52 protein-coding genes and 1 pseudogene (2 of these 53 cut by a window edge) are annotated in these 56,698 nt (G+C 65.8%); 30 read left to right on the top strand and 23 right to left on the bottom strand.

The window, feature by feature from the left end; translation table 11 throughout:
• Together ACQR10_RS09295 and ACQR10_RS09290 are read left to right on the top strand one after the other, a co-directional pair.
• On the top strand, positions 1–254 hold the final stretch of the coding sequence (locus ACQR10_RS09295; protein WP_316218674.1) for a D-sedoheptulose 7-phosphate isomerase. 340 nt of this gene lie to the left of the window's left edge; 254 of the gene's 594 nt are visible here — the last part of the coding sequence; the start codon falls outside the window, past its left edge; it ends in the stop codon at positions 252–254.
• Entirely contained in the window at positions 255–782 is a 528-nt protein-coding gene (locus ACQR10_RS09290) for a D-glycero-alpha-D-manno-heptose-1,7-bisphosphate 7-phosphatase (RefSeq protein ID WP_316218673.1), read from the top strand. It abuts the gene before it with no gap.
• Here the strand turns inward: ACQR10_RS09290 and ACQR10_RS09285 are convergent.
• Positions 764–1,810, bottom strand: coding sequence for a glycosyltransferase family 4 protein (locus tag ACQR10_RS09285; RefSeq protein ID WP_316218672.1), 1,047 nt, complete (start codon positions 1,808–1,810; stop codon positions 764–766). The two genes, ACQR10_RS09290 and ACQR10_RS09285, sit on opposite strands and share 19 nt — an antisense overlap.
• Positions 1,811–1,940: 130 nt before the next feature.
• Here ACQR10_RS09285 and galE point away from each other — a divergent pair, with 130 nt between their 5' ends.
• From galE to ACQR10_RS09265, 4 genes are all read left to right on the top strand, one after another.
• Positions 1,941–2,954 carry a UDP-glucose 4-epimerase GalE gene (galE, locus tag ACQR10_RS09280; RefSeq protein WP_316218671.1) on the top strand — a complete coding sequence of 338 codons (1,014 nt, stop codon included), beginning with the start codon at positions 1,941–1,943 and terminating at the stop codon, positions 2,952–2,954.
• Positions 2,955–3,056: 102 nt separating this feature from the next.
• Positions 3,057–4,862, top strand: a complete 1,806-nt coding sequence (locus ACQR10_RS09275; protein WP_316218670.1) for an ABC transporter ATP-binding protein — start codon at positions 3,057–3,059, stop codon at positions 4,860–4,862.
• Between the two features lie 30 nt (positions 4,863–4,892).
• Entirely contained in the window at positions 4,893–5,594 is a 702-nt protein-coding gene (locus tag ACQR10_RS09270; RefSeq protein ID WP_316218669.1) for a fumarylacetoacetate hydrolase family protein, read from the top strand.
• 1,175 nt (positions 5,595–6,769) lie between these two features.
• Positions 6,770–7,024 (top strand): DUF7660 family protein, encoded by a 255-nt coding sequence (locus ACQR10_RS09265; RefSeq protein ID WP_316216887.1) that lies wholly within the window; start codon positions 6,770–6,772, stop codon positions 7,022–7,024.
• A gap of 138 nt (positions 7,025–7,162) precedes the next feature.
• Here ACQR10_RS09265 and ACQR10_RS09260 read toward each other — a convergent pair whose 3' ends face one another.
• From ACQR10_RS09260 to ACQR10_RS09245, 4 genes are all read right to left on the bottom strand, one after another.
• A complete protein-coding gene (locus ACQR10_RS09260; RefSeq protein ID WP_316216888.1) occupies positions 7,163–7,576 on the bottom strand; it encodes a hypothetical protein in 414 nt (137 codons plus the stop codon).
• A 148-nt stretch (positions 7,577–7,724) separates the two neighbouring features.
• Complete coding sequence (locus ACQR10_RS09255; protein WP_434886434.1) at positions 7,725–8,654, bottom strand: aspartyl/asparaginyl beta-hydroxylase domain-containing protein; 930 nt, start codon at positions 8,652–8,654, stop codon at positions 7,725–7,727.
• Between the two features lie 220 nt (positions 8,655–8,874).
• Positions 8,875–9,030: a hypothetical protein gene (locus ACQR10_RS09250; protein ID WP_316180128.1), complete on the bottom strand. Its 156-nt coding sequence runs from the start codon at positions 9,028–9,030 to the stop codon at positions 8,875–8,877.
• 177 nt (positions 9,031–9,207) lie between these two features.
• Positions 9,208–9,900 (bottom strand): PilZ domain-containing protein, encoded by a 693-nt coding sequence (locus tag ACQR10_RS09245; protein WP_434863755.1) that lies wholly within the window; start codon positions 9,898–9,900, stop codon positions 9,208–9,210.
• 717 nt (positions 9,901–10,617) lie between these two features.
• Between ACQR10_RS09245 and cpaB the strand changes: the two genes are divergently transcribed.
• From cpaB to ACQR10_RS09225, 4 genes are read left to right on the top strand one after another with little or no spacing between them, the layout of a single operon-like run.
• Positions 10,618–11,433, top strand: coding sequence for a Flp pilus assembly protein CpaB (cpaB, locus tag ACQR10_RS09240; protein ID WP_315712864.1), 816 nt, complete (start codon positions 10,618–10,620; stop codon positions 11,431–11,433).
• Between the two features lie 17 nt (positions 11,434–11,450).
• On the top strand, positions 11,451–12,920 hold the full coding sequence (locus tag ACQR10_RS09235; protein ID WP_315803524.1) for a type II and III secretion system protein family protein: 1,470 nt from the start codon (positions 11,451–11,453) through the stop codon (positions 12,918–12,920).
• Positions 12,921–12,953: 33 nt separating this feature from the next.
• Positions 12,954–13,691 (top strand): CpaD family pilus assembly protein, encoded by a 738-nt coding sequence (locus ACQR10_RS09230; protein WP_434899542.1) that lies wholly within the window; start codon positions 12,954–12,956, stop codon positions 13,689–13,691.
• Positions 13,688–14,956, top strand: a complete 1,269-nt coding sequence (locus ACQR10_RS09225) for an AAA family ATPase (protein WP_434899541.1) — start codon at positions 13,688–13,690, stop codon at positions 14,954–14,956. The genes ACQR10_RS09230 and ACQR10_RS09225 overlap by 4 nt, the downstream gene beginning before the upstream one ends.
• A 113-nt stretch (positions 14,957–15,069) precedes the next feature.
• On the opposite strand, the gene ACQR10_RS09220 is transcribed toward ACQR10_RS09225, so the two are convergent.
• The 3 genes from ACQR10_RS09220 to ACQR10_RS09210 all read right to left on the bottom strand — a co-directional run bounded on the left by ACQR10_RS09220 (position 15,070) and on the right by ACQR10_RS09210 (position 18,329).
• Positions 15,070–15,939: a tetratricopeptide repeat protein gene (locus ACQR10_RS09220; RefSeq protein ID WP_315803527.1), complete on the bottom strand. Its 870-nt coding sequence runs from the start codon at positions 15,937–15,939 to the stop codon at positions 15,070–15,072.
• A gap of 85 nt (positions 15,940–16,024) precedes the next feature.
• Complete coding sequence (locus ACQR10_RS09215) at positions 16,025–16,270, bottom strand: PilZ domain-containing protein (protein ID WP_315712872.1); 246 nt, start codon at positions 16,268–16,270, stop codon at positions 16,025–16,027.
• Between the two features lie 136 nt (positions 16,271–16,406).
• Positions 16,407–18,329, bottom strand: a complete 1,923-nt coding sequence (locus ACQR10_RS09210) for an FAD-binding monooxygenase (RefSeq protein ID WP_434899540.1) — start codon at positions 18,327–18,329, stop codon at positions 16,407–16,409.
• 101 nt (positions 18,330–18,430) lie between these two features.
• On the opposite strand from ACQR10_RS09210, the gene ACQR10_RS09205 reads away from it, so the two are divergent.
• Positions 18,431–18,886, top strand: a complete 456-nt coding sequence (locus tag ACQR10_RS09205) for a MarR family winged helix-turn-helix transcriptional regulator (protein ID WP_315803789.1) — start codon at positions 18,431–18,433, stop codon at positions 18,884–18,886.
• Positions 18,887–19,130: 244 nt separating this feature from the next.
• Here the strand turns inward: ACQR10_RS09205 and ACQR10_RS09200 are convergent, their stop codons facing one another.
• Positions 19,131–20,591, bottom strand: a complete 1,461-nt coding sequence (locus ACQR10_RS09200) for a flavin-containing monooxygenase (RefSeq protein WP_316180118.1) — start codon at positions 20,589–20,591, stop codon at positions 19,131–19,133.
• A 150-nt stretch (positions 20,592–20,741) separates the two neighbouring features.
• On the opposite strand from ACQR10_RS09200, the gene ACQR10_RS09195 reads away from it, so the two are divergent.
• On the top strand, positions 20,742–21,467 hold the full coding sequence (locus ACQR10_RS09195) for a hypothetical protein (RefSeq protein WP_434911918.1): 726 nt from the start codon (positions 20,742–20,744) through the stop codon (positions 21,465–21,467).
• Between the two features lie 162 nt (positions 21,468–21,629).
• On the top strand, positions 21,630–22,373 hold the full coding sequence (locus ACQR10_RS09190) for an alanyl-tRNA editing protein (protein ID WP_316216895.1): 744 nt from the start codon (positions 21,630–21,632) through the stop codon (positions 22,371–22,373).
• A 53-nt stretch (positions 22,374–22,426) separates the two neighbouring features.
• Here ACQR10_RS09190 and ACQR10_RS09185 read toward each other — a convergent pair whose 3' ends face one another.
• Positions 22,427–22,945 carry an AAA family ATPase gene (locus ACQR10_RS09185; protein ID WP_316216896.1) on the bottom strand — a complete coding sequence of 173 codons (519 nt, stop codon included), beginning with the start codon at positions 22,943–22,945 and terminating at the stop codon, positions 22,427–22,429.
• Between the two features lie 464 nt (positions 22,946–23,409).
• Here ACQR10_RS09185 and ACQR10_RS09180 point away from each other — a divergent pair, with 464 nt between their 5' ends.
• The 5 genes from ACQR10_RS09180 (at position 23,410) to ACQR10_RS09160 (ending at position 28,870) form a co-directional block, all read left to right on the top strand.
• Positions 23,410–23,790, top strand: a complete 381-nt coding sequence (locus tag ACQR10_RS09180; protein WP_316216897.1) for a hypothetical protein — start codon at positions 23,410–23,412, stop codon at positions 23,788–23,790.
• 178 nt (positions 23,791–23,968) lie between these two features.
• Positions 23,969–26,470 (top strand): TonB-dependent receptor, encoded by a 2,502-nt coding sequence (locus ACQR10_RS09175; protein ID WP_434911917.1) that lies wholly within the window; start codon positions 23,969–23,971, stop codon positions 26,468–26,470.
• 269 nt (positions 26,471–26,739) lie between these two features.
• Positions 26,740–27,018 carry a PepSY domain-containing protein gene (locus ACQR10_RS09170; protein WP_315768752.1) on the top strand — a complete coding sequence of 93 codons (279 nt, stop codon included), beginning with the start codon at positions 26,740–26,742 and terminating at the stop codon, positions 27,016–27,018.
• 47 nt (positions 27,019–27,065) lie between these two features.
• A complete protein-coding gene (locus tag ACQR10_RS09165; protein WP_316216899.1) occupies positions 27,066–27,674 on the top strand; it encodes a cytochrome b/b6 domain-containing protein in 609 nt (202 codons plus the stop codon).
• A gap of 173 nt (positions 27,675–27,847) precedes the next feature.
• Positions 27,848–28,870 carry a hypothetical protein gene (locus ACQR10_RS09160; protein WP_316216900.1) on the top strand — a complete coding sequence of 341 codons (1,023 nt, stop codon included), beginning with the start codon at positions 27,848–27,850 and terminating at the stop codon, positions 28,868–28,870.
• 223 nt (positions 28,871–29,093) lie between these two features.
• Here ACQR10_RS09160 and ahcY read toward each other — a convergent pair whose 3' ends face one another.
• The 3 genes from ahcY to ACQR10_RS09145 form a co-directional block, all read right to left on the bottom strand.
• Positions 29,094–30,515 carry an adenosylhomocysteinase gene (gene ahcY / locus ACQR10_RS09155; protein WP_316216901.1) on the bottom strand — a complete coding sequence of 474 codons (1,422 nt, stop codon included), beginning with the start codon at positions 30,513–30,515 and terminating at the stop codon, positions 29,094–29,096.
• 198 nt (positions 30,516–30,713) lie between these two features.
• Positions 30,714–31,910 (bottom strand): methionine adenosyltransferase, encoded by a 1,197-nt coding sequence (metK, locus tag ACQR10_RS09150; protein ID WP_316216902.1) that lies wholly within the window; start codon positions 31,908–31,910, stop codon positions 30,714–30,716.
• Positions 31,911–32,009: 99 nt separating this feature from the next.
• Entirely contained in the window at positions 32,010–33,359 is a 1,350-nt protein-coding gene (locus ACQR10_RS09145) for a hypothetical protein (RefSeq protein WP_172112675.1), read from the bottom strand.
• A gap of 154 nt (positions 33,360–33,513) precedes the next feature.
• Here ACQR10_RS09145 and ACQR10_RS09140 point away from each other — a divergent pair.
• From ACQR10_RS09140 to ACQR10_RS09125, 4 genes and pseudogenes are all read left to right on the top strand, one after another.
• Positions 33,514–35,180: pseudogene (locus ACQR10_RS09140) on the top strand (caspase family protein).
• Positions 35,181–35,361: 181 nt separating this feature from the next.
• Entirely contained in the window at positions 35,362–35,739 is a 378-nt protein-coding gene (locus ACQR10_RS09135; RefSeq protein WP_315803541.1) for a DUF2147 domain-containing protein, read from the top strand.
• Between the two features lie 57 nt (positions 35,740–35,796).
• Positions 35,797–36,489 (top strand): SGNH/GDSL hydrolase family protein, encoded by a 693-nt coding sequence (locus tag ACQR10_RS09130; protein WP_316216903.1) that lies wholly within the window; start codon positions 35,797–35,799, stop codon positions 36,487–36,489.
• Between the two features lie 83 nt (positions 36,490–36,572).
• On the top strand, positions 36,573–37,703 hold the full coding sequence (locus tag ACQR10_RS09125) for an acyltransferase family protein (protein WP_316216904.1): 1,131 nt from the start codon (positions 36,573–36,575) through the stop codon (positions 37,701–37,703).
• Between the two features lie 40 nt (positions 37,704–37,743).
• Here ACQR10_RS09125 and ACQR10_RS09120 read toward each other — a convergent pair whose 3' ends face one another.
• From ACQR10_RS09120 to ACQR10_RS09095, 6 genes are all read right to left on the bottom strand, one after another.
• Complete coding sequence (locus tag ACQR10_RS09120; RefSeq protein ID WP_315803544.1) at positions 37,744–38,862, bottom strand: cobalamin-independent methionine synthase II family protein; 1,119 nt, start codon at positions 38,860–38,862, stop codon at positions 37,744–37,746.
• Positions 38,863–39,305: 443 nt separating this feature from the next.
• Entirely contained in the window at positions 39,306–40,022 is a 717-nt protein-coding gene (locus ACQR10_RS09115) for an ABC transporter ATP-binding protein (protein ID WP_315803545.1), read from the bottom strand.
• Complete coding sequence (locus ACQR10_RS09110) at positions 40,022–40,768, bottom strand: ABC transporter ATP-binding protein (RefSeq protein ID WP_315803546.1); 747 nt, start codon at positions 40,766–40,768, stop codon at positions 40,022–40,024. Before ACQR10_RS09110 ends, ACQR10_RS09115 begins: the two co-directional genes overlap by 1 nt.
• A complete protein-coding gene (locus ACQR10_RS09105; protein ID WP_315803547.1) occupies positions 40,765–41,802 on the bottom strand; it encodes a branched-chain amino acid ABC transporter permease in 1,038 nt (345 codons plus the stop codon). The genes ACQR10_RS09110 and ACQR10_RS09105 overlap by 4 nt, the downstream gene beginning before the upstream one ends.
• A 7-nt stretch (positions 41,803–41,809) precedes the next feature.
• Positions 41,810–42,679, bottom strand: coding sequence for a branched-chain amino acid ABC transporter permease (locus ACQR10_RS09100; RefSeq protein WP_315712905.1), 870 nt, complete (start codon positions 42,677–42,679; stop codon positions 41,810–41,812).
• Positions 42,680–42,918: 239 nt separating this feature from the next.
• Positions 42,919–44,100, bottom strand: coding sequence for an ABC transporter substrate-binding protein (locus tag ACQR10_RS09095; protein ID WP_315803548.1), 1,182 nt, complete (start codon positions 44,098–44,100; stop codon positions 42,919–42,921).
• A 284-nt stretch (positions 44,101–44,384) separates the two neighbouring features.
• On the opposite strand from ACQR10_RS09095, the gene ACQR10_RS09090 reads away from it, so the two are divergent.
• Entirely contained in the window at positions 44,385–44,684 is a 300-nt protein-coding gene (locus tag ACQR10_RS09090; RefSeq protein ID WP_315803549.1) for a hypothetical protein, read from the top strand.
• An 11-nt stretch (positions 44,685–44,695) separates the two neighbouring features.
• Here the strand turns inward: ACQR10_RS09090 and purU are convergent, their stop codons facing one another.
• Complete coding sequence (gene purU, locus ACQR10_RS09085; protein WP_315803550.1) at positions 44,696–45,559, bottom strand: formyltetrahydrofolate deformylase; 864 nt, start codon at positions 45,557–45,559, stop codon at positions 44,696–44,698.
• Between the two features lie 156 nt (positions 45,560–45,715).
• Between purU and ACQR10_RS09080 the strand changes: the two genes are divergently transcribed.
• Positions 45,716–46,558 (top strand): uroporphyrinogen-III synthase, encoded by an 843-nt coding sequence (locus ACQR10_RS09080; RefSeq protein WP_316216906.1) that lies wholly within the window; start codon positions 45,716–45,718, stop codon positions 46,556–46,558.
• A 128-nt stretch (positions 46,559–46,686) separates the two neighbouring features.
• Here ACQR10_RS09080 and fcl read toward each other — a convergent pair whose 3' ends face one another.
• The 3 genes from fcl to ACQR10_RS09065 all read right to left on the bottom strand — a co-directional run bounded on the left by fcl (position 46,687) and on the right by ACQR10_RS09065 (position 49,514).
• The gene (fcl, locus tag ACQR10_RS09075; RefSeq protein WP_316216907.1) at positions 46,687–47,640 is read right to left on the bottom strand and encodes a GDP-L-fucose synthase; all 954 of its coding nucleotides are present in this window, start codon (positions 47,638–47,640) and stop codon (positions 46,687–46,689) included.
• Positions 47,624–48,679, bottom strand: a complete 1,056-nt coding sequence (gmd, locus tag ACQR10_RS09070; RefSeq protein ID WP_409997946.1) for a GDP-mannose 4,6-dehydratase — start codon at positions 48,677–48,679, stop codon at positions 47,624–47,626. Before gmd ends, fcl begins: the two co-directional genes overlap by 17 nt.
• Positions 48,680–48,839: 160 nt before the next feature.
• On the bottom strand, positions 48,840–49,514 hold the full coding sequence (locus ACQR10_RS09065; RefSeq protein WP_315803554.1) for a Crp/Fnr family transcriptional regulator: 675 nt from the start codon (positions 49,512–49,514) through the stop codon (positions 48,840–48,842).
• A 323-nt stretch (positions 49,515–49,837) separates the two neighbouring features.
• Here ACQR10_RS09065 and ACQR10_RS09060 point away from each other — a divergent pair, with 323 nt between their 5' ends.
• The 6 genes from ACQR10_RS09060 to ACQR10_RS09035 all read left to right on the top strand — a co-directional run.
• The gene (locus ACQR10_RS09060) at positions 49,838–50,659 is read left to right on the top strand and encodes an ABC transporter ATP-binding protein (RefSeq protein ID WP_315803555.1); all 822 of its coding nucleotides are present in this window, start codon (positions 49,838–49,840) and stop codon (positions 50,657–50,659) included.
• On the top strand, positions 50,656–52,587 hold the full coding sequence (locus ACQR10_RS09055; RefSeq protein WP_316216908.1) for a long-chain fatty acid--CoA ligase: 1,932 nt from the start codon (positions 50,656–50,658) through the stop codon (positions 52,585–52,587). Before ACQR10_RS09060 ends, ACQR10_RS09055 begins: the two co-directional genes overlap by 4 nt.
• 403 nt (positions 52,588–52,990) lie before the next feature.
• A complete protein-coding gene (locus ACQR10_RS09050; RefSeq protein ID WP_315803557.1) occupies positions 52,991–53,884 on the top strand; it encodes a branched-chain amino acid ABC transporter permease in 894 nt (297 codons plus the stop codon).
• A 3-nt stretch (positions 53,885–53,887) separates the two neighbouring features.
• Positions 53,888–54,961, top strand: a complete 1,074-nt coding sequence (locus tag ACQR10_RS09045; protein ID WP_315803558.1) for a branched-chain amino acid ABC transporter permease — start codon at positions 53,888–53,890, stop codon at positions 54,959–54,961.
• Between the two features lie 58 nt (positions 54,962–55,019).
• Positions 55,020–56,306: an ABC transporter substrate-binding protein gene (locus ACQR10_RS09040; RefSeq protein WP_315803559.1), complete on the top strand. Its 1,287-nt coding sequence runs from the start codon at positions 55,020–55,022 to the stop codon at positions 56,304–56,306.
• A 164-nt stretch (positions 56,307–56,470) separates the two neighbouring features.
• Positions 56,471–56,698: the beginning of an ABC transporter ATP-binding protein gene (locus tag ACQR10_RS09035; protein ID WP_316180084.1), read on the top strand. The gene runs 612 nt beyond the window's last position; only the first 228 of its 840 coding nucleotides appear in the window; the start codon lies at positions 56,471–56,473; its stop codon lies off the right edge, out of view.

Below are 56,698 nucleotides of genomic sequence, written 5' to 3'. Positions count from 1 at the left end.
CGGGCGACGTGCTGCTGGCGATCTCGACCTCCGGGCGGTCGCCGAGCATCCTCAACGCGCTGCGCAAGGCGCGCGAGCGCGGGCTGGGCACGATCGGCTTCACCGGCGCCAAGGGGCTGGCGATGGGCGAACTGTGTGACGAGCTGCTGGTGGCGCCGAGCGACGACACGCCGCTGATCCAGCAGATCCACCTCGCCACCGCGCATGGCATCTGCGAGGTGATCGAAGCGGCGCTGATGCAGGACGAGGGCTAGATGACGACCGATCAGCTCAAGCCGGCGGCGTTTCTCGACCGCGACGGCGTGATCAATCACGACGACAACTACATCGGCTCGCCCGATCGGATCCGCTGGATGCCGAATGTGGCCAATGCGATCCGGCGGCTCAACGACTCCGGCTATCACGTCTTCCTGTTCACCAACCAGTCCGGCGTCGCGCGCGGGCTGTTCTCGGAGGACGACGTGCTCAGCCTGCACGACTGGATGCGGGCCGAGCTCGCCGCGCAGGGGGCCGTGATCGACGACATCCGCTACTGCCCCTACCACACCGAAGGCTCGGTCGAGCGCTATCTGCGCGAGCATCCCTGGCGCAAGCCGGCGCCGGGCATGATCCTCGATTTGATGCAGCACTGGCCGATCCGGCGCGAGGGCAGCTTCGTGATCGGCGACCGGGCCTCCGACATCGCCGCGGCCGAAGCCGCCGGCCTGCCTGGCTTCCTGTTCGCCGGCGGCGACCTCGACGCGTTCGTCGCCGACATCATCGCTCAGACCAGTCCGCGATAGACGGCGGCGATCTTGTCGGCCTCGGCCTCGAGGCTGAATTTTTCCACCACGCGCGCTCGCGCCTTCTCGCCCATCACACGTGCCGCCGCCGGATCCTGCATCAGCGGTTCGAGCGCTGAGACCAGCGCATCGACATCGCCCGGCGGCACCAGCACGCCGGTGACGCCCTCCTTGACCACGATCTCCGCCGCGCCCGCGCGCGCTGCGACGAGCGCTGCGCCTGCCGCCATCGCCTCGATCAAGGTCAGGCCAAAACCTTCGTTGCGGGAGGTGAAGGCATAGATCGTCAACCGCTGGTACCAGCGCTGGACGTCGGGGATGTCGAGCTCGCCGGTGATGACGATGCGCTGCTCCAGGCCGGCGGCGGCGATCTCTTTCTTCAGCTCGCTCGCGAACGGCATCTGCTCGGGCGTCACGGCGCCGACCAGCACCGCGGAAAAATCCGGAAAACGCGGCAGCAGCCGGCACATCGCGGCGACGAACACGTCGCTGCCCTTCTGTGCACGGACGCGGCCGAAGCAGCCGATGGCGTATTTGCCCGGCAGGCCGCTCTCGGCAAAGGCCGCCGCGCGATCCGCCGGCGGCGCGTAGATCTCCGTGTCGACGCCATGCGTCACCACCGTCGCCTCGCGCTTCAGATAGGACGCCGAGATGTCGCTGGTGGCGATGATCGCGTCCATGCGGCGGATCAGCCAGCGCGTGATCCAGCTGTGATGGCGCTGCGCGGCCGAGGTGAACACCAGCTTCAACGGCCAGCCCAGCGCCCGCAACAACACGCCGACGATCATCTCGTCGTTGCGGCGCGCGTGCCAGATCAGCGGCCGCCGCCGGCCCCACAGCCTGAACAGATCACGCGCGCGCATCCGCGCAATCCCCTCCGGCGCGTAGGAGCCGAGCCATGCCGCGCGCACGCGCTGCGCCAGCTTCGGCGCCACCATCCGGTTGGTCGCGGTCACGCCGGAATAGCGCCGGTGCAGGTTGGGCACGATCACGTCGAGATCGGCGGCAGAAACAGGCTCGGCTTGCACTACTCACTCCAATTGCAGCGGTTCCCTATACGCAACATTAAGCATCGCCGCCAGTTCGCTATGCACGCAACAGGTCCTTCATTTCGCGGGCGTTAGTCTGCGGCAAAACAAACAGGGATCGCGTCAAACAATGACCGTGCTCGTGACCGGCGGCGCCGGCTATATCGGCAGCCACATGGTGCTCGCGCTGGCGGAAGCCGGCGAAAGCGTCGTGGTGATCGACAACCTCTCGACCGGCTTCTCCGCCTTCGTGCCCGACGGCGTGCCGCTGTTCATCGGCGATGCCGGCGACGAAAATCTCGTGGACGGCGTCATCAGCCAGCACGGCGTCGACAGCATCATCCATCTGGCGGGCTCGGTCGTGGTGCCGGAATCGGTGCGCGATCCGCTGCTCTACTACCGCAACAACACCATGACCACGCGCAGCCTGTTGAATGCGGCGGTCAAGCGCGGCGTCAGCCGCTTCGTGTTCTCCTCGACCGCCGCGGTCTACGGCAATCCGGACGAGGTGCCGGTGCCCGAGAGCGCGCCGACCCGTCCGACCTCGCCCTACGGCACCTCGAAGCTGATGGCCGAGATCATGCTGCACGACGTGGCCTCGGCGCATGACCTCAACTACGTGGTGCTGCGCTACTTCAACGTCGCCGGCGCCGATCCGTTCGGACGCGCCGGGCTTGCCACCGTCGGCGCGACGCATCTGATGAAGATCGCGATGGAGGTCGCTACCGGACAGCGCGCCAAGATCGACGTCTTCGGCACCGACTATCCGACCCCCGACGGCACCTGCATCCGCGATTTCATCCATGTCTGCGATCTCGCCCAGGTGCACCGCTCCGCGCTGGCTTATCTGCGCACCGGCGGCGGCTCGGTCACGCTGAATTGCGGGTACGGCCGCGGCTATTCCGTGCTCGAGACCATCGAGGCCGTCCGGCGCGTTTCCGGCCGCGCCATTCCCGTCCAATACGCGCCGCGCCGCCCCGGCGACATCATGAGCATGGTGGCCGACACCAGCCGTTTGAAGGCGCTGCTCGACTGGACCCCGGTCTATGACGATCTGGAAACGATCGCCGCCCATGCGCTGGCCTGGGAGGAGAAACTGTTCCTGGAACGCCACAGCGGCGCGCTGCAGCGGGCCTCGGCCTAGAATCAAGCACTTAGCCGGAGGCCGGGGGGCTTGAAAAAGCCGCCCCGAGCGGGCAAGCACACTTGGCCGCCCAGCGATTTGCCCCGGCGGCCAGGGACCAGAATGGCCGACTTTCCGAAGAAGATCACCGACGATCCCTATGGCGCCGCGATCCTGATCCGCCGCCTGGTGATGGAACAGGGCATCGTCTACTGGCGGCGCTATCTCACCGCCTTCGCGCTGATGGCGGTGGCGGCCGGAGCGAGCGCCGCGGCGACCTACGTTCTCGGCCAGGTCATCAACAAGGCCTATGTCGAGAAGAGCATCCCGGGCATCGTCGTGCTCTCCGGCGTCACGGTGCTGCTGCTGTTCGTCAAGGGCGTGACCACCTACGGCTACGCCGTCATCCTGTCCAAGATCTCCAACGCCATCCTCGCCAACAATCAGCGGCAGCTGTTCGCCAAGCTGATGAACGAGAGCGTCGGCTTCTTCTCCGAGCGCCATTCGTCGGAGTTCCTGGCGCGGCTCACCTCCGGGGCCAAGTCGATCACCGACATCCTCAACATGCTGATCAACGCCATCGGGCGCGATCTCGTCACCCTGATCGCCATGATCGGCGTGATGGTCATGCAGGATCCCTGGATGTCGCTGCTCGGCCTGCTCGTGGTGCCGCCGGCGATGCTGGTGCTGCGCAAGCTGGTCAAGCGCATCAAGGGCCTCGCCTACAACCAGTTCACCGGCACCGCCGACATCCTCGAGACGATGCAGGAATCGCTGCAGGGCATCCGCACCGTCAAGGCGTTCACGCTCGAGGACACGATGCGCGCGCGGATCGACGAGAACATCGCCGTGGTCGAGCGCAACGCCAACAAGATGGCCCGCGTCTCCAACCGCTCCAACCCGCTGATGGAGATGCTCGGCGGCTTCGCCGTCGCCGGCTGCCTGATGTATGCCGGCTACTCGGTGGTCGCGCTCAACGCCACGCCGGGCCAGTTCTTCTCGTTCATGATCGCCTTCCTGATGGCGACCGAGCCGGCGAAGCGGCTGGCGCGGCTGAACATCGACCTGAACAGCCAGCTCGTCGGCGCCCGCATGCTGCTCGAGGTGGTCGACAGCCCCGCCAGCGAGCAGCCTGATGACGACAAGCCGGCGCTGAAGCTCAGCGACGCCAAGATCGAGCTGCGCGACGTCTCCTTCGCCTATCGCGGCAACGAGACGGTGCTCAACCGCATGAGTTTTGTCGCCGAGCCCGGCAAGGTCACCGCGTTGGTCGGCCCGTCCGGCGGCGGCAAGTCGACGGTGCTGGCGCTGCTGCTGCGGTTCTACGAGGCGACCGCGGGCGACATCCTGATCGACGGCCAGTCGATCGCGCAGGTGTCGCGGCGCTCCTTGCGCGCGCAGGCCGCCTATGTCGGCCAGGACGTCTATCTGTTCCGCGACACGATCCGCGCCAACATCGCCTTCGGCAAGCCCGGCGCCACCGAGGCCGAGATCATCGAGGCGGCGAAGGCCGCGTGCGCGCACGATTTCATCATGGGCTTCCCGCTCGGCTACGACACGCCGGTCGGCGAGCACGGCACGCAGCTGTCCGGCGGCCAGCGCCAGCGCATCGCGGTCGCCCGCGCGCTGATCCGCAACGCGCCGATCATCCTGCTCGACGAGGCCACCGCGGCACTGGATTCCGAATCCGAGCGCCAGGTGCAGGAGGCGATCGAGCATCTCTGCCAGAACCGCACCACCATCGTCATCGCGCATCGGCTGCACACGATCATGAACGCCGACGCCATCCTCGTCGTCGAGGCCGGCGAAATCGTCGAGCGCGGCCGGCATGACGATCTGTTGCGCCGTGGCGGCCGCTATGCTTCGTTCTTCCGCCTGCAACAGCGCGACATGGGGCCGAACGTCATCCCCATGACCGCGACTTCGTGATCGTTCATTTCCCTGCATCCGAGATCATTCATGAGCGCCTCCACCGTCATCCCGGCCTTCCCGCAACCGTCTCTTCCCGTCCAGGGCGAAGCCGGTGTTTTTCCGGTCCGCCGCATCTGGTGCGTCGGCCGCAACTATCTCGAGCACATCCGCGAGATGGGCAATGACGAGCGCGATCCGCCGTTCTTCTTTGCGAAGCACGCCGACATGCTGGCGCCCGAAGGCGCCGTCATCCCCTATCCGCCGCTGACCCAGGACATGCATCACGAGGTCGAACTGGTGGTCGCGATGAAGAGCGGCGGCCTGAACATTTCGACCGACAAGGCGCTCGACCACGTCTACGGCTACGCCGTCGGCATCGACCTCACCCGCCGCGACCTGCAGCTCGCCTCGCGCAAGATGCAGCGCCCCTGGGAGGTCGGCAAATCCTTCGACCATTCCGCGCCTTGCTCGGCTGTGGTGCCCGCGGCCAAGATCGGCCATCCGTCGAAGGGCAAGATCTGGCTGTCGGTCAACGGCACCGAGCGGCAGACCGGCGACCTCTCCGAGCTGATCTGGAACGTGCCGGAGATCATCTGGAAGCTGTCCCAGCAGGTCGAACTCGCCGCCGGCGACATCATCATGACCGGCACCCCCGCCGGCGTCGCGGCAATCGTCCCGGGCGATAAGATCGAATGCGGCGTCGACGGCGTCGGCACGCTGAAGGTGAGCATCGGGCCGGCGGCCAAGTAAGCCGCCAACGCCTCCAAGCTTCGAGCTCCAAGAAGGCCGCGCCAGACGCGGCCTTTTTCATGGGGCAAGTCGCCGAGAGCACGAACACGCCCGCCGCTCTGGCGGCCCAGTCCCCTCGCGGCGGGCAATCCGAACTGACGATCGGCGTGCTGCGCTCGCCTCTTTCCAGGTCGTCATGGCCGGGCTTGTCCCGGCCATCCACGTCGCTCGGCATGCGCAGGACGACGTGGATGCCCGGGACAAGCCCGGGCATGACGGAGTCACAAACTGCCCCGGTCCATCGTCGCGGCAGCCCCACGTACTCGTAGCGGCGCACCACGCCGCGCAAGCATTATCATCTCCACATTCTCAAACAGCATCGCGTCGATCCGGAGCGAGCATCGACGGCCTCGCGACGCATCCCGCGCCCGAGTGATGCTCCAACTCCCGCCCTCTCCGCATGGAGGGCGCAGGGAAGGCCGGGCGCTGGCCGCGCCCGTGGCCCGCCTGCGAAAAAAATGCAGGCGGCAGGTACCACAGGTCTGGCCGAACACACCCGGCCCTCCCCGCGCGATGGTTTTAACAGGCTATAGCGCGCTCTTCCTGGTGCACCGGGCTTTCTGGCCACCATGTCGCGCAATGCGCTTTCGCGCATTACGCTGGATACTAGCGTCGGAGTATCAGAACCACACGCCTTCACCGTCCGCGAGGAAAACGTTCGTCCGTGCTCATCGCACGCCGCCGCCCCGCGTCCACCGCTCCCCGCTGCCAACGTCCGTGACGACCGCGAACCGTCCCCTACCGTGCAACGGGATGGCCGGACTATAATGCTGATTTGGCGAAGCCGCAAAGCAGTTTATATTTTTCGAAAACGCTTGACGCAATCCGTAAGAACGAAGTGATTTGCCCGTCGGGTTGTCGTGACCGCCGTCATTCCGGGGCGCGCGAGGAGCCACAGCGAAGCGGTGGCGCCGACCGCGAGCCCGGAATCCATACTCACGATGGTGGTACGGGACGCTGTTCGAACGGCGACACACCGCCGCCTCATGGCCGTTCGTGGCTATAGATTCCGGGCTCATTCGCGCCAACATCGTTTAGCCATGCCGGCGCGAATGCCCCGGAATGACGTCTGGGAGAGACGATGTTACAATTTCCAACGTCTTTCGAATGCGACGTCATCCGGCAGGGACGGCCAAATGGACCTGACACAGCAAGTTGAAACCATCAATTCGCGCGAGGACCTCGTCAGGTTTATCGAAGCGCTCCGAAACGATCTGGCAGAGAACCGAGAAGATTGGGAAAATCCGACGCTCGACAGCTTCCTCGAAGCGATGGCGGCCTGGGTTCATGCCATGAATGGCTACTACAAAAATCTGCAGCTACCGGTGCCGGATTCGCCGAGTTGGAAGACAGTCGCAGAGATTCTGATCGCGGCCAAAATCTACGAATAGACGCCTCCCGCAGCAAGCGTAGGGCGGGTTAGCCGCAGGCGTAACCCGCCGTTCATCCACGAACGACGATGGCGGACTACGCTGCGCTGGTCCACGCGCACGCCACAATACCAACTGTGCGAACCGCGGCAGCCACGATCAATCCGGCAAGCACAACGCCAAAGGTCCATCCTTAGCTGCCAAACGAGACCATCCAGGTTTGCTCGCCTTGGTCAATTTAGCCAACAAAACCTCGGACACGCAAACGCAGGCCGCCGTCTCTGAACCCAGCAAATCCCAGTTGACGGAGATGGAAGAAGCAGCAGAAGGAGGTGAAAACTCCGACGCTTGGTCCACGAAAGCCGCTGGATTGGCATAGGGCGCAGCTTCGCGATCGTGCCATTCGGGTTGCTGAGGGGCCGGGCAGCGGTTGTAGAGCCAGACGTCGCCGGAGATTGAGCCGCTCGCGTCGAGCCAATAGGCATAGGCGACCCGGCCGTCATCCTCGACCACGATCGTCGCTGAACCATCGGGTGAGACAAAATCGCGGAGAAAACCCTCGTTCAAGATCATGTCCCCTGGCGAGAATTGCAACTTTTCAGCCAGTCGCGGCGTGGTCGCCCGTAGTGGACGTAGGGCGGTTAACCGAAGGCGCAATCCGCCACCTTTTGCGTTGAAGGACGGCGGATTACGCTTCGCTAATCCGCCCTACCTTCCCCCCTCACCGAAACGCCGACACCACGATCGCCCCCACGATCGCCACCGTCAGCGTGTACTTCGCCGTGTAGTACACCGTCCGGTTCCACGCCTTCACCTTGCGCGTGGCCAGATGAAACTCATACAGCTTGCCGAACACCTTGTTCAGCACGCCGACGTGCTCGCCTTCGACGTTCTGCGTTGCTGAGGCCTTGACGATGTGGTGGCTGACCCAGCGGTTGATGGCGGTCATGGCGCCGTATTTCATCGGGCGCTCGACGTCGCAGAACAGGATGATGCGGTTGACATCGGTGGCGTTCTCGGCGCTGTGAATAAAAGTCTCGTCGAACATGAAGGCCTCGCCGTCGCGCCAGACGCAAGGCACGCCGTCGACCAGGATGCGGCACTTGTCGGAGTTCGGCGTCACCAGCCCCAGGTGATAGCGCAGCGAGCCGGCGAAGGGATCGCGGTGGGCGCCGAGCTTGCCGCCGGGCGGCAGCATCGCGAACATCGCGCCGTGCACGTTCGGGATGGAGTCGAGCAGCTCCACCGTCTTCGGGCACAGCGTGCGCGCCGACGGCAGGAAGTCGTCGTACCATTTCAGATAGAAGCGCTTCCAGCCGCTCTTGAAGAACGAGTAGAAGCCCCAGTCGTTGTTGGCGGCGGCGGCGCGGATGAAGCCCTCGTCGAACAGACGCACGGCCTCCTCGCGGATCTCCTGCCAGTTGTCGGTGAGCCTCGAGAGCTCTGGAAACTGCTCGACCGGGATGACCGGCGTGTTGGGCACGGCCGAGCCGGCATACATCAGCACATTGTAAGGGGCGAGATAGGTCGAGTGGTCGCCGAGCTGCCGGGCGAAGCGCAGCCGCTGCTTGCCGCGGAAGTGGACGTAGATGGTGGCCCCGATCAGGATGTAGAGGCCGATGAGCTGAGGCGCGAAGAGCTGTCTGAGCATGTCCGGTACCCATGATCCGGCCGCTCTGAGCGTGTTGCGCAGATATGTCGCCTTTTTGGCGATCGAAATGGTGCTCTGATGCCAGCCGCTAGAGCCCCAATTTAGCCGCAAGTGCGGCGGGCCGCATCATTCGCACGTCGGTTGCAGGCGGACATCCGGGTTGAAAGTTCTGCGCCGTGGCCCCGTTGCAACAGCCCCCCGGCCCCGGCTCGCGATCACGCTAGACCCGCGTCAGCTCCTGCAGGCCCTTGAACGTCAGCCGCTTGGGGTCCCGGACGCCGGCCAGATACATGCGGCGGATGAAGGCGGCCACCGCATCGCGGTCGCAGCCGGTCAGGACGACGATGGCATCCACCGCGGTCTTCTGGGCCTCCATGGGACTGGTCCTCCTGGCAATGCACCCGGCACGCGCAGGCTGTCACGATGCCGATTAACATCGCGTTAACCGTGCGGACGGCCGCCAGTTCCCATGCCGCGATTCCCGCCGCCGCTCCATACGCGAAACCGCGCAGGCCGGAGCGGCCGCCTGTCGCGCGCCGCGGCAGCGCCGCCGTCACACCATGAAGAAGTCCTCGGGCGCCCCGATCAGGCGGTCATCGCCGTGGGCCACGAGATTCCGCCGCATCGGGCGGACCGGCGGCGTGATGACCCGCCGCTCCAGTTCATTGGCGCCCGGCAACTGGTCAACGAAGCGGACGGCGAAGCCGTCGGGAAAATGCCGGATGACGCGGCCGATGCAGCTGCCCACCGCCAGCGGCGTGCCGATCTCCGGCTGGATCTCCGCCGAGACCGCGGCGCCCGACATCGAGGCATCGATCACGAAGCACGGGATGATGCTGCCGTCGGCGAGCGTCAGCGCCGAATGCGGCGAGTTGGGCACGAAGCGCGCGTCGCGGCGGGAATCGCGGATCGACGGATCCTTCTGCTTCTTCTCCAGCCAGACCAGCTTCTCGGCGAGCTTGGCGCGCTCGGCGCGCGTCATCTCCAGCTCGAGCAGAAAGCCGCCATGCACGGTGTCGCTGATCTCGCCTTCGAACTTGCCGAAATCGCGGAAATACGAGGTCAGGCGATCGCCGACCTTGCCGACGACGGGCACCTCGAGCAGCGCGCGAAACGGCGACACCCGCGTGGTGCGGCAGGCGAAGGATCGCAGCCGTCCTTCCGGGGAATACCAGTTCGGAAGCGTGTAGGACCCGACCGTCTGAATCCTGACCGCGCGCTGCTTCAGGAATCGAGCAACCGACATTGCACGTCTCCCCTCGCCCCCATGATGTCCCCGACGATGGCCCGGCCGCCGCCGCGGCACGATGCGCTAATTACAATTTCTGCGTGCATTTTAGGTCGTACTAAATCGAATTGGGCATGACCGCCGTGCCCGGACCGTGCGCGCAAATTGTTGAGGAAATCTGAATGTCGAGACGGAAATCCCGCTCAACGGAATCGTATGTCCAACCCGTTTCCGCTTTCTGAAGATGCGGCCCCGTCTGATTACGGTGCAGCACGGCATGCAGTGTCGGCATCGTCGCCCCCATGGAGAGTTCAGCGCGGATGTTTCGCGTGGCGCAGAGGCAAGTCGTGATCGGCCGATCCGCGCTGCCTCGCGCGACGGCACAACCTCGTCGACGGGGTCGTGTTCCTACGCTCGTGTTGTTAGCAAACGATTCAGCTTAACGAGATTCCCACTGAGGCGCGGCTGCAACTCATGATCTCATTCTGTCGCGCGCGCGCCGACGGATGCGTGCAGGCGCGCCGTGCGCAAATAGCTAACACATTCGCGGCGTTTCACTATTTGCACGCTAACAACCTGTTCACCACTTGCGCAATCGTTGCTTGATGCGGGTGCCGCGGCCCGCCGCGTTCAAGTCTGCTTATACCATTGGCGCTTAGTCGTTAGTGAGGGAGAACGGCTGTCAGTCGTCAGCGTGTTTGCTTCCGGTGTATGAGTAACAGAGTAGTCACGCGTATGATGACCGCACGCATCGTGGTGTTAACCATCGCTCTCGGCGCGGGCGGCGTTGCGGCCTATCTGGTCAGCAATTCCGACGGCCAGCGGCAGGCTCCGGTGGCGCCGGTCGTGCAGTTGCCGACGGTCGAGGTGCTGGTCGCCAAGACCGACATCGGGCTCGGACAGGCGATCAAGCCCGGCGACCTGATCTGGCAGACATGGCCGGAGGCTGCGAGCAACATCTTCATCCGGCGCGGCGACCGTCCCGAAGCGGCCAATCAGCTGGTCGGCACCATCGCCCGCTCGCCCTTCGTGATCGGCGAGCCGATCCGCGAGCAGAAGCTGGTGAAGGCCGACGGCTCCGGCTTCATGGCGGCGATCCTGCCCGCGGGCATGCGCGCGATCTCCACCGAGATCTCGCCCGAGACCGGCGCCGGCGGCTTCATCCTGCCGAACGACCGCGTCGACGTCATCCTGTCGAAGCGCGACAAGAATCCTGACAAGCCCGGCGCCGCCGACTTCGTCAGCTCCGAGATCATTCTCTCCAACGTCCGCGTGCTCGCGATCGACCAGGCACCGAAGGAGAAGGAAGGCCAGAACACCGTCGTCGGCAAGACGGTGACGCTCGAGCTCAGACCCGAGCAGGCCGAGACCCTGGCGCGCGCGCGCCAAGCCGGCTCGCTGGCGCTGGCGCTGCGCAGCATCGCCGACGTGAACGCAGCCGACGGCAACAAGACCGAGGCACAGCAACAGCAGCAGCAGATGGCGCGACGGGGCAGCGCCATCGAGATCATTCGCTATGGGATCACGAGCTCGCTCACGGCGCAGAAGTGATCGAAAGGACGTGGAAGATGATGGGTGGGCATCAACGCGCAACGTTCGGGACGTGGGTCGTCCGCGCGCTATCGACATCGGCCGTGATCGGGCTTGCGCTCAATCCGGCGCTGACGCCGGTGAAGGCGGCTGACGACAGGCTGGAGACACCCGTGGTGTCGGTCGGCTCGTCGAAGATGCGCTTCCTCTCCCTCGGCATCGGCAAGTCCGTCGTCGTCGACTTCCCGCAGGACGTCAAGGACGTGCTGGTCGCCGATCCCAAGGTCGCCAACGCCGTCGTCCGTTCGGCCCGGCGCGCCTACATCATCGGCGCGGCGGTCGGCCAGACCAACGTGGTGTTCTTCGACGGCGAGGGACAGCAGGTCGCGGCCTACGACATCGCGATCAAGCGCGACCTCAACGGCGTGCGCCAGGCGCTGAGCCAGAGCATTCCCGGCGTGAAGATCGACGGCGTCGGCGAGGGCGTGATCCTGACCGGATCGGTGTCGAGCCCGGTCGAGGCGCAGCAGGCCGGCGAAATCGCCGCACGGCTGGTCGGCGGCGCCGACAAGGTGGTCAACTCGATCGTCGTGCGCGGCCGCGACCAGGTGATGCTGAAGGTCAACGTGTCGGAGGTCCGGCGCGAGATCGTCAAGCAGCTCGGCATCGATCTGAGCGCCAGCCTGAACTACGGCACCGCGGTGGTCAACTTCAACAACACCAACCCGTTCACCGCCTATGGCAAGTCGCTGGTCGGGACCAACGGCCTGTCCGCCACCGGCGGCGGCTTGTCGTCGGTCTCGGCGACGCTGCGCGCGATGGAGACGGCCGGTGTCGTCAAGACGCTGGCCGAGCCCAACCTGACCGCGATCTCCGGCGAATCCGCGACCTTCATCGCGGGCGGTGAATTCCCGATTCCCGGCGGCTATTCGTGCGATCCGACGACGCGGGTGTGCAGCACGTCGATCACCTACAAGAAGTTCGGCATCTCGCTCAACTTCACGCCCGTGGTGCTCGGCGAAGGCCGCATCAGCCTGCGGGTGATGACCGAGGTGTCGGAGCTGTCGAACGACAATGCGATCACGGTGTCCTATGCGCTGACCTCGGCCTCGACCTCGTCGGTGACGATCCCCGCGATCCGCACCCGCCGCGCCGAGACCACGGTCGAGATCCCCTCGGGCGGCTCGATGGCGATGGCCGGCCTGATCCAGAACCAGACCAAGCAGGCGATCAACGGCCTGCCCGGGCTCAATCAGCTGCCGGTGCTCGGCCAGTTGTTCCGTAGCCAGGACTACGTCAACAACGAGACCGAGCTGATGGTGATGGTGACGCCCTATGTGGTGCGCGCCGTCGCCCAGAAGGAGCTGTCGCGTCCGGACGACGGCTTTGCGCCGGCCACCGACTCGGAGTCGGCGCTGCTCGGCCGCATGAACCGGCTGTACGGCATCGCCGCCAAGGTCGACGCGGCCACGGGGCAGCCGGCCGGCTTCGGCTTCATCATCGACTGAGGTTGCGGGACGACGGGGGACGGGGGAACGATCATGTCGGCAACATCCACACCAGACGGCGGACGCACGCTGCGCCGGATCGGCGCCATCGCGGGGCTGGCGCTCACGCTCGGCGCCTGCAACGCCACCACCGGCGAGGTCGTCGCGACGATCCCGGACGACTACAGGATCCGCCATCCGATCGCGATCGAGGAAGGCCGGCAGTCGACCGTCGTCTTCATCGGCAGCGGACGCGGCGGCCTGACCTACCAGCAGCGCGTCGACGTCGCGGGTCTTGCGCGCTCATGGCTGCGCGAAGGCACCGGCGGGATCATGGCGGAGGTGCCGACGGGCACGTCGAACGCGCGCGCCGCGGCCGACGCCTATCGCGAGATCCGCGCCGTGCTGACCGCCGGCGGCGTTCCCGGGCACGCGATCACACTGCGCAACACCATGCCCGATGATCCGCGGCAGCTCGCCGTCATCCGGCTGAGCTATCCAAAGATCGCCGCCGTCGCCGGCCCCTGCGGGCTGTGGCCGGACGATCTCGGGCCGAACCTCGACAATCGCGGCTACAGCAGCAACCAGCACTATCAGAATTTCGGCTGCGCCACGCAGCGCAACCTCGCCGCGATGATCGACAACCCGGCCGATCTCGAGCAGCCGCGCTCGGAGATGGCCGCCTACACGCCGCGCCGTTCCGCTTTGTTCGAGAAGTACCGCAAGGGCGAATCGACGGCGGTGGCGTATCCGGAGTCCGACAAGGCCAAGCTCAGCGATACAGGCAAATGATCAACGCGTCCCGTCAGAGCCAGGATGAGCAGCCCGGCCCCACCGGCCCGGCCCTCGACGATCACATCGCGCCGGTGCCGCGCGTCTCGGTGCAGGCATTCTGCGAAACCGACCAGACCTCGTCCGCGATCCTCGCCGCCAGCCAGGACCGCCGGCTCGGCAAGGCGCACATCACGATCAAGGCGGGCGGCATGGGCCGCGCCATCGAGACCTATCATTCGCAGCCGACGCCGAACGTCATCGTGATCGAGACCAGGCCCGGCGGCGACATTCTCGGCGGCCTCGACGATCTCGCCAGCGTCTGCGATCCGGGCACCCGCGTGGTGCTGATCGGCAGCCCGGCCGACGGCGTCGCCTATCGCGAGCTGGTCCGGCGCGGCGTCAACGACTACGTCATCGGCCCGGTCGAGACCATCGACGTCATCCGCTCGGTCTGCAGCCTGTTCTCGGCCTCGGAGGCCGTGATCACCGGCCGCATCATCGCCGTGGTCGGCGCCAAGGGCGGCGTCGGCGCCTCCACCGTCGCCCACAACGTCGCCTGGAGCATGGCGCGCGACCTGACGCTGGATTCCGTCGTCATCGATCTCGACATGGCGTTCGGCACCGCGGGACTGGACTACAACCAGGATCCGCTGCAGGGCATCGCCAACGCCGTGTTCCAGCCCGACAGGCCGGATACGGCGCTGATGGAGCGCCTACTCGCCAAATGCACCGAAAATCTCAACCTGCTCGCCGCACCCGCGACCCTCGACCGCGTCTATGATTTCGGCGCCGACGCGTTCGACGCCATCTTCGACACCCTGCGCATGACCCAGCAATGCATCGTGCTCGACGTGCCGCACCAATGGTCGGCCTGGACGCGGCACGCGCTGATCAATGCCGACGACATCCTCGTGGTCGCCGAGCCCGATCTGGCGAACCTGCGCAACGCCAAGAACCTGCTCGGCGTGCTCAAGGCCTCGCGTCCCAACGACCGGCCGCCGCTGTACTGCCTGAACCAGGTCGGCATGCCCAAGCGGCCGGAGATCGACCTGAAGCGCTTCGCCAAGACGGTCGAGGCCGAGCCGGTCGCGATCATCCCGTTCGACTGCAAGCTGTTCGGCACCGCCGCCAACAACGGCCAGATGATCGCGGAGATCGCGGCGCTGAGCCGCACGCCAAAACTGTTCCAGGACATCGCCAACCGGCTGACGGGGCGGATCGACCACAAGCCGCAGCGCAGCTCGCTGCTGGCGCCGATCGCAAAGCTGCTCGGCGCGAAATAGCGCCTGAGATCATGATGCGATGCCACGGAATCGCATCATGATCTCATCTCTCTATTGAGCATGATTTCCGCGCAAACGCCTTCGGCGTTCGTCGCGAGGGAAAACCGGCTTTCCTAGTCGTCGGACCGGCTGAGCGCCCGCGCCAGCGCCTTGTCGGGCTCGCCGGCCACCGGACGGTCACGGCGCGGCGACAGCTCGCGCTGCGCGATCTTGCGGCGCTCCAGGATGCGCTTGACATAGGCGACGCTGGCGCTGGCCTGCTCCGGCGGCAGTCCTGATCGCGCGATGCTCTCGGCCTCGCTCATCCGGCCCTCCAGCCCGACGATGACGGCGAGGTTGGTCCTGACCCGCGGGCTGGCATCGGGATGCGCGCTCGCCTTGCGCAACTGCTCCTCGGCCTTCGGCAGCTCGTTCGTGAGCGCGTAGGAGAGACCGAGATTGGACAGCACGGACGGGTCGTCAGGGGCGATCTTCAGCGCCGTCATGTAGTATTGCCGGGCCTCCTCGTTGCGCCCCATCTGGTCGAGCGTGGCGCCCTGCGCCGACAGGATGCGCCAGTCGGGATCCTCGGGCGAATGCGCGCGGCTGAGCACGTCGAACGCCTGCTGGAAATTGCCGTTGTCGGCGAGCGCACGGCCATAGGCCGCAAGCAGCGTCCTGTTGCCGGGGCTTGCGATGCTCGCCTGCTCCAGCACGGCGACGGCCTGCGAGCGCTGGCCGGTGGCGCGCAGGGCGCTGCCATAGCGCAGCGCCACCTCGGGATCGTCGGGACTGGCGCGGAAGCGCTCGCGAAGCTGGTCGATCTCGGCGCGCGGGTCGGCGGCGGCAGCGCGGCTCTTTTCGGGATTGCCGCCCAGTGCCCCCGTGACCTCGCTGAGATCGGTGGTCTGGCAGGCGCCGAGACCGAGCAGCACGGCCGTGAACGACAGCGCGAACGCGGCCGGCCGGAGCAGAGGGAGAGAGCGGAGGGGCCGCGTACGCATGCAACTGAACTACTTCGGGACCAGATGATCTGCACGCTGGCAGATTAACCCTAAGGTCCCGTTAAGCGGGCGCGGCCGGCCCGCCTCAATCGATGAATTCGGCGCCGAACTCGCAGCCGATGCGCCAAGCCAGCCGGCACTTGCGCTGGTGGTCGGGCGCGAAGACGATGGTGAACTGCGGGGGAATCTCGACGAATTCGGCGATCACCTTGACGCCGCCGTCGGAAATATCCGTGACCGTGCAGTCGCGCGGCAGGCTGCCGTTGCCGTAGTGAATCTTCGCGATCCTCCTGCACAGCCGACGTTCACTCTTGCGACGGTTCGCCAACATCAACATTTCGACGTCTCACCCACTCGATCGTCCATTCCGGAGACCTCGTTTGTAGCGAGGAAACCTTGGGATCTGACTAGCGCCAAGCCCTGAAATCCAGGGGCCGGATTTGGATTTCGTTTACCCTCTGCATCCCTCAGCGGACCGGCAGCAGCACACGATCGAAATACGCCGACAGCCTCCTGACGTCGTCGAGTGGCAGGACGTCGGCGACATACTGATCGGGCCGCACGATCACGATGCAGCCCGCCGCGCGATCGATGCCGCGCATCGCAAAGATGTCCTGGCCGCTCTTCAGATCGGCACAGAACATCTTCTCGTAGTCGATGAGGCCGTAGCGCCCCTTGCGCGGCAGCAGCAGCTCCGGCATTCGTTCGAGCGCGAGCTCGCGATGCCCCTGCTGGAACACCGCGCGCAGATCGATCACGGAGTCGATGTCGGCGCCCGCCGGGGTGTGGCGGCGCAGGGGTGAGGCGGAATCCTCGCTGAGGAATGTGCATAGGCGGCGGATCGCGGACCCCGGCGCGGCCGGATCCTCTGCCTCCGCGAAGGCGAAGATGCGGAAGCGGCCGTCGGCCTGGACGACGTGGCCGAGCTGCACCGGCTTGGCGTCGCCGAGCCGGATGACCGGCGCCGAGTGAAAGCGCTTGCCGATGACGAAGCCTGTGGCGAGCGGCTGGAAGGTGTCGTCGCCGGTGAGGACGGAGGGCCGATAGTGCGTGGCGGTGCCCGCCGTGTAGCGGCCGTGACGCACGAAATAGTCCTGCGTCTTGGCCGCATCGGCGCCGCCCTGCTTGGCGGCGGAGGCGAGAATTCCTGCCCATTCGCGATCGAAATCGATCAGCTCCTGGGCGATGGCCCGCCGCTCGGCTGAATAGCTGTGCAGGAGCTCCGGCGCGCAGCGCTCGCCCAGCACGGCGGCGAGCTTCCAGCCGAGATTGAACGTGTCCTGCATCGAGACGTTCATGCCCTGCCCCGCCTTCGGGCTGTGCGTGTGGCAGGCGTCACCGGCGATGAAGACGCGCGGCAGCCGCGTTGCGACCTCCGCCTCCGGCACGTCGTCGAACTTGTCGGTGATGCGCTGGCCAATCTCGTAGACCGACCACCACGCGACCTCCTTCACCTGAAGCGTATATGGCGCGAGAATGCGCTGCGCCTTGGCGATCACTTCGTCGACGGTGATGTTGCGGCCCGCCACGCGCTCGCCGACCTCAAGCTTGGCAAGCTCGACATACAGCCGGACGAGATAGCCGCCCTCGCGCGGGATCACCAGCAGGCTACCGTCCTTGGAGGACTGGATCAGCGACTTGAAGCGGATGTCGGGAAAATCGGTGACGGCGAGCACGTCCATCACGCCCCAGGCGTGATTGGCGGAATCGCCGTGCAGCTCGCGGCCGATCGCCTTGCGCACGATGCTGCGTGCACCGTCACAGCCGACCACGTAGCGCGCCTTGATGGTCTCGACCTGGCCTTCATGCTCCGGATCGATGCGGTCGAAGCTGACGGTCACGCCGTGTGCGTCATTGCCTGCGGACGGATCGATATGAAGGTCCCGCAGCCGCCGGGCGTAGTGCGGCTCGAGCTTCGCGGCCGAACGGCGCATCACGTCCAGGAAGAAGTCGTGCACGCGGGCCTGGTTGAGCACGACATGCGGCATCTCCGACAGGCCATCCTCCACGTCCTGCACGCGGCCGCTGCGCGCAATATGCGCGCGGTTGGCGTCATCGGGCTTCCAGAACGTGGTCTCGTTGATCCAGCAGGCTTCCCTCAGCACTTTCTCGGCGAAGCCATAGGCCTGGAACATCTCCATGGTGCGGCAGGCGATGCCGTCGGCCTGGCCGAGCAGCAGCCGGCCGGGCTTCTGCTCGACGATGCAGATCTTGATGTCGGGGAACGCCGAGAGCTGGGCGGCGAGATTGAGGCCCGCCGGGCCGCAGCCGACGATGAGGACGTCGGCCTCGGCCGGCAGCGGGCTGCTCGCGCCGGCGCTCGCGACACGTTTGGCCGTGTCGAAGATTTCGGGATCGCCCGGCTGGAAGCCATTGAGATGAAACTGCACGTGACCACCCTCCCTCGCTGTTCCTTATTGATCAGTATGCTGATCATCAGTATGCTTGTCAAGCTGGTGACAGGAGATTCGGATTGACCGAGATGCGGGACATGCCGGGGCACCTGGCGCGCCGGTTTCAGCAGATCGCCGTGGCGGTGTTTCTGGCGGAGGTGGAAGCGGCCGGCTTCGACCTGACGCCGGTGCAATATGCGGCGCTGGCGGCGATCGCGGCCAACCCGGCGATCGACCAGATCACGCTCGCTGGCCTGATCGCCTATGACCGCACCACGATCACCGGCGTGATCGACCGGCTCGCACAGAAAGGCCTCGTTGTCCGCCGAGCGAGCGCGCGCGACCGCCGGTCACGGGAGCTGTTGATCACCGATGAGGGGAAAAGGACGCTGGAGGCGATCACGCCGGCGGTCGAGGCCGCGCAGCGGCTGATGGTGCGCGGCCTCAGCGCGGCCGAGGCGAACGAGCTGGTGCGCCTGATGCGCAAGGCGATCGCCGCCGCCAACGACCTCAGCCGCGCGCCGCTGCGGGAGGGGGCGGCGGAGGAGCGGTGAAGGTTGCTCCTGCTCCACCCCACCATGCGCACGGTCGCGCCCGATAAGAACTGACGCTGACACCGTCGTTGCGGCCATCCTTCGAGACGCCCGCCTGCGGCGGGCTCCTCAGGATGAGGATCGAGTGCGTGGCGAAATCCTCTGCGGTGGCGAGATGTTTCCCCTCATGGTGAGGAGGCGCGAAGCGCCGTGTCGAACCATGAGGCCCGAGATCGCGCCGACGATCCGACGGAGCGCCCTGCCCTCACGAATACCGCATCACGCCATCGTCGACCTTGCCGAAGCGCAGGGAGACGATATCGAGGGCGTAGTTCTGGTACAGCCGCCACGGCCGCTTCGAGCCTTGTTTCGGCAGATCGGCGACCGAGCGCTGCACATAGCCGGAGCTGAAGCTCAGCGACGGCAGCGGCGTGACGGTGGCGTCGTCATTGTGCGGCACGCATTGGCGGTAGCCGTGCCGGTCCATGTAGTTGAGGAGCCGGCAGACATATTCGCAGGTAAGGTCGCATTTCAGCGTCCACGACGCGTTGGTGTAGCCGAGCGTCGCCGCCAGGTTCGGCACGTCGGAATACATCATGCCCTTGTAGTTGAGCGTCTTGGCGAAATCGACGGTGCGGCCGTCCACGACGACCTCGAGGCCGCCGAGCACCTGCAGCACCAGGCCGGTCGCGGTGACCACGACATCGGCCTCGATCTCGCGGCCGTCGGTGAGGCGCAGGCCGCGCTCGGTGAAGGTCTCGATCCCGGCCGTCACGACCGAGGCACGCTGCTCGCGAATGGTCTTGAACAGGTCGCCGTCCGGCACCAGGCACAACCGCTGGTCCCACGGGTTGTAGCGCGGCGTGAAATGGGTGGCGACGTCGTAATCGGGACCCAGCGCGGCGCGCACCCCGCCCAGGATCAGCTGCTTGACCCGCTGCGGCTTGCGCCGGCTGAGCTGGAAGAAATACATCCCGAACAGCACGTTGCGCCAGCGGATCAGGTGATAGGCGAGAGCAGCGGGCAGATGCCGGCGGAGCTTGTTGGCGAGCGCGTCCTGCGCGGGGCGCGACACCACATAGGTCGGCGAGCGCTGCAGCATCGTCACATGCGCGGCGGACTTGGCCATCGCCGGCACCAATGTGACCGCGGTCGCGCCGGAGCCGATCACGACGACGCGCTTGCCGGCATAGTCGAGGTCCTCAGGCCAGGCCTGCGGATGCACGATGCGGCCCTTGAAATCGGCCATGCCCTTGAAGTCCGGCAGGTAGCCCTTTTCGTAGCGGTAGTAGCCGGAGCACATGAACAGGAAGCCTGAGGTCATCCGCACGGTCTCGACCGTGCCCTGCTCCGTCCGGCGCTCGGCCTCGACGGTCCAGCATGCGTCCGCGCTCGACCACGACGCACGCCGGACCCGATGGTTGAACCGGATGTGGCGGTCGATGCCGTTCTCGGTCGCGGTGTCCTGGACATATTTCAGGATCTGCGGCCCGTCGGCGATCGCCTTCGGATCTGTCCACGGCTTGAACGAATAGCCAAGCGTGTACATGTCGCTGTCGGAGCGGATGCCGGGATAGCGGAACAGGTCCCATGTGCCGCCGATCGCGCCCCGCCCCTCCAGGATCGCGAAGCGCTTGCCCGGGCACTTGTGCTGCAGATGATAGGCGGCGGCGATGCCGGACAGCCCGGCGCCGACGATCAGCACGTCGACATGCTCTGTTGACATACGGTGTTCCTGGCGTTTCCTGGTGCAGCTTTCTTGCTCTGGCTGCGGACAGTCGCAACCCGGCCCGTCGCTGTCAAATCGCCGGCGCATTCGTCGTCGGTCAACCCTCCTCCGCTATCAGCGGGAAACACCCTCGATACGGATCTGGCGATGAACGCTCCCCACCCGCGCGACGACAGGCCCGGCGACAATGACGGCCCCGGCGGCAGTGGCGCGCCGTCACAGCGCATCGCCCTGGGCTTCTCGCTGTTCGCAATCGGGCTCGCAGCCTGGTCGCTCTTCCCGAGCTTTCCGGCCGGCCAGCTGATCGCGGTCGTCACCGTCATTCCGCTGCTGGCGCTCGTCCTCACCTTGCGCTTTCCCGGGCGGTTCCGCATCGGCCTCGGCTCCGGCTACGGCGCCAATCTCGGCACCGGTTGCATCGTGGCGGCCGGCACGCTCGCCGCGCGCACGCTGTCGGACGTCAATCTCGTCAGCTGGCTGCCGCTGACGGCCTTCGCGGCCGCGGTCGCGATCATTTTCCTCATCGTCGCCGCGCGGTTCGAAACCCAGCTCCGCCGGCGCGGCTGGCGGCTGCTGCTCGCTGCCGTCTTCGTTGCCGCCTATGCGTTCGGAGCGCTCGGCCAGTTCAACACCGCGCTCGACCGCTCGGCGCCGGCGCTGCTGCGCAGCCGCGTGCTCGCCAAGCATCTCGGCCATAGCCGGCTTGCGACCTACCAGGTGACGCTGGAGCCGTGGGGGCCGTTTGCGGGAGCCACCGATGCACATGTTGCGCAGGCGCTGTACGAAAGGTTGCAGCCGGGCGACACCGTGTGCCTTCGCCTGCACGACGGCGCCTTCCGCATGGCGTGGTTCACGGTGGCGGCGTGCCGGTGAGGCGTCGCCTGCCGTCCAAGTTGCGCGGACGAGCGACGCTGCGTATGTCTAGGAAAGGATCGTAGCCCGCATGAGCGCAGCGACATGCGGGGTCTCACGCGCAATCTCGATGAACCCGGATGTCGCTGCGCTCATCCGGGCTCCGACCGTGAACGGCCTCGCATGACCGACTTCCTGCCTCGCCCTTTCGCCGTCGATCATCCCGACGTGCTGGAGCTCGACATCACGGCGCTCGACGCACGGCCGGGCGCGGTGCTCCTGGCGCGCTCGCCATTCTATCCCGGTGGCGGCGGCCAATTGCCGGACCGTGGCACGATCGCGTGGAATGGCATCGTTCGCGACGTCGTGGGCTTCGAGCCGACCGCTGCCGGCATCTGGCACCTGATCCGGGACGACGCCATCCCCGACGGGGTGATCGAGCTGCAGGTCGATCCGGCGTTCCGGCAGCGCATGAGCGAGCAGCACACGGTGGCGCATCTCGTCAACAGCGCCGTCTACACCCAGTTCGACGGCGCGCTGCTGACCGGCGTCCGCATGACCGAGACCGACGAATTCAGCGTCGACTTCGACCTGCCCAAGGTGGCGCCGGAGCAGCTCCGTGCGGTGGAAGACGCGGTGAATGCCGCGATCTCGGACGATCGTCCGGTGCGTGCTTTCGACATGCCCTATGACGACGCGCAGGCGACCGCGGGACTGTTCCGTGCCAAATCGGTCGCACCGCCGCGCCAGGCCGACGGCCTGATCCGCATCGTCGACATCGACGGCCTCGACCGCCAGGCCTGCGGCGGCACGCATCTGGTCTCGACGGCACAGGCACGGCGGATTCGTATTCTCAAGGTTGATAACAAAGGCCGGCAGAATCGGCGCTTCAGGATCGGGTGGGCAGCGCGTAGAGCGGATGAGTGAAGCAACATCCGGGCTCTCACGCGCTGTCCTGGCGAACCCGCATGTCGCTGCGCTCATCGGGCTACGCAACTGCCTTGGGTTTCCATGGGCTGGACGATCACGTTGAACCCTTCGTCCGCCGTCGGCGCCACGAAGTAGCTCGTGAACAGGTCGAACTCCTCGTCGGTCACGGTGAAGGCGTGGCGGCCTTCTGCGTTGCGGGCGCGCAGCCGCGCCTTGCAGACCTCGTCGGGCACGTCGAGATGGTGCAGCTGGTGCGGCACGCCCGCTGCCTCGAACAGGCCGCGCATCCAGGCGCGGCTCGCCGGCGTGTTGGCGGGAAAGTCGAGCACGACCGAAACGCCGGCCCGCAGCAGTGCGACGACATGCGGCCCCATCACGCTGCGCAGCCGTGACGAATTGCGCACGTAGTCCGCCAGGGTGCTCTGCTCGCCGGGATAGAGCCGCGCCAGCCAGTCGTCCTCGGCGATCACGACGTTGCCTGGGAGCTGGCCCAGCGCGGCGGTCAGCGTCGATTTGCCGGCAGCGATCTTGCCGCACACGAGGTGCAGCGTGGCAGGATGAGAAGACATGGAGGGACCTCGCATACGGCGCCGCTTCGGACGCCAACAGCATTCACAGGCAATTCTCGCAGGCGGAAGCGCCCGGCCCGACGGATCAGGCCGGGTCGGTAATTCGGCTGCTCGGTGCAGCGCCTGCGACGTGAATGCGGAAGGTCATGAGGATGTATTTGACAGTTGTTGGCGACGGTGTCCAGGCCCGGTCTCATCGGTCGCTCGAGACCGCTTCGCGATTGAGTTCGACTCGCAGGACGCGTCGATCAGCATTTCACGCCCGCTGCGGCTCGCGACTGAGTTGAAGCTACTTCACTGTGGCCGAATTGATCCACTGCGACGGGAGAAGACGACATCGCACATACTCCATTGCCATTGCGATGCCCGCTCCTGTAGGTCATTCCAAGGGACGGGAGCGTCAGCCGGTGGCTCGTCAGGGGCGTCAACGACAAGGCATCGCATCAGGACGACGTGAGGCGCGCATGCGCTCAGCGCGGCGGCGCGCAGCGCTGTCGCGGCTCGGCGGCGCTCTCGTCTGGTTTGCGGCATGGGCCCTGATCTTCCAGTCCGCGCTGGCGCTCTCCGCGATGAGCGCTGCGGTTGCGGCTCCCGACGCCGTCGCCATCATCTGTCAGAGCTCCACCGACGGTCCGACGTCGGACGACATCGGCACTGCGGCCAAGCAATGCGCGAGCTGTCCGTTCTGTGCGCTCGGGCGCGGCGTCACCGTCCCGCACGTACCCGCCGTGGCGCGGCCGATGCAGATGGTCGTGGCGATCCTGATCGAGCGGACCGACCTCGTTGCGGCACCCCGGCCTGCGCTCGAACTGCCGGTCGCTCGCGGACCACCGGCGGCCGTCTAGGCCGACACTCCAGACATCTCATCCCGTCACGATGCGGCCGGTCTCGTCGGCGCGCGCTGTAGGCTGCCGTCCGGCGGCCGCCGCAGCGTGCCCGCAGCCGCCTCGTCGCGACATGTTCACGAGGCCACGGCGCGCTCGCCGCCAGGCGCCTCTCCCATTCCTATTCCGAGATCCCATCATGGACCATTGTTCGACACCCGTCCGGCGGGGGTTGCTCCGCTCAACCACCGTGCTGACATCGCCGGCGCTGCTGGCATTCGCCGTTTCGAGCCCCGTGCTCGCACAGGACCCATCGCAGGCTCGCTCCGGCACCACGTTGCCGCAGGTGACGGTCACTGTCCCGCAGCCCCGCCCGGCCGCCCGAACGGCAGTCCGCCGCAGGGGCGCACATGCGGCGACGATCAATCCGGCAGTTGCGCCACCGCCGCAGGCGGCCTCATCCGACGGCGTCGCCACGCCTCCCGGCGCCACTTCGGTTGCGCCGGGTGACATCCTGGCGAAGCGGGCCACCACGAGCGACACGGCTGCGCTGTTTGCCGATGTGCCCGGCGTCAGCCTCTATTCGGCCGGCGGAGTCTCGAGCCTGCCAGCGATCCATGGCCTCGCCGACGACCGCCTGCGTATCAAGGTCGACGGCATGGACACCATCGCCTCGTGTCCCAATCACATGAACCCGGCGCTGTCCTACATCGATCCGGCCCAGGTCGCCGCGGCCAAGGTCTGGGCGGGCATCACGCCCGTGAGCGTCGGCGGCGACTCGATCGGCGGCACCGTCGCGGTCAACTCGCCGGCGGCCCTGTTCGCGGCGCCGGGGCAGAGCCTGCTGACCAAAGGCAGCATCGGCACGTTCTACCGCAGCAACGGCAACGTGCGCGGCGTCAACCTGTCGGCCACCATGGCCACCGAGAACTACAGCGTCAGCTACAGCGGCGCTGCGGTCAAGGCAGACAACTATACGGCCGGCGGCAACTTCAAGAACTTCACCCTGAGGAGCTCGATCACGCCGGTGCTTCCCCTCGATCAGGTCGGCTCATCCGCCTACGAGACCAGGAATCATCTGATGGGCGTCGCCTGGAGCAAGGACGGCCAGCTCATCGAGCTGAAGGCGGGGGTGCAGGAGGTCCCCTATCAGCTCTATCCGAACCAGCGCATGGACATGCTGGGCAACGATGCCTACAGCGTCAACCTGCACCATCTTGGCCGGTTCGACTGGGGCGATCTGGACACCCGCCTCTACCATCAGTCCGTCGATCACTACATGAACTTCGGCGGTGATCGGCTGTTCTCGTATGGCACGCTGAAGCCGCCGAACACGACGGGAGCAAGCTATCCGGTCAACGGCATGCCGATGTATACGCGCACCAAAACCAACGGCCTGACCTCCAAGGCCGACATCACGCTGTCGCCCCGCGACGTGGTCCGCGTCGGCGTCGATCTGCAGACCTACCGTCTCGACGACTGGTGGCCGCCGGCCCCCGATTGCGGCGTCGGCAACTGCATCGGCGGCATGGCGCCGCTGACGTTCTGGAACATCAACGGCGGCAAGCGCGACCGGGCCGGCGTGTTCAGCGAGTGGGAGGCGAAGTGGAGCCCGTCCTGGCTGTCGCTGCTGGGCGTGCGGTTCGAGCGCGTCGAGACCGATACCGGGCCGGTCGTCGGCTACAACACCAGCACCACGCCGCTGACATCGGGGTTCATGTCCGGCATGTACGAGACGAGCTCGGTCGGCTCCCGCGCGGCGTTCAACGCCATGGATCGCTCGCGAAAGGACAACAATATCGACCTGACGGCGCTGTTCCGGAACACGCCGAGCGCCCATCTCACCTTCGAGTTCGGCGCGATGCAAGAGACCCGGTCGCCAAATCTGTACGAACGCTATTCCTGGTCGCGCAACACCATGGCGCTGGAGATGAACAACTTCGTCGGCGACGGCAACGGCTATCTCGGAAACCCCGATCTGAGACCCGAGGTCGCCCATACCGTGAGCTTCACCGGCGCCTGGCACAGCGCCGACCATGAGGCCGAGCTTCGGCTCACCCCCTACTACACCCATGTGCGCGACTACATCGACGCGGTGCAGTGGAAGGCCGCCACCAACACCGCTGCCGTGCCTGCCGTCGCCAACCAGTTCGTGATCATGAAGTACATGAACCAGCCGGCACGGCTGTACGGCTTCGATCTGTCCGGCAAGGTGCCGCTGGGCAGCACGCCGGTCGGCGATTTCGGCCTGAAGGGAGTCCTGAGCTACACCAACGGCAGGAACCTCGACACCGGAAGCGGCCTCTACAACATCATGCCGATCAACGGCAAGCTGACGCTCACGCACCGGCTCGACGGCTGGGACAGCGGCCTCGAGCTGGTGATGGTGGGCCGCAAGTCCGACGTCTCCGTCGCGCGCAACGAGCTGAAGACCCCGGGCTACAGCCTGGTCAACCTGCGCAGCAACTACACCTGGCAGAAGCTGCGCATCAGCTTCGGCGTCGAGAACCTGTTCAACAAGCTCTACTACCTGCCGCTCGGCGGCGCCTATATTGGCGAGGGCGCATCGATGTCGTTCAACAAGGAGGCCGGGACCGTCGCTGCCACCGGCGGCGGCGTATCGGGCACCGCGACGATGTGGGGCACCGCCGTTCCCGGTCCCGGACGCTCGTTCTATCTGGGGGCGAACCTGGAATTCTGACGCCGGTATTCGCAGCACTGCCCTGTCCCGCAAGCGGGACAGGGCGAGAGCGGGCGCCAGACGACGACAGCGTCGCGACCAGCTGCACGAGCGAGACGTAACGTCGCGCATCGCGCCATCTGCGATTCTCGGCCGAAATCGCGGCCCTCACGAACTTGGAAAAGCTCTAAGAGCGATTCCAGCCGCCGCTCCGTTGACACATCGGGGCGGTTGCCGTCTCCACTGATCCCACGATGCATCGTATTTGAATTTGCTCATTGGAGGGATTGATGAGACTGACCATCGCAGCCGTGCTCGGTGCCGCACTCGCCGGCTTCGCCATCTCGCCGGCTCTGGCCGACGGCTACAAGGACTGCACCAAGCTCGACAAGGCCCAGTGGAAGCCGGCGGCCGAGGCGGAAGCCAAGGCGAAGGAAGCGGGCTACGAGGTGCGCCGCTCGAAGGTCGAGGGCTCCTGCTACGAGGTCTACGGCGTCAAGGGCGGCAAGCTGTATGAGCTGTTCTACAGCCCCGAGGATCTCAGCCTGAAGCACACGATCGCCAAGTAGTTGGCGCAAGCGTCGTCCAGCATGCTGGACGACGTGACGTGAGAGCCATGCACGGCAAAGCCCCCAGAGCCAGCCTGAAACGCCAGGACATCGCCGACACCGTGCAGGTCTGGGACCTGCCGCTGCGGCTGTGGCATTGGATGCTGGCCGTGCTGGTGCTCATCGCCTGGGTGACGCCGAACGTCCATGACGGGCTGCACCGGATTGCGGGCTACGCGATCCTCGGCCTGCTCGCCTTTCGCCTGATCTGGGGCATCATCGGCACCCGCCATTCGCGCTTCCGCAGTCTCCGTGCCCGGCTGCGCGCGACGCCGGCCTACCTGTGGAATCTGCGGCGCGGCAGGACCGGGCGCTATCTCGGGCTGAATCCCGCCGGCACGGCGATGCAGCTCGCATTGCTGCTTCTGCTGATCGTCTCCGCGGTGACCGGCGCGATGCAGGTGACCGTACGGTTCTTCGGCGTCTGGTGGGTCGAGGACACCCACGAGGTGACGTCCTATCTGCTGATCCCGCTGGTGGTGCTGCATGTCGCCGGCGTCGTGCTGGTGAGCCGCCTGCAGCACGAGAATCTCGCATGCTCCATGCTGACCGGACGCAAGCTGCTGCGGCGAACGATGCAGCGTGGGCAGCAGTCCAGCGCAAGAGTGGACTCATAAGCGACACACGGAACTCACAATCGCGCACCGTTGCGCTGATGTCACAGTTCCCGCAAAAGCTGCCCGCCACGGGCGTCGTGTTATTGCACCTCGCCGCCAAGCGCCGAACAATCGCAGGTATCGGATACCTGACCGCCCCTCACCAGCAGGGGCTCGGATTTTGGGGAGACCGGATGATGAGCTCGCAGCAGCTTCTGACGCGTGCGTTGTGTCGGTCCGTTGTCCTGGCAGCTTGTGCGGCGGCTTGGCCCGCGGCCGCCGCCGAGATCGAGGCGGCGACGCCGCCCATCGTCGCGGAGCCGATCGCGACGTCGCCGCAGCCGACCGCAGCCGAGCCTGCGCTGACGACCGCGTCGATCACCCCATCGGCCGTCCTGCCCGCGGACGAACAGGCCGCGCACGACGCGGCAACCGAACCGCCCCGGCCCACCGTCGCCAGCGCCGACCGCATCGAGATCCTCGACGAGTGCCCCGACATCGATGCCTGCATCGACCGCTATCTGTTCGCGCTGTATGAGCGCGCGCCGAAGCTCGACAAGATCCGGGAGACCGAGCGCCGCGTCGTCACGGTCAAGCGCAAGGGCCGCATGGTGAAGGTGACGCGCGCGTTCACCAAGCTCGTCGACAATGACTTCACCTGGAAGGATCCGAAGGCGGCCGACCGCGTCGGCCGCAGCATGATGGAGTATGTGATCGGCGGCATGGACCGCGGCTTCAAGCTGAAGCTGTTTCATACCCTGCACGCCGCCGAGGCCGCGGGTCTCGCGCCGGGCATCACCAGCGGATTCCGCGACGATTATCGGCAGGAGATCGCGAGCGGGCTGAAGGCGGCCAGCAATCGCTCCTATCACGGCGGCAGCCTGCGCGGCGGCTACGGCCATGGCCTCGCGGCTGACATCGTCAGCGTCAACGGCGCGACGCGCGCGCAGCGCTGGGTCGCGACCGAGGCGCTGTGGAAATGGGTCGACGCCAACGGCAAGACGTTCGGCATCGGCCGGCCCTATCTCGACCGCGACCCGCCGCATGTCGGCCCGGTCGACGGCGAGGAATATGCCAAGCATCGCGCGCCGGCCGTGAAGGTTGCGGCGGCGGAGACGAACAAGCGCAAGCGGATCGCCGCGCGACCGGAGCATCACGCGGCCAAGCGCGCGAAGGCGGTCCGGGCGTCGGCGCTGGCGTCGCGGCGGACGGGGTGATCGTCTCGTTCGCTACAGGTGGTAGCCGGTCATCGATGTCGTAGAGCGCGCCACTACCTCCGTCATTGCGAGGAGCGAAGCAATCCAGAGTCCCGCCCACGACTCTGGATTGCTTCGCTTCGCTCGCAATGACGGCGCCCCACTGCCGCACCGTCAATGACTCAGGCAAAAGGCCGGGGCAATGCCCCGGCCTTCGTCGTCTCGCCGCGCGTCGCGCCGGAACTCAGTAGCGGTAGTGGTCCGACTTGAATGGGCCTTCCGGCTTGACGCCGATATACGAAGCCTGGTCGGGACGCAGCTTGGTAAGGGTCACGCCGATCTTGGCGAGATGCAGCATCGCCACCTTCTCGTCCAGCGACTTCGGCAGCACGTAGACTTCCTTCTTGTACTTGCCGTCCTTGTTGTTGGCGTAAAGCTCGATCTGCGCCAGGGTCTGGTTGGTGAAGGACGCCGACATCACGAAGGACGGGTGGCCCATCGCATTGCCGAGGTTCACGAGGCGGCCTTCGGACAGCAGGATCATGCGCTTGCCGTCGGGGAAGGTGATCTCGTCGACCTGCGGCTTGATGTTGGTCCACTTCAGGTTCTTCAGCGAGGCGACCTGGATCTCGTTGTCGAAATGGCCGATGTTGCAGACGATGGCGCGATCCTTCATCGCGCGCATGTGCTCGATGGTGATGATGTCCTTGTTGCCGGTGGCGGTCACGAAGATGTCGGCGCGCGGCGCGGCGTCCTCCATCGTGACGACCTCATAGCCCTCCATCGCCGCCTGCAGAGCGCAGATCGGGTCGATCTCGGAGACCATGACGCGGCAGCCGGCCTGGCGCAGCGAGGCGGCCGAGCCCTTGCCGACGTCGCCGAAGCCCGCGACCATCGCGACCTTGCCCGACATCATCACGTCGGTGCCGCGGCGGATGCCGTCGACCAGCGACTCGCGGCAGCCATAGAGGTTGTCGAACTTCGACTTGGTGACGCTGTCGTTGACGTTGATCGCGGGCCACAGCAGCGTGCCGGCCTTCTGCATGTCGTACAGGCGATGCACGCCCGTGGTGGTCTCCTCCGAGACGCCCTTGATCGACTTGGCGATCTCGGCGAAGTAGCCCTTCGGCTTCTCCTTGAGCTGCTTCTTCAGCAGCGCGAAGAACACCTCCTCCTCCTCGGAGGCCGGCTTGTCGAGGAACGCCGCGTCGCCGTTCTCGGCGCGCAGGCCGAGATGGACGTACATGGTGGCGTCGCCGCCGTCATCGAGGATCATGTTGGGATGGCCGCCGCCATGCCAGTCGAACAGTTTTGCGGTGTAGTCCCAGTAGTCGACCAGCGTCTCGCCCTTGACGGCGAACACCGGAATGCCGGCGGCGGCGATCGCGGCGGCCGCGTGGTCCTGGGTCGAATAGATGTTGCAGGAGACCCAGCGGATGTCGGCGCCGAGCGCCTTCAGCGTCTCGATCAGGACCGCGGTCTGGATGGTCATGTGCAGCGAGCCTGCGATGCGCGCGCCCTTCAGCGGCTGCTTCGGGCCATACTCCTCGCGCGTCGCCATCAGGCCGGGCATCTCGGTCTCAGCGAGCGAGATCTCCTTGCGGCCGAACTCGGCGAGCGACATGTCCTTGACGATGTAGTCGGTAAAACCTGGCTTGGCGGTCATGTGGGGTCCCTGGTCGGATGAATTCGAACTGGTCGTAACGAATGAGATAGACGCGTCGAGGCGCAGTCCAGATCACTCTCCCCGTTGCTCACGGGGAGAGGCAACGGCGGCCTCCTGCCGCCGTCTTCAATCTGACGACACCGATGCGAGACATCGGCTGTCATCTCTGCCCGCGCGCGGGGAGAGATGACGTATGAATCACACCGCGCGCTTGAACGATTCGGCGAGGTCGGTCTTCTCCCAGGAGAAGCCGCCCTCGTTGTCCGGCGTGCGGCCGAAATGGCCGTAGGACGAGGTGCGCGCGTAGATCGGACGGTTGAGGTCGAGGTGGCTGCGGATGCCGCGCGGGGTGAGATCCATCACCTCGGCCGCGATCTTCTCGAGCCGATCCTCGGGCACCTTGCCGGTGCCATGGGTGTCGATATAGATCGAGAGCGGGCGCGCCACGCCGATCGCGTAGGCAAGCTGCAGCGTGCAGCGGTCAGCAAGACCTGCGGCGACGATGTTCTTGGCGACGTAACGCGCGGCATAGGCGGCGGAACGATCGACCTTGGTCGGATCCTTGCCCGAGAAGGCGCCGCCGCCATGCGGGGCCGCGCCACCATAGGTGTCGACGATGATCTTGCGGCCGGTGAGGCCAGCGTCGCCGTCGGGACCGCCGATGAAGAACTTGCCGGTCGGATTGATGTGCCAGATCGTCTTGGGGGTGATCCAGCCTTCCGGCAGCGCCTTGCGCACGTAAGGCTCGACCCGCTCCCGCACCTGCTCCGAGGTCATATCCTCGACCAGATGCTGGTGCGACACCACGATCTCGCGGACGCCGACCGGCTTGCCGTTCTCATACTGCACGGTCACCTGGCTCTTGGAGTCCGGACCGAGCACCTTCTCGACCCCGGAGTGACGAGCCTCCGAGATCAGACGCAGGATCTTGTGGGCGTAGAAGATCGGCGCCGGCATCAGATCTGGAGTCTCGTTGGTGGCGTAACCGAACATGATGCCCTGGTCGCCCGCGCCCTCTTCCTTGCGCTCGCCCGGCTGCAGCGCATCGACGCCCTGCGCGATGTCGGCGGACTGCGGGTGCAGCAGGATCTCGATGTCGCAGGTCTTCCAGTGGAAGCCTTGCTGCTCGTAGCCGATGTCCTTGATGGCCTCGCGGACGACGTGCTCGATGTGGTCGTTGGTGACCGAGGCCGGGCCGCGGGTCTCGCCGGCGATCACGACCTTGTTGGTGGTGGCGAGCGTCTCGCAGGCGGCGCGGATCTGCCAGGGGTCGATGCCGGCCTTCGGCCCTTCACGGTAGAACAGGTCGACGATCTCGTCGGAAATACGGTCGCAGACCTTGTCCGGATGGCCCTCGGACACCGACTCCGAGGTGAACAGATAAGACGCGCGCATCAAGCAACCCCTTCTTTGCCGCCCACGGCGGTCATTTGTATTGATCCCAAGTCTCTCGATCCCAAGTCTCTTGATCCCAACTGTCCTGATCCCAGGATGTCAGTCGCGACGCCGCGAGATGACGTAGGACTCGTCGTAGAACCACAGCCCGTTGTGCTTTCGCAGAACCTCTCTGGCGGCGTCGAGCGCACGAGACGAGTGGGCCACCTCGGTCAGGCGGTCTTCCTCGATCTGCGCGACATACACCGCCGCGTTCCAGGCTGCAAAGGCCGTCGAGGTTCCGATCGCACCGGTGACCTCGTTGGGCAGAGCCTCCATCTCATACCTGAAAATCGAGCGATTGTCCGCATAGGCGTTAAAATTTAAGTCTCGCCCACTGGAGCCCAGCTCGTATTTCACGGCGCGCAATAGCTCATGGCGGCTGACCGAGAAAGGATTTTCTCCGGGCCAGACCGCCTGGATGATGTCCAGGCCGGGATCCTGGCCGTGGGAGTGGATTCCGATCAGCCGACCGCCCGGCTTTAAGGCACGCGCCAGCGGTGCGATGATGCGCTTGGCGCGAAAATTGACCGAGGACCGGGCACGGTAGGGCTGGGAGGCGATGATCAGGTCGAAATTGGCCTCGACCCGTCCGGCCCGCGGGATGATGCCGTCGAGCAGGAAGCGGTGGTCCTCGCGGTACAGCACCAGCGCGATCGGCCGTTCATAGACCGGCATGCCGGTGCGCTGGGAGACGTTGGCGCGCCAGTTCTGCTCCAGAAACGGCTTCAGCGCGGTGATCTGGGCCTCGAAATCCCCGGACGAATCGCCCTGCAGCACGACCTCGTGCCAGATCATCGACGCCGCGACCGAAGGCGACGCCGGCGTCAGCCAGGGCGCCTCGGCATAGTTCATGTTGGTGAACACGAACACGCTGGCCGGATGCTCGAACAGCCGGTCCGGCACCTTCTCCAGTGTCAGCCGGACGTCCTCGAGGCTCAGCTCCTTGCCGGCGACATAGAACGGAATGTGCGGAAAACGGCCGTGCATGGTGCGCAGCACCTTCGACAGCACGGTGCCGTCGCCGACGCCGGCGTCGAACAGCCGCAGCGCCGGCGGCCGCGGATGGATGCTGGCGAGCTCGAGGCCGACACGCTCGGCCACCACCCGCTTCTCGCTGCAGGTGTGCACGAACAGCAGGTATTTCTGGCGGTTCTCGAAGAAGCGGAAATTGCTCTTGGGATCGCGCTTCTCCGGCACGACGTCGAGCCGCGGCGGCGGCAGCGTGCCGGTGGAAGCCGCGATATAGGCCTGGATGCGGTCCAGCGTATCGATGGTGATGCGCTTGCCCTCGCGCAGCCGCTGCACGAGCTTGCCGTCGTTCACGGCCCGCCGGCCGAACGTCGATTCCGCCATGTCCGACTGGCGGCAGAACTCCGTGATCTGGGCGAGCAGCTGGTCGTTCTTCATTCGGTCCGACGGGTGGGAAATGCAAGTGGGCAGCGCGCCCTTGGCCCAACCTCCTAGCACCATCTGCCCACCATTGGAAAGAGCCTGAACCCGGACCCTTCCGGACGCAACAAACCGGATAGGTTCCTGCCTCTCGTCCCCACGGTCCGTGCCGATGCGCCGCTCCCTCCTGCTGCTGATACCGCTGCTGGCTGCCCTCTGGACGTCTCCCGGCCTCGCCCAGTCGAAGTCCCAGCTCGGCCTGCTCTGCACCACCGAGACGACGCCTGCGGACCAGATGATCGCCGCCTGCAACAAGATCATCGCGCTGAAGGTGTTTTCCGGCAGCCAGCTGGCGACGATCTATTTCTGGCGCGCGGTCGGCTGGAACAAGAAGGGCGACTACACCCACGTGATCGCCGATGCCACCGAGGCGCTGCGGCTGGCACCGGCGCAGGCGATCTACAATCTGCGCGGCTCGGCCTACTACGACAAAGGCGAGTACGAGATCGCGATCGCCGACTTCAACGACGCCATCAAGAGCGGCGCGCCGAGCGGCACGCTCTTCCACAACCGCGGCAACGCCTATCGCGGCACCGGCGACTACGCCAAGGCGATCGCCGACTACGACCAGGCGATCAGGCTGATGCCGAAATCCGCGCTGTCCTGGCAGAATCGCGGCATCTCCAAGGAAGCGACCGGCGACCTCGACGGCGCGCTTGGCGACATCAACGAGGCGATCCGGCTCGATCCGGCGCTGGCCTCGCCGCTGATCAACCGCAGTGTGATCTGGCGCGCCAAGGGCCATCTCGACCGCGCCGTCGCCGACGCTTCGGAGGCGGTCCGGCTCGCGCAGAATCCGCCGGCCAACGTGATGACGCCGCCGGGCAGCGTCGTCATCGCTGCCCATGTGCATCGTGCGCTGGCCTATGAGGCCAAGGGCGAGTTCGACGCGGCCAAGGCGGATTACGCCGCGGCGCTGACGCCGACCGCATCCGATGCCGGCAGCAAGGCCAACCAGGCCACCGCCAGGGTGCGTCTGTCGCTGCTGTCGGAGGCGGTGGTGCGCCCCCAGCCGCGGCCGGAATCCACGGCCCCTCCTCGGCCGCAGCGGCGCCGACGGGGCAGCGCATGGCGCTGGTCATCGGCAACGGGGCCTACGCTCACGTGCAGCCACTGCCCAATCCGCCGCGCGATGCGCGAGCAATCGCCAGGAGCCTGCGCGACATCGGCTTCACGGTGACTGAGGGCATCGATCTCGACCGCGCGGCGATGCAGGCCAAGACGCGCGACTTCCTGCGCGAGGCGACGCGGGCGCAGGTGGCCGTCGTGTTCTATGCCGGCCACGGCGTGCAGATCGACGGCCGCAACTATCTCCTGCCCACCGACATCGCACCGTCCGCGGGCAGCGATGTGGTCACGGCAATGGTCGACATGGACCAGATCCTGGCCGGGCTCGACGACCAGGTCCGCACCAACATCCTGATCCTCGATGCCTGCCGCAACAATCCGTTCGCGCCACCGGAGACGGCAAGCGCCGGACCCGGCCGGGGTCTCAGCGCCACCGGGCTGGCCGCACCATCGTCGCTCGGTGCTGGCGCGACGTCCGGGGCCGGCACGCTGATCGCGTTCGCGACCGCGCCGGGCAAGGTCGCGCTCGACGGCGACGGCGACAACAGCCCGTTCTCGGCGGCGCTGACCCGCCACATCGGCACGCCCGGGCTCGAGGTGCAGCAGATGCTGACGCGCGTACGCGCCGAGGTCGTGGCCGGCACCAAGAACCGGCAGGTGCCGTGGTCGAATTCCTCGCTGCTTGGCGAAGTCTATCTGGCGGCGAGATAAACCTGCGGCTGGGCAGGCACTGCCACAGCCCGACCATCACAGCCCGCGAGACAGGTGCGGCACGCCCGAATCCTGATATCCTTTCTGAACAATGGAGACCAAGCGTGTCGCCGTCGGCCCGCCGCATCGCCGACACGATCCGCTAGCAACAAGTTCGTCTCGAAGGATGAGGGAGGCTCGCATGATCGGTCGTTTCGTTGTCGGACTAGGTGTGTCGCTCGCGCTGGCGGCAGGCCCGGCGCTCGCCGACGATGTCAGCGGCGTCTGGCTGCGCGAAAGCGGCGCCTCCAAGGTCAGATTCGCGCCCTGCGGCGGCGCCATCTGCGGCACGCTGGTCTGGATCAAGGAAGGCACGGTTACCCCCGCCAAGGTCGGCCAGCGGCTGTTCTCCGGCATGAAGCCGACCGGACCCAACGCCTGGGCCGGCAGCTACAGCAATCCCGACGACGGCAAGACCTACGATGCCAAGATGACCCTGTCCGGCGGCACGCTGACCACGGCCGGCTGCGCCTTCGGCGGCGTCATCTGCCGTTCCTCGACCTGGACGCGGACGAATTAGAGCTCCGTTTGCGAATTCATACTACGGTCGGGTCACATCAGGGCATCGATCGTCCATATGGCAGCGAAAACGCAGGCGCGGCTGGGATTCGTGCTGTTTGCGGTGATCACCGCGGCAGCCGCGACGTTCGTGCTGGCACGCCGCTCGGCGACACCGTCCGGCAGCGACCACCGCATGGTCCGCCAGCTCGTCGTCCACTACAATCTGCTGGCTCGCCCCGATGACCCGATCATCGTGCTCGGTGACAGCATCGTCGAGGCGGCGACGCTGCCGGCCAGCGCCTGCGGGCATCCGGTCGTCAACGCCGGTCTCGCCGGCGCCGGGACGCGCAGCGATCTCGCCGGCTGGCTGAAGCCCGCACTCGGGCCGAAACGGCCGTTCGCGATCATCGTCTCGCTCGGCGTGAACGACGCGCTGGCCGCCAAGCCCGACTCCAGCGAGGTCTTCGCTGCGCGCTACGAGGCCCTGCTGCGCGAGCTGTCAAAGCTCACCACGCGCATCTTCATCGCCGAGTTTCCCTCCGTCGAGGCGCGCGGGCCATTCACGCCGGCCATGGAGAAGGCCGCCGCGGCGAGCATCACCGGCTATCGCGCCGTGCTGCCGGACCTCGCAAGGCGCACCGGCGCGACCTTCCTGCCCCTGCCGCCGATGGAATCGCCGTTCACGCTCGAAGGCATCCATCTGAATGCCACGGGCTATCGGTCCTGGGACCAGGCGATCCTGCAAGGAACCGAGCTCGCCTGCCGCTGATCCGCAGGCTGCGAAAACATTCCTTCACTTCGCGCCGGCTAGGATTGGGCGCACATCCCGTCGAGACGGTTAACGATCACCGCATGGCCCTGCCTCACACATCGACATCGTCTGGGACTCACAAGCTGCTCGGGCTCGAGCTGCTGCGTTTCATCGCCACGATCTCGGTGCTGTTGTGGCACTATCCGCACTTCGCCTACGTCGCCGACGCGCCGGTCGATCTCGTCCGAAGCGAATTGCCATTCTACCGCGTGCTGTTCCCGTTCTACGAGCTCGGCGAATACGGCGTGGTGATCTTCTGGTGCATCTCCGGGTTCATCTTCTTCTGGAAGTACAGCGCGCTCATCCCGGATGGCGCGGTCGACGGCTGGACCTTCTTCGTCAACCGGCTGTCGCGGCTCTCTCCGCTGCATCTCGCAACGCTGCTGCTGGTCGCGGGGCTGCAGGCCCTCTATGTCGCGCAGCACGGCTTCTTCTTCGTCTACCAGAGCAACGATCTCGCTCATTTCGTCGCCCAGCTTTTCATGGCGAGCGACTGGCTGCCGCCGACCGGGGTCAGCTTCAACGGCCCGATCTGGTCGGTCTCGATCGAGGTGCTGGTCTATGCCGCGTTCTTCCTGGCGCTGCGTTTCGTCACCGCATCGCCGCTGTTGAACCTGGCGATGATCCTGGCCGGGATCGCGAGCGGGACGCTGGTCGGAAAATGTTTCGTGTTCTTCTATGCTGGTGGCCTCGCCGCGATGGCGCGGCAGAGCGTTGCCGATGCCCCGTACCGGCCAAAACTGGAGGCGCTCGCCGCCTGCGCCGTCGTCGGCATTCCCTTGGCGCTGCGGGTGTCAGGCATCGCGCTCGCCGAGCGCGCGGCAGCGCTCCTGCTCGTCTACACACCGCTCCTGTTGTTCGTCTGCACAACCCCGCTGACACTGCCCAAGCGTGTCGAAGATCTGCTGCAGGCCGCGGGCAACATGACCTATTCGTGCTACCTGCTGCACTTCCCGATCCAGCTCATGATCGCGCTGGCATTCGCGTCCTGGGGCCAACCGATCCCGTACGGCAGCCAGCTGTTCTGGATCGGCTTCATGGGACTGACCCTGACGGCGGCATATCTCACTTATGCCGGCTTCGAGGCCCCGGCGCAGCGGCTGATCCGCCGCACGCTGCTGCGCAAAAACGAAGCGGGGCGGATTGCTCCGGCCCCGCTCCCACGTCATTGATCATCGCCTGATCGCCAGGCGCGCTGCCTCAGGCAGCTGATTACTTGCCCCAGATCTCCTCGGCGAGCTCGACGCAGAGGCGCAGCTTGGCCCACTGCTCTTCCTCGCTCAGGATGTTGCCTTCCTCGGTGGAGGCAAAGCCGCATTGCGGCGACAGCGCGAGCTGGTCCAGCGGGGCGAACTTCGAGGCCTCTTCCAGGCGGCGCTTGATGTCGTCCTTCTTCTCGAGCTCGCCGACCTTCGAGGTGACGAGACCGACGACGACGACCTTGTTGCCCTTGGGCAGGAAGCGCAGCGGCTCGAAGCCGCCGGCACGCTCGCTGTCATATTCCAGGAAATAGCCGTCGTAGTTGGTATTGGCGAGCATGGTCTCCGCAACCGGCTCGTAGCCGCCCGAGGAGATCCACGTCGAGCGGAAATTGCCGCGGCAGACATGGGTGGTGATGGTCATGTCGGCGGGACGCTCGGCGATCGCGTAGTTGATGATGCGCGAATAGATCTGCTGCAGGCCGTCGGGATTGTCGCCGCGCTCGCGCGCCTTCTTCAGCTCGTCCTGCGAGCACAGATAGGCCCACACGGTGTCGTCGAACTGCAGATAGCGGCAGCCGGCGTCGTAGAACGCCTTCACGGCCTTGCGGTAGGTCTTGCCGAGATCCTCGTAGAAGGCGTCGAGATCGGGATAGACGTCCTTGGAGATCGATTTGCGGCCGCCTCGGAAGTGCAGCACGGCCGGCGACGGGATCGTCATCTTCGCCGTCACATGCGCCGTATCGGCGTGCTTCTTCAGGAAGCGGAAATGGTCGAGCATCGGATGATCGGCCGGGAAGTCGAGCTTGCCGATAACGCGCACCGCGTCATGACGGGTCTGCACGCCGGTGAACTGAATACCGGCGTCCGGGTGAAACAGCTCGCAGCCGGTCAGCTTGGCGAGGAAGTCGAAATGCCACCAGGAGCGGCGGAACTCGCCGTCGGTCGCAAGCTTCAGGCCGGTCGAGGCCTGGCGATGCACGACCTTCTCGATCTCCATGTCCTCGATCTTTGCGAGGTCGGCCGCCGAGATCTCGCCCTTCTCGAGCTTGGCGCGGGCTTCCTTGATCTTCTGCGGCCGCAAGAGGCTGCCGACTTCGTCGGCGCGGAATGGGGGCTTGGTGCGTTGCATGTGCTCACTCCTTGGAAGGCGTCGATTCGTTGGATAGGGTTGTTGGACCGGCCGCGATCTGTCCTGGCTGGTCACCTGGGCAAAGCGTGATGGACTGGGTCCATCCCCTACCCCGTATCCGGTCGGTATACAATTCTGTCGAAGAGAGATCGTGGAGAGGCACGGCGCGATCCATGCCAGGTGCGGTGGTCTGGCCAATTCCGACCGCGTTCGATGGGCAATCTTGAGGTGACCCCATCAAATCCGTCTCCAGGCAAAGCGCCCTCGGGATAACGAGGCTCCGGCCGCCAGGACGTCACAACTGGATTCTGCATACCGATGTTGACGACGGCCGCGCCATACCGCCAGACCTTCCGCGCGACCTCGGTCGATTGCGCGAGCCACGCTGTCCCCGCAACCAATGATGACGCTTCGGCTCGTCGCGTTCAAGCCTATCGATCAGGTCAGTGCGCGGCGGCGCTCGCGACGCCGAGATGCCGCTCCAGGGGCGCCGGATCGGCCTTCAAGGCGCTCGACGGCGCATCGTGCACGATGGTGCCGCGCTCCAGGATCACGACACGGTCGGCCAGCGCCAGCAGCTTCTGCGCGTGCTGCTCGACGATGATGGAGCACAGCCCGCCGGCGCGGCTAATGGTGCCGATCGCAGCCAGCAGCTCCTCGACGATGATCGGCGCGAGGCCTTCGGTCGGCTCATCCAGCAGCAGCACCTTGGGATTGAGCGTCAGCGCGCGGCCGATCGCCAGCATCTGCTGCTCGCCGCCGGAAAGCTGGTTGCCGAAATTGTTGCGCCGCTCCTTGAGCCGCGGAAACATCTGGTAGACGCGCTCGACCGTCCAGGGTCCGGGCTGCGCCACCGCGGTCATGTTCTCCTCCACCGTGAGCGAGCGGAAGATGTTGCGCTCCTGCGGCACCCAGCCGATGCCGGCGCGGGCGCGCTGGTCGGCGCGAAGAGCCGTGATGTCGGTGCCGGCCAACGCGAGCTTGCCGGAGAAGCGGCGGGTGACTCCGACGATGGAGTTGATCAGCGTGGTCTTGCCGGTGCCGTTGCGGCCAAGCAGCGCCAGCACCTGCCCCTCGGGCAGCTTCAGCGACATGTCCGGCAGCACGACCGCCTGGCCGTAGCCGGCGCGCAGGTTCTCGATTGTCAGCAGATCGGTCATCACGCGGCCTCGCCGAGATAGACGGCCTTGACCTGCGGATCGCGCGCGACCTCGTCGGGCGCGCCCTCGACCAGCAGCGCGCCGGAGACGAGAACCGAGATGCGGTCGGCGAAGGAGAAGACGAGATCCATGTCGTGCTCGATCAAGAGCACCGTCACGTCGCGCGGCAGCGCCGCGACGGCGGCGAGAATATCCTTGCGCTCGCCCTCGGGCACGCCGGCGGCGGGCTCGTCGAGGAGCAGAACGCGCGGGCGCGCGGCGATCGCGACCGCGATCTCCAGCAGGCGCTGCTTGCCATAGGGCAAGGTCGAGGTGCGATCGTTCATCACGTCGAGTAGCCGGAAGCGTTCCAAGGTCTCGGCGATCTCGGCATTGATGTCGTCGCGCGTGCCCATGCGCCGCCACCAGTTGCCGCCGCCGCCGAGTCGCTCGGAGACCGCGAGCCCGATCGTCTCCAGCGGCGTGAGGTCCGGATAGAGCTGGTTGATCTGGAAGGTGCGCGACAGGCCGCGCAGCACGCGCTTGTGCACGGGCAGGTCGGTGATGTCCTGGCCTTCGAGCAGGATGCGCCCCGCGCTCGGCTCCAGCACGCCGGTGAGCTGATTGATGACCGTGGTCTTGCCGGCGCCGTTCGGACCGATCAGCGCATGGCGCGCGCCCGGCGCGATCTGCAGCGACAGATTGCGGGTGACATGGAGGCCGCCGAAATGCTTGTCGAGGCCGCGGGTTTCCAATGCGTAGGTCATGGCGCCTCGTTATCGGTGAGGGCCACCGCGGCCTTGCGGCCGGCGATCTGCCGAAGGATGAGATTGGGCAGCCACAGCGCATAGGCGTGGATGCGATGGCGGCCGACCAGAACGATGACGACGAGCACGAGGCCGATCCAGAACATCCAGTATTGCGGCGTGATCCACTGGAACAGCTCCTGCAGCATCCGGAACACGGCGGCGCCGATCAGCCCGCCATAGAGATAGCCGGATCCGCCGATGACCAGCATCAGCACGAGGTCGGCGGAGCGCTCGAACGAGAACACGTCGAGCGAGGCCAGCGCCGTGGTCTGGGTGAACAGCGCCCCGGCAATGCCGGCGTAGAACGCGCCGACGGTGTAGATCGCGATCAGGCGCTTGTTGACGGGAATGCCGACGGCGGCGGCGCGCAACGGATTGTTCTTGATCGCGCGCAGCGACAGACCGAAGGGGGAATGCACGATTGTCCGCGCCAGCAGGAACAGCACGAACAGCACCGCGAGCGCATAGAAGAACCCGGTCTTGCCGAACATGTCGAAGGCGAACACGCCGAAGATCGGCTGGATGTCGATGCCCTGGAGACCGTCGGTACCGCCGGTGATGTTGGAGAAGCGCTCCGCCAGCGCCTCCATCAACAGCGCGATGCCGAGCGTCACCATCAGCCGCGTCAGGTCGACGCCGCGGATGACCAGGAAGCTGGTGGCGAAGCCAAGCACGGTGGCGGCGAGGCCGGCCACGATCAGCGCCAACACCGGCTCGTTGATGATGCCGTGCACCGAGAGCAGGCCCGCGCAATAGGCGCCGACGCCGAAGAAGGCGGCGTGGCCGAGCGAGACGATGCCGGCATAGCCGAGGATCAGGTCGAGCGACAGCGCGAACAGCGCCAGCCGCAGGATCTCGGTCATGATCAGGTAGCGCGAGGGAAACGCCAGTCCGACCGCCAGCACGACGATCCAGAAGGCGAACTCGCTCCAGTGCCAGCGGCCGTGCTGCCTGGCGTGAAATCCGACCTCGGTTTGTGCGTTCGTGGTCATGCGATCCTCACCGCGTCGCCGTGCGGCCGAACAGGCCGTTCGGACGCCAGATCAGGATCACGATCATGATGGTGTAGATGACGAAGGGGCCGAGCTTCGGCACGTAGTATTTGCCGGCGACGTCGCCGATGCCGAGCAGCAGCGAGGCAAGGAACGGGCCGGTGATCGACGACGAGCCGCCCACGGTGACCACGATCAGGAAGTAGATCATGAACTTCAGCGGGAAGTATGGATCGAGGCCGAGGATCTCGGCGCTGAGCGCGCCGCCCAGGCCGGCGAGCCCGCAGCCGAACGCGAAGGTGAAGGCGAACACCTGCGGCACGTTGATGCCGAGGCCGCTCGCCGCGCGCGGATCATCGACGGCGGCACGCAGCCGGCTGCCGAACCGCGTCTTGGAGAGCACCAGCTGCAGCCCCACCGTGAGCAGCCCGCAGATGACGATGATCATCAGCCGATAGCGGCCGATGCCAACGCCGAAGACGTCGAACTGGCCCTGCAGCACGTCGGGCAGATTGATGAAGATTCGCGAGGAGCCCATGATGTAGTCGACCGCGGCCACCGTCATGAAGACGAGCCCGATCGAGAACAGCACCTGGTCGAGATGGCTGCGCGCATAGAGATGCTGATAGAGCGTCCGCTCCAGCAGCGCGCCGATCATGGCGCTCGCGACGAAGGCCAGCGGCAGCGCCGCGAAGAACGGCCATCCCATCCGGTTGACGAGCACGGCGCAGACGTAGCCGCCGGCCATGGCGAAGGCGCCATGGGCGAGGTTGACGAAGTTCATCAGGCCGAGCGTCACGGCGAGCCCGCAGGCCAGCACGAACAGCAGCATGCCGTAGGCGACGCCGTCGAAGAGGTTGGTGAGGATGGCGGTCATGGAGTCTAGTTTCAGTCCCCAGTCATCCCTTCATCCGAAGGGCATGCATTCAATGCTTGCTCGGTCTGCGCCTCCCCCGCCTGCGGGGGGAGGTCGGATCGCATCTGAACGATGTAATCCGGGTGGGGGACATCTCTCCACACGACGCGTGTGCCGTGGGGTACCCCCACCCCAGCCCTCCCCCGCACGCGGGGGAGGGAGCGCACCGTTCGTGCGCGCTCGAGATGACGCCTATCGCGTCACTTCTTGGCCTTGCCCGGATCCTTGACGGCCTCGAAGGTCTGGAACTCGACGTTGTAGAGCTCGCCGTCGACCTTCTCGACCTTGCGGATGTAGACGTTCTGAACGATGTCGCGCGTCTCCGGATCGATCGAGATGGGACCGCGTGGGCTCTCCCAGGCCATGCCCTTCATCGCCGCAAGCAGGGAATCGCCGTCGGTCTTGCCACCGGTCTTCTTCAGCGCCTCGTAGATCAGATGGATGCCGTCGTAACCGCCGACCGCCATGAAGCCCGGACGGCTGTTGAACGCCTTCTTGTAGGCCGCGACGAACTCCTTGTTCTTCGCCGACGGATGCGCCGCCGAATAGATGTGCGCGGTGACGGCGCCGAGCACGGCGTCGCCCATGTCGTTGAGCAGGTCGTCGTCGGTGACGTCACCCGGTCCGATCACCTTGATGCCGCTCTTGTCGAGGCCGCGCTCGGCATATTGTTTCATGAAGTTGCCGCCCTGGCCGGCCGGCACGAACACGAACATGGCGTCCGGCTTGGCGTCCTTCATGCGCTGCAGGAACGGAGCGAAGTCGGGGTTCGCCAGCGGAACCTTGATTTCCTCGACGATCTCGCCGCCGCCGGCGGTGAAATGCTCCTTGAACGAGGCCAGCGCGTCGTTGCCCGGCGCGTAGTCCGAGGTCAGCGTGGCGACCTTCTTGATGCCGTTCTTGACCGCCCAGTCGCCGATGATCGTCGAGGACTGCGGCAGCGTGAAGCTGGTGCGGACGATGTAGGGCGACTTCTCGGTGATGATGGAGGTGCCGGCGGCCATGACGACTTCCGGGATCTTGCCCTGGGTGGCAAGCGGCGCGGCGGCGAAGGCCGCCGGTGTCACGCCGAAGCCGGCGATGACGTTGACCTTGTCGTTGACGATCAGCTCCTGCGCCAGACGCTTGGTGTTGTCCGGCAGCGCCGCGTCGTCCTTGAGGATGACCTGGATCTTCTTGCCGGCGACGGTGTCGCCGTTCTGCTGCATGTAGAGCTTGATGGCATTGTCGATCTGCTTGCCGGTCGACGCCTGGCCGCCGGTCATCGGCACGATCAGGCCGATCTTGAACACGTCTTCGGCCCGCGCCGCACCGGACGCGAGCGCAGCCGCGGCGAGCGCCGCACTGGCGGCGAGCGTCAGTGTCTTGTTTCGCACGAACATTGAAACTACCTCCCTGGTCGGATCAGGACCGCAGCCCCCGGCCATTGTTGTCTTAACCGTGCGATCTCGTTCACGATATCGCGGGCGCATCGCTGCGGACTTGGGACCCCGTTGTCAATGGCGATCATGGGAGGCTTCGTGAACGGTAGGTTTCCGCAACGGACCACCGATCCGTGATTGGTATATTAATACCCAAACCATCGAACGGCCAAATTTTACCAATTGATGGCAAGTCGTTAGGGTCCGGGCCGCGGGTCGCCCGCAGCATGAAAGGTCCCCCGTCAATGCCGGCCAGACGCCCCCACCGGACCAGGCTCTTTCCGGCCGCGATGATGCTTCTGGCCGCGGCCGGGCCGATCCTCGCCGGCTGCTCGTCGATCAATGAGAAGGTCGGCGCGGGGATGGGCGATCTGATGCCGCAATGGGCCGGCGGCCTGCCGGCCGACGCGCCACCCCGGCCGGGCACCCCCGAATACGACCGGTTCATGCAGGAGCGCGAGCGGCAGCGGCAGTTGCCGGCCGCCGAACGCGACAAGCAGACGCAGTCCAACGCCAACGCGCAGGCGACCGCCCCCGGCCGCTGACGGCGGCGACATCAATCCATGAAGACGACGGTCTTGCGGCCGTTGAGGATGACGCGGTCCTCGAGGTGATAGCGGATCGCCCGCGCCAGCACGCGCCGCTCGATGTCGCGGCCCTTGCGCACGAGATCGTCGGGGGTGTCGCGATGGCTGATTCGCTCGACGTCCTGGTCGATGATCGGGCCCTCGTCGAGATCGCGGGTGACGTAATGGGCGGTAGCGCCGATCAGCTTGACGCCGCGCTCATAGGCCTGGTGGTAGGGTTTCGCGCCCTTGAAGCCCGGCAGGAACGAATGGTGGATGTTGATGCAGCGGCCGGACAGGCTCGCTGACATCTCGTCCGACAGGATCTGCATGTAGCGCGCGAGCACGACGAGATCGGTCTCGGTTTCCTCGACCAGCTTCAGGATCGCCTGCTCCTGGTCGCGCTTGGTGTCCTTGGTGACGGGCATGTGGTGGAACGGAATGTCGCCGAAATCGAGCCCGGCATAGGTCTCGCGCGGATGGTTGGAGACGATCGCGGTCGGGATCATCGCGAGGTCGCGGGTCCGCCAGCGATAGAGGATGTCGACCAGGCAATGGTCAAACTTGGACACCAGCAGCATCACCCGGCGCTGCCCGGCGCGGTCGCGCATCTGCCAGTCCATCGCAAAGCGTTCGGCAATCGCGGCGAATCCGGTCTGCAGCGCCGGCAGGTTGACCGCGAGGTCGGCCGCCGTGAACACCACGCGCATGAAGAAATGACCCGTCTCGAAGTCGCCGAACTGCTGGGCGTCGAGAATATTCTGGCCGTTATGGGCGAGGAAGGTGGAGACGGCCGAGACGATCCCGGGACGATCCGGGCAGGACAGAGTCAGGACATATTGGTGGTCGGACATGGCGTGACGTTACCGGGCGGATGACGAAGGGGTGAATGATGCGGCAGGCTTGGCGCCCGTTCGGGCCCTGCTCTATCACCCTCCGCGCGCTTGCGCCAACGCTCGGCCCGTGGGCAGGATGAACAAAACATCAACTCTCAAACTTCGAGCATCGTCATGGCTGACAGGCTGACCGGCAACCGCATCCTGATCCTGGAAACCCGCGAGGAGGCGCAGTTCTCGCGGCTGCTCGCCGAGCAGGGCGCGGACGTGCTGCAATGTCCGATGTTCACGATCGAGGATGCGCCGGACCCGGCGCCGATCGAAGCCTGGATTCGCCGCTGTAACGAACGGCCGTTCGACGATCTCGTGCTGATGACCGGCGAGGGCCTCAGGCGGCTGATGACGGTGGCGCGCCGGATCGGCGTCGAGGCCGAGTTCATCGACGCGATCGGCAAGGCCCGGACCTTCACCCGCGGCCCCAAGCCGGGGCGCGCCTTGCGCGAGCTCGGCCTGGAGGCGCAGGTCACCACGGAGAAGCCGACCTCGGAAGGCGTGGCCGAACTGCTGGCGAGCTACGACCTCGCGGGCCATCGGCTCGGCCTGCAGCTTTATCCCGACAAGGATCATTCGGCGCTGATCAGTGCGATCAAGGCGGGTGGCGCCGAGGTCGATCCGGTGCTGCCCTATGTCTATGATGCCAAGGCGGCGGATGCGAACATCCTCACCGCGATCGACGAGATGATCGCCGGCAAGGTTGACGCGATCGCGCTGACGAGTTCCGGCCAGCCGCGGCGGCTGTTCGACGTCGCCAGGGCGCACGGCGTCGAGGCACGCCTGCGTGAGGGACTGGCACGCACGCAGATCGCCTCCGTCGGGCCTGTGGTGACGGAGGAGCTGGCTGCGCATGGGCTGACGCCGTCGATCACACCGGCGGGCGAGGCCTATTTCATGAAGCCGCTGATCTCGGCGATGGCCAAGGCGCTGGGTGTGAAAGTGCCGCCAGCGGCGCGTTACTAACAGTGTCGTCCCGGGCTTGACCCCGGACCTATAGCCACCGATCGCGATGAGGCAGGCAACTACCAGCCCCGTTCCCAGATAGCGTCCGCGGTATGGGTCCCGGCGTTCGCCGGGACGACAGCGGAGGGTTAGGGGGCGGCCTGCCCCGTCTCCTGCAGAAACGCTTGATACGCGCACGCGATGCCTTCCTTCAGCGACGTCGTCGCGCGCCAGCCAAGCTTTGCCAGCCGCGAGATGTCGAGCAGCTTGCGCGGCGTGCCATCGGGGCGTGAGGGATCGAAGCTGATCCGTCCCTGATAGCCGACCGTCGCCGCAACCACACGGGCGAAATCGGCAATCGTGATGTCCTCGCCGGTGCCGATGTTGACCAGCCCCGCCTCCGAATAGGTCTTCATCAGGTACACGCAGGCATCGGCCATGTCGTCGACATAGAGGAATTCGCGCCGCGGCGTCCCCGTGCCCCAGACCACCACCTCCGGCGCATCGGCGAGCCTCGCCTCATGGAAGCGGCGGATCAGCGCCGCAACGACGTGGCTGTACTCGGGATGGTAGTTGTCGCCGGGACCATAGAGATTGGTCGGCATCACGTTGATGAAGTCGGCGCCGTACTGGCTGCGATAGGCCTCGACCATCTTGATGCCGGCGATCTTGGCGATTGCATAGGGCTCGTTGGTCGGCTCCAGCGGCCCGGTCAGCATCGAATCCTCGCGCAACGGCTGGGGGGCGAGCTTGGGATAGATGCAGGAGGACCCGAGAAACATCAGCTTCTCGGCGCCGTTCACATGCGCGGCGTGGATGACGTTGGTGGCGATGGCGATGTTCTCGTAGATGAACTCGGCACGCAGCGTGTTGTTGGCGACGATGCCGCCGACCTTCGCCGCGGCGAGGAAAACGGCCTGCGGCCGGGCGCGCGCAAACCATGAGAACACCGCCGCCTGGTCGCGCAGATCGACCTCGCTGCGCGGCACCGTCAGCAGTTCGACGCCTTCGCTCGCCAACCGCCGCACCAGCGCGCTGCCGACCATGCCGCGATGGCCGGCGACGAAGACACGCTTGCCGCGGAGATCAAATGGCGTGGCCACTGCTCGCCTCCCGCCGTGCGGCGCACAGATCGCTGGCGACCATCTCCTTGACCAGTTGGGCGAAGCTCGTCCTTGGTTTCCATCCGAGCTTGTCGCGCGCCTTGCTGCAATCGCCGATCAGGAGGTCGACCTCGGTCGGGCGGAAATAGGTCGGGTCGATCCGCACCACCGCCTTGCCGGATCTCGCGTCGATCCCGGTCTCCTCGACCCCCTCGCCGCGCCATTCGATGCGGCGATCGACCTCGGCGAAGGCGAGCTCGACCAGCTCGCGCACCGAATGGGTCTCGCCGGTCGCCAGCACGAAATCGTCAGGCGTATCGGCCTGCAGGATACGGTGCATGCCCTCGACATAATCGCGCGCATGGCCCCAGTCGCGCTTGGCCTCGAGATTGCCGAGATAGATCGTCTCCTCCAGGCCGGTCTCGATGCGGGCGACGCCGCGGGTGATCTTGCGGGTCACGAAGGTCTCGCCACGGATCGGGCTCTCGTGGTTGAACAGGATGCCGTTGCAGGCGAACATCCCATAGGCCTCGCGATAGTTCACCGTGATCCAGTAGCCGTAGAGCTTGGCGCAGCCATAGGGCGAGCGCGGATAGAACGGCGTGGTCTCCCGCTGCGGGATCTCCTGCACCAGGCCGTACAGCTCCGAGGTCGAGGCCTGGTAGAACCGCGTCTGCTTCTCCATGCCGAGAATGCGAATGGCTTCCAACAAGCGCAGAACCCCGAGCGCGTCGGCATTGGCCGTGTATTCCGGACTCTCGAAGCTGACGCCGACATGGCTCTGGGCCGCGAGATTGTAGATCTCGTCGGGGCGGATCTGCTGCACCAGCCGGATCAGGTTGGTGGAATCGGTCATGTCGCCGTAATGCAGCAGGAACGGGACGTTGCCTTCGTGCGGATCCTGGTAGAGATGATCCACTCGCGCGGTATTGAAGGACGATGACCGCCGCTTGATGCCGTGCACAGTGTAGCCAAGGCCGAGCAGATATTCGGCCAGATAGGCGCCGTCCTGGCCCGTGACGCCCGTGATCAGGGCCACGCGGCCGCTGCAATCCTTCCCCGCCATACTCACTCCAACACCGTCGCGCCCCCTCGGGCCGAAGTTCCCGGCGAGCAGTCCACAGCCGAAGCCGCCGGTCAAGCTCGACGGAAAACAAGGCGTTGGATCAATCCCGTATCGGCGCGACGCAAGGCGGGATCTAGTCCCCGTAGCAGCGCAGCCGGTCGAGATCGAGCACGGTCACCCCGCCATATTCGACGCGCAGCAGGCCCTCCCGCTCCAGCGTCTTGAGGCATTGATTTGCGTTCTGCCGGGACAGGCCCGACAGCGCGCCGATCTCCTCCTGGGTGATCTCCAGGTGGCGGGTCGTATTCGGGTAGAGGATCGGATTGAACAGTGACGCGATGCTGCGGGCGAGCCGTGCCGTCGCATCCAGCGTGCGGCCGACCTCGACCAGGCCGATGAACTGGCCGAGCCGCTCGTTGAGCTGGGTGACGAGGAAGCGATTGAAGCCGACGCTGTTCTCGAACAGCCACATGAAGGTCGGCCGCTCCATCAGCGCGACGCGCGTATCGCGCAGCGCCACGACGTCATAGCGGCGCGGCTCGTTCTTCAGCACGCTGCCCTCGCCGAACCAGGCGCCGGCCGACATGCCGGCGAATGTCGTCGCCTTGCCACCGCGCGACACCGTGCTCATGCGCGCCAGACCCGTGACGATCCCGGTCCAGTAGTCGAATTGGTCGCCGCGGACGAAGATGTGTTCGTTGGCCGCAAACGACCGCTCGACGACGCCGGCCGCGGCCGTGTCGATTTCCTCGGGCTTCAAATGGCGGGACCAGGGCGCGATGCGCAGAAGGGTATCGGGAGAGATCAAGCCGTCATCTCGTCTCGTCGAAGCTCGCGGCAGCCATATTGCATCGCAACAATCCAGCGGTGAATTTAGCCTGGGAAATGTCAGGCGCAAGACAGTTCCTGATAGCGCTTTCCCCTATCGAGGGCCACTGCTCTCGACTCGCGCCTCCGATGAGGTGCATCCGAGATGCGGCAAAATGCGCCCGCCCGGGTGGCCCGTCATTCGTCGGATGGCGCGGAACCGATGCCCGGGATAGGATTGCAGCCGACGCGACGAGCTCAACGTCGCGCGACACGATGCCTTGAAGAGCGCGCCAAGCGCCCAAGACAATTCGGGAGGACGACTTGGACTATACGTTGGAAGCGCGCGGAGTGTCGCTGCGTTTCGGTGGGGTGCGGGCCCTGACCGACGTCAGCTTCGGCGTGCGCGAGGGCGAGTTGTTCTCGATCATCGGCCCGAACGGTGCCGGCAAGACTTCGATCGTCAACTGCATCTCCGGCCGCTACAAGCCGACCGAGGGCCGCCTGTTCCATCGCGGCCGCGACATCACCGGCCTGCCGCCGAGCGCGCGCGCAAATATCGGCATCGGCCGCACCTTCCAGAACCTCGCCCTCTTCCACCACATGAGCGTGCTCGACAACATCATGGTCGGGCGCCATCACCTCTTGAAGAACAACTTCCTCACCGGCTCTCTGTATTGGCTCACCGGCGCGCGGCGCGAGGAGCTGAAGCACCGCGAGAAGGTCGAGCAGATCATCGACTTCCTCGACCTGCAGTCGGTGCGCAAGGCGCCGGCCGGCACGCTCTCCTATGGCCTGCGCAAGCGCGTCGAGCTCGCCCGCGCCATGGCGCTGGAGCCACATCTCATTCTCCTCGACGAGCCGATGGCCGGCATGAACTTCGAGGAGAAGGAGGACATGGCGCGCTACATCGTCGACCTCAACGAGGAATACGGCATGACCGTCGTGATGATTGAGCACGACATGGGCGTGGTGATGGACATTTCCCACCGCGTCATGGTGCTGGATTTCGGCCGCAAGATCGCCGAGGGCGACCCGGCCGCGGTGCTCGCCGATCCCCACGTCAAGCGCGCCTATCTCGGCGAGGAGGACGAACTGCTGGTCGATCCCGACGAGGCGCCGTCCATCGCGGAGGACGCGGCATGATGGACTATGCGGGTCGCGTCCGGCAGGCCGACACCTATCCGAAGCTGCTACGGCTGAACGCGAAAGAGCACGGGACGGAGATGGCGCTGCGCGAAAAGGATCTCGGGCTGTGGCGCACCTTCACCTGGGCCGACTACCAGGCGCGCGTGCGCGATTTCACGCTCGGCATGGTCGAGCTTGGGCTCGGCAAGGATGCCGTGATCGGAATCATCGGCGACAACCGGCCCGACTGGGTCGCGGCGGAGATCGCAACGCATGCGATCCGAGGCTACAGCCTCGGGCTCTATCGCGATGTGCTCGACGACGAGGCCGCCTACCTGCTCAATTACGGCGAGGCTCGGTTGGTGTTCGCCGAGGATGAGGAGCAGGTCGACAAGCTGCTCAACCTCGCCGAGCGCGTGCCGGCGCTCAAGCATATCGTCTATTCCGATCCGCGCGGCATGCGGAAGTATGACGATCCCAGGCTGATGCCGGCGGACAAGCTCGCTGAGCTCGGCCGCAATCGGGCGGCGCGCGAGCCGGATCTGTACGACCGCATGGTCGATGCGACCGTCGGCGACGACGTCGCCATTCTCTGCACCACCTCGGGCACGACCTCGCATCCGAAGCTCGCGATGCTCTCGGCCGCGCGCGTGCTCAAGCACTGCGCGACCTATCTCGCGTTCGATCCGAAGGGGCCGGAGGACGAATACGTTTCGGTGCTGCCGCTGCCCTGGATCATGGAACAGGTCTACGTGCTCGGCAAAGGACTGCTCTGCCGGATGAAGGTCAACTTCGTCGAAGAGCCCGACACGATGATGAACGACTTCCGCGAGATCGCGCCGACCTTCGTACTGTTTGCACCAAGGGTGTGGGAGCAGATCGCGGCCGACGTCCGTGCCGCCGTCATGGACGCCTCGCCGCTGAAGCAACGGCTCTACCATCTGGGCATGTCGACCGGCCTTGCGGCCCTGGAAAAGGGCCGGCATTCGAGCCTTGCCGACATGCTGCTGTTCCGTGCGCTGCGCGACCGGCTCGGCTTCACCCGGCTGCGCTCGGCTGCCACCGGCGGTGCCGCGCTCGGGCCCGATACGTTCAAGTTCTTTCGCGCCATGGGCGTGCCGCTGCGCACGCTCTACGGCCAGACCGAGCTGCTCGGGGCCTACACGCTGCATCCGGACGACAAGGTCGATCCCGACACGACCGGCGTGCCGATGGCTGACGACATCGAGATCAGGATCGACCAGCCCGACAGCCAGGGCATCGGCGAGATCCTGGTACGCCACCCGAACATGTTCCTGGGCTACTACAAGGCCCCGGAAGCCTCGACCGCCGACGTCAAGGACGGCTGGATGCATTCGGGCGACGCCGGCTATTTCAACGACGCGAAGCAGCTCGTCGTCATCGACCGCATCAAGGACCTCGCCGAGACCGCGCGCGGCGAGCGCTTCTCACCGCAATATATCGAGAACAAGCTGAAGTTCTCACCCTATATCGCCGAGGCCGTCGTGCTCGGCGCCGGCCGCGAGCACCTCGCCGCGATGATCTGCATCCGCTATTCGATCATCTCGAAATGGGCCGAGAAGAACCGCATCGCTTTCACCACCTATTCCGATCTCGCCTCGCGCAACGAGGTCTATGCGCTGCTGCAGAAGGAGGTCGAGACCGTCAATGCCCACCTGCCGCCGGCGCAGCGCATCTCCCGCTTCCTGCTGCTGTACAAGGAACTCGATGCCGACGACGGCGAACTCACACGTACGCGCAAGGTGCGCCGCAGCGTCATCAACGAGAAGTACGCCGATATCATCGACGGCATCTATGGCGGCAAGCCGGCGATCCCCGTCGACACGGTCATCCGCTTCCAGGACGGCACCACCCAGCGCATCCGCACCACGCTGAAGGTGGTGGACCTGGACAGCCACGGCCCCATGGCGGAGGCCGCAGAATGATGTGCTTATCGTCATATTCGGTCGTCCTGCGCGGGCTTGACCCGCGCATCCATCTTCTTGCCAACGCCTCTTTCACGATGGATCGCCGGGTCAAGCCCGGCGATGACGAGCAGCGCGAAACACTGCGCATGACTGCGCCCTCTCCCCTTGCGGGAGAGGGCATCTCGGCCGGTCAACGCAAACGCGGTCGGGTGAGGGGTCCCTCTCCTCTCGCTCGCCCGCGGAGAGAACCCCTCACCCGGCTGCGCTGCGCGCAGCCACCCTCTCCCACAAGGGGAGAGGGTAAGAGCCACGCCGGCTCGGCACACCCAATCGTCATGCGCGGGCTTGACCCGCGCAGCCATCCTCTTCCGAAAACGCTGGATCGCCGGGTCAAGCCCGGCGATGACGAGCGAGAACGATCATGAACACCGCCTTCCTCATCCAGCTCCTGGTCAACGGCCTCGTCGTCGGAACGCTCTATGGCGTGGTCGCGATGTCGTTCGTGCTGATCTACAAGGCGACCCAGGTCGTCAATTTCGCGCAAGGCGAGCTGCTCCTGATCGGCGCCTGGGTGTGCTGGGCATTGCTGACGAAATATCAGGTGCCGTTCTGGGTCGGCATGCCGCTGACGCTGGTCTTCATGTTCGCGTTCGGCATCGCGATCCAGGTTGTGATCCTCCGGCCGATGATCGGCGAGCCCATCATCTCCGTCATCATGGTCACGATCGGCCTGTCGACCGTGTTCCAGGCGGCGCTGAAATGGATGTTTGGCGTCAATCCGCAGCCGTTCCCGCCAGTGTTCGCCAGCACGTCCGTCGACCTGTTCGGACTGCAGATCCAGACGGTCTACGTCATGAGCCTCGTCGTGTCGCTGCTGATGATGCTCGGCATGGCCTGGTTCTTCAAGGCCTCCAAATATGGCCTTGCGATGCGCGCCACCGCCTTCAACCAGCAGGTCGCGCAATCGCTCGGCATCTCCGTCAAGAGCGTGTTCGCGATGGCCTGGGCGATCTCGGCGACCGTCTCCGCCGTGGCCGGCGTGGTCGTCGCCGTCGTCAACGGCGTGTCCTCGGGATTGTCGGCCTACGGCATCAAGGTGTTTCCGGCGGCGATCCTCGGAGGCCTCGACTCGGTCGGCGGTGCCGTGCTCGGTGGCATCATCATCGGCCTCCTGGAGAATATCGCGCAATATGTCGACAGCCAGTATCTGCACTGGGGCAATCTGTACGAGATCGCGCCGTTCTACGTCCTGATCATCATCCTGATGATCAAGCCCTACGGCCTGTTCGGCACCAAAGACATCGAGCGGATCTGAACCATGGTCGCACGTTCCACGATACCCGCCGGTGACTTCCGCACCTCCTACGCGGCCGACACCACGATCTTCCCGACCAGGACCAGCCGCAATTTCGCGATCGCCGGTGTCATCCTGCTGTGCTTCGCGCCGCAGGTGTTCTCCGAATACTGGCTGTCGGTTTCGATCCAGATCGGCATCTTCGCGATCGCGGCCCTCGGGCTGAACATCCTGGTCGGCTTCACCGGCCAGATCTCGATCGGCCAGGCCGGCTTCTTCCTGCTCGGCGCCTTCACCTCGGCCTACATCAACAACGCCTATGCCATACCGGTGTTCTTCGCGATCCCGCTCGCCGGCGTGATCACGGCCCTCGTTGGTCTGGTCTTCGGCCTTCCGGCGGCGCGGCTGAAGGGGCTCTATCTCGTCATCGCCACCCTCGCTGCGCAATACATCCTGCTCGACTTCTTCTCCCGGGCCGAATGGTTCTCCGGCGGCTCGGTGCCGGCTTCGGCCAATCCGTTCTCGATTCTAGGCTACACGCTGCGCGGCGACCGGCAGTATTTTTATGTCGTGCTGGCCTATGTGCTGGTCTGCTACCTCCTCGTCACCAACCTGATGCGCACCCGCGACGGCCGGGCGCTGATCGCGATCCGCGACCATTATCTCTCGGCCGAGATCATGGGCATCAACCTGACCAAATATCGCACGCTGTCGTTCGGCCTCGCCGCGTTCTTCGCCGGCATTGCAGGCGCCCTCTATGCGCACTACCAGCTGGTGATCTCGCAGGAAGGTTTCGGCATCGAGCGCTCGATCCTGTTCCTTGCGATGATCATCATCGGCGGCACCGGTTCGATCATGGGCACGCTGATGGGGACCGCCTTCGTCGTTCTGCTGCCGGAATCGATGGAGTGGCTCAGCCATCTCCTCAAGGGCGGCGCGATCGACAAGGCGCTCGCGCTCAACAACAACATCACCTTTCTGCGCGAGATCGCGATCGGCCTGATCATCATCGGCTTCCTGATGTTCGAGCCCGACGGGCTCGCGCATCGCTGGCGCCAGATCAAGACCTATTGGAAGCTCTATCCGTTCTCACATTGATTCCAACCAACAGGGACCGGCGGCAATCCGGCCCGAACCCACCACAGGAGGAAGCACTATGACGATCAAATCATGGCTCGGCTCGGCGGCACTGGCGCTCTTGGCGGGCGCATTCGCCCCGTCGGCGCAGGCGCAGCAGATCGCGATCGGCCATCTGCAGGATCTCTCAGGCGGCACGTCCGACGTCGGCACGCCCTACGGCCAGGGCGTCGCGGACACCTTCGCCTGGGTCAACAAGAACGGCGGCATCGGCGGCAAGCAGCTCGCAGTCGACAGCAACGATTATGGCTACCAGGTGCCGCGCGCGATCGCGTTGTACAAGAAGTGGTCGGCACCGGACAACAAGGTCGCGGCGATCATGGGCTGGGGCACCGCCGACACCGAGGCGCTGACCGGCTTCCTCGCCAACGACAAGATCCCGGACATGTCCGGCTCCTACGCTGCCGCGCTGACCGATCCGGAAGGCACCAGCGGCAAGGCGAAGCCGGCGCCGTACAACTTCTTCTACGGCCCGAGCTACTCGGATGCGCTGCGCGCCGAGCTGACCTGGGCGGCCGAGGACTGGAAGGCCAAGGGCAAGCCGGGCAAGCCGAAATTCGTCCACATGGGCGCCAACCACCCCTACCCCAACGCGCCCAAGGCGGCCGGCGAGGCGCTCGCCACCGAGCTCGGCTTCGAGGTGCTGCCGCCGCTGGTGTTCGCGCTGGCGCCGGGCGACTACAGCGCGCAGTGCCTGAGCCTGAAGAGCTCCGGCGCCAACTACGCCTATCTCGGCAACACCGCGGCTTCCAACATCTCGGTGATGAAGGCCTGCAAGAATGCCGGCGTCGACGTGCAGTTCCTGTCCAACGTCTGGGGCATGGACGAGAACGCCGCCAAGACCGCGGGCGCTGCCGCCGACGGCGTGATCTTCCCGCTGCGCACCTCGGTGGCCTGGGGTGGCGATGCGCCGGGCATGAAGACGGTGCAGGAGATCTCGAAGATGTCCGACCCGACCGGCAAGGTCTACCGCCCGGTGCACTACGTCGCCGCGGTCTGCTCCTCGCTCTACATGAAGGAGGCGATCGAGTGGGCTGCGAAGAACGGCGGTGCCACCGGCGAGAACGTTGCCAAGGGCTTCTATCAGAAGAAAGATTGGGTGCCGGCCGGGATGGAGGGCGTCTGCAGCCCGTCGACCTGGACGGACAAGGACCACCGCGGCACCATGAAGGTCGACCTCTATCGCGCCCGCGTGACGGGTCCGACCGATGGCGACCTCAACGACCTCATGGCCAAGGGCGTGATCAAGCTCGAGAAGGTCAAGACCATCGAGCTGCCGCGCAAGGCGGAATGGGCTGGTTGGTAAGTTGATCGGCGACGGTTGAGTGAACTCAGCAGTCGCCCCACACACGATCGTCATCCCCGCGAAAGCGGGGATCCAGTACGCCGCGGCTCATCGATCAAGCATCGGCGTCTCTGGAATACTGGGTCCCCCGCCTGCGCGGGGGACGACAGCGGTGGACAGCCACAATGACCGAAACACTCGACACTCCGCGAACCGGCGCAGCCAGCGCGACAGCAGCCCCCCTGCTCTCCGTCCGCAACATCGAGGTCGTCTATGACGACGTCATCCTGGTGCTGCGCGGGCTCAGCCTCGATGTGCCCAAGGGCGCGATCGTCGCGCTGCTCGGCGCCAACGGCGCCGGCAAGTCGACGACGCTAAAGGCGATCTCCGGCCTGTTGAAGACCGAGGACGGC

The sequence above is a fragment of the Bradyrhizobium sp. HKCCYLRH2060 genome (genome assembly GCF_051168135.1).
Lineage (GTDB): Bacteria > Pseudomonadota > Alphaproteobacteria > Rhizobiales > Xanthobacteraceae > Bradyrhizobium.
The sequence above is the reverse complement of the archived record's forward strand: the minus strand, read 5'-3'. Positions and strand labels throughout refer to the sequence as shown.

Excerpts from the sequence above, each read along its gene's own strand:
- ACQR10_RS09290 (WP_316218673.1), top strand. The coding sequence starts at position 255 with ATGACGACCGATCAGCTCAAGCCGGCGGCGTTTCTCGACCGCGACGGC.
- galE (WP_316218671.1), top strand. The coding sequence starts at position 1,941 with ATGACCGTGCTCGTGACCGGCGGCGCCGGCTATATCGGCAGCCACATG.
- ACQR10_RS09275 (WP_316218670.1), top strand. The coding sequence starts at position 3,057 with ATGGCCGACTTTCCGAAGAAGATCACCGACGATCCCTATGGCGCCGCG.
- ACQR10_RS09270 (WP_316218669.1), top strand. The coding sequence starts at position 4,893 with ATGAGCGCCTCCACCGTCATCCCGGCCTTCCCGCAACCGTCTCTTCCC.
- ACQR10_RS09265 (WP_316216887.1), top strand. The coding sequence starts at position 6,770 with ATGGACCTGACACAGCAAGTTGAAACCATCAATTCGCGCGAGGACCTC.
- ACQR10_RS09260 (WP_316216888.1), bottom strand. The coding sequence starts at position 7,576 with ATGATCTTGAACGAGGGTTTTCTCCGCGATTTTGTCTCACCCGATGGT.
- ACQR10_RS09255 (WP_434886434.1), bottom strand. The coding sequence starts at position 8,654 with ATGCTCAGACAGCTCTTCGCGCCTCAGCTCATCGGCCTCTACATCCTG.
- ACQR10_RS09250 (WP_316180128.1), bottom strand. The coding sequence starts at position 9,030 with ATGGAGGCCCAGAAGACCGCGGTGGATGCCATCGTCGTCCTGACCGGC.
- ACQR10_RS09245 (WP_434863755.1), bottom strand. The coding sequence starts at position 9,900 with ATGTCGGTTGCTCGATTCCTGAAGCAGCGCGCGGTCAGGATTCAGACG.
- cpaB (WP_315712864.1), top strand. The coding sequence starts at position 10,618 with ATGATGACCGCACGCATCGTGGTGTTAACCATCGCTCTCGGCGCGGGC.
- ACQR10_RS09235 (WP_315803524.1), top strand. The coding sequence starts at position 11,451 with ATGATGGGTGGGCATCAACGCGCAACGTTCGGGACGTGGGTCGTCCGC.
- ACQR10_RS09230 (WP_434899542.1), top strand. The coding sequence starts at position 12,954 with ATGTCGGCAACATCCACACCAGACGGCGGACGCACGCTGCGCCGGATC.
- ACQR10_RS09225 (WP_434899541.1), top strand. The coding sequence starts at position 13,688 with ATGATCAACGCGTCCCGTCAGAGCCAGGATGAGCAGCCCGGCCCCACC.
- ACQR10_RS09220 (WP_315803527.1), bottom strand. The coding sequence starts at position 15,939 with ATGCGTACGCGGCCCCTCCGCTCTCTCCCTCTGCTCCGGCCGGCCGCG.
- ACQR10_RS09215 (WP_315712872.1), bottom strand. The coding sequence starts at position 16,270 with ATGTTGGCGAACCGTCGCAAGAGTGAACGTCGGCTGTGCAGGAGGATC.
- ACQR10_RS09205 (WP_315803789.1), top strand. The coding sequence starts at position 18,431 with ATGCCGGGGCACCTGGCGCGCCGGTTTCAGCAGATCGCCGTGGCGGTG.
- ACQR10_RS09200 (WP_316180118.1), bottom strand. The coding sequence starts at position 20,591 with ATGTCAACAGAGCATGTCGACGTGCTGATCGTCGGCGCCGGGCTGTCC.
- ACQR10_RS09195 (WP_434911918.1), top strand. The coding sequence starts at position 20,742 with ATGAACGCTCCCCACCCGCGCGACGACAGGCCCGGCGACAATGACGGC.
- ACQR10_RS09190 (WP_316216895.1), top strand. The coding sequence starts at position 21,630 with ATGACCGACTTCCTGCCTCGCCCTTTCGCCGTCGATCATCCCGACGTG.
- ACQR10_RS09185 (WP_316216896.1), bottom strand. The coding sequence starts at position 22,945 with ATGTCTTCTCATCCTGCCACGCTGCACCTCGTGTGCGGCAAGATCGCT.
- ACQR10_RS09180 (WP_316216897.1), top strand. The coding sequence starts at position 23,410 with ATGCGCTCAGCGCGGCGGCGCGCAGCGCTGTCGCGGCTCGGCGGCGCT.
- ACQR10_RS09175 (WP_434911917.1), top strand. The coding sequence starts at position 23,969 with ATGGACCATTGTTCGACACCCGTCCGGCGGGGGTTGCTCCGCTCAACC.
- ACQR10_RS09170 (WP_315768752.1), top strand. The coding sequence starts at position 26,740 with ATGAGACTGACCATCGCAGCCGTGCTCGGTGCCGCACTCGCCGGCTTC.
- ACQR10_RS09165 (WP_316216899.1), top strand. The coding sequence starts at position 27,066 with ATGCACGGCAAAGCCCCCAGAGCCAGCCTGAAACGCCAGGACATCGCC.
- ACQR10_RS09160 (WP_316216900.1), top strand. The coding sequence starts at position 27,848 with ATGATGAGCTCGCAGCAGCTTCTGACGCGTGCGTTGTGTCGGTCCGTT.
- ahcY (WP_316216901.1), bottom strand. The coding sequence starts at position 30,515 with ATGACCGCCAAGCCAGGTTTTACCGACTACATCGTCAAGGACATGTCG.
- metK (WP_316216902.1), bottom strand. The coding sequence starts at position 31,910 with ATGCGCGCGTCTTATCTGTTCACCTCGGAGTCGGTGTCCGAGGGCCAT.
- ACQR10_RS09145 (WP_172112675.1), bottom strand. The coding sequence starts at position 33,359 with ATGAAGAACGACCAGCTGCTCGCCCAGATCACGGAGTTCTGCCGCCAG.
- ACQR10_RS09135 (WP_315803541.1), top strand. The coding sequence starts at position 35,362 with ATGATCGGTCGTTTCGTTGTCGGACTAGGTGTGTCGCTCGCGCTGGCG.
- ACQR10_RS09130 (WP_316216903.1), top strand. The coding sequence starts at position 35,797 with ATGGCAGCGAAAACGCAGGCGCGGCTGGGATTCGTGCTGTTTGCGGTG.
- ACQR10_RS09125 (WP_316216904.1), top strand. The coding sequence starts at position 36,573 with ATGGCCCTGCCTCACACATCGACATCGTCTGGGACTCACAAGCTGCTC.
- ACQR10_RS09120 (WP_315803544.1), bottom strand. The coding sequence starts at position 38,862 with ATGCAACGCACCAAGCCCCCATTCCGCGCCGACGAAGTCGGCAGCCTC.
- ACQR10_RS09115 (WP_315803545.1), bottom strand. The coding sequence starts at position 40,022 with ATGACCGATCTGCTGACAATCGAGAACCTGCGCGCCGGCTACGGCCAG.
- ACQR10_RS09110 (WP_315803546.1), bottom strand. The coding sequence starts at position 40,768 with ATGACCTACGCATTGGAAACCCGCGGCCTCGACAAGCATTTCGGCGGC.
- ACQR10_RS09105 (WP_315803547.1), bottom strand. The coding sequence starts at position 41,802 with ATGACCACGAACGCACAAACCGAGGTCGGATTTCACGCCAGGCAGCAC.
- ACQR10_RS09100 (WP_315712905.1), bottom strand. The coding sequence starts at position 42,679 with ATGACCGCCATCCTCACCAACCTCTTCGACGGCGTCGCCTACGGCATG.
- ACQR10_RS09095 (WP_315803548.1), bottom strand. The coding sequence starts at position 44,100 with ATGTTCGTGCGAAACAAGACACTGACGCTCGCCGCCAGTGCGGCGCTC.
- ACQR10_RS09090 (WP_315803549.1), top strand. The coding sequence starts at position 44,385 with ATGCCGGCCAGACGCCCCCACCGGACCAGGCTCTTTCCGGCCGCGATG.
- purU (WP_315803550.1), bottom strand. The coding sequence starts at position 45,559 with ATGTCCGACCACCAATATGTCCTGACTCTGTCCTGCCCGGATCGTCCC.
- ACQR10_RS09080 (WP_316216906.1), top strand. The coding sequence starts at position 45,716 with ATGGCTGACAGGCTGACCGGCAACCGCATCCTGATCCTGGAAACCCGC.
- ACQR10_RS09055 (WP_316216908.1), top strand. The coding sequence starts at position 50,656 with ATGATGGACTATGCGGGTCGCGTCCGGCAGGCCGACACCTATCCGAAG.
- ACQR10_RS09050 (WP_315803557.1), top strand. The coding sequence starts at position 52,991 with ATGAACACCGCCTTCCTCATCCAGCTCCTGGTCAACGGCCTCGTCGTC.
- ACQR10_RS09045 (WP_315803558.1), top strand. The coding sequence starts at position 53,888 with ATGGTCGCACGTTCCACGATACCCGCCGGTGACTTCCGCACCTCCTAC.
- ACQR10_RS09040 (WP_315803559.1), top strand. The coding sequence starts at position 55,020 with ATGACGATCAAATCATGGCTCGGCTCGGCGGCACTGGCGCTCTTGGCG.